Origin of the sequence: Dermabacter sp. HMSC08H10 (genome assembly GCF_001807585.1) — a bacterium.
Lineage (GTDB): Bacteria > Actinomycetota > Actinomycetes > Actinomycetales > Dermabacteraceae > Dermabacter > Dermabacter hominis.
In genome coordinates this window covers 112,330-170,000 of the sequence record NZ_KV789424.1, presented here as the reverse complement: position 1 = coordinate 170,000, position 57,671 = coordinate 112,330, and the positions used below count along the sequence as shown (strand labels likewise).

The following is a 57,671-nucleotide window of genomic DNA, read 5'->3' as shown; positions in this document are numbered from 1 at the left end:
TCCTCGATGCCGGTGAATTCACCGAGCACGACGACGCCGACCTCGCGAAGTTCGAGGTTAAGAGCGAGGCCAAGCGTGCCGTCCTCGAAGCGCACGAGTTCGTTTGCCATGAGGTTCGGCAGGCCCGAGACGCGTGCAATGCCGTCTGCTGATTCGGTGACGCGGCCGATTTCTTCGCGACCTGCGTTCTGGGGCTGGTAATTCGACACCGCAGTGTCGAGAGCGTCCCGGATGTCTTCGGGACGAATGGTGAGCTCGGCCATCGCGCTCCGCTTCCTTCTTGGTCATTCCCGGCGGTACCGGGAGGGGTGATACGTGTTCTCGTTGGTGATTCTTAGGCGGAAATGCGTTCGCGAGCATCGCGAACACGGCCGAAGATCGTGGCGTCGTAGAGGTCGTCGCCGATCGTGATGCGGAGGCCGCCAATCACGCTCGGGTCGATCTCGTAGTTCAGGCTCAGCTCGCCGCCGTAACGGGCGGAGAGGATGCGCGTGAGGCGTTCCTGCTGCTCGGGACTCAACGCGATCGCGCTCGTCACGACGCCGGAGCGGCGGTCGCGTTCGGCGCTCGCGAAATTCGCGAACTCGAGCAGACGGGCGGGAACCTTGGCTTCGGGCTCGAAGCTCACCGCTTGCGCGGCGAGTGCGACGGTCGCCTCATCCACCTTGCCGCCCAGAAGACGTTCGATGATCCCTACGCGCGCCGGAACGTCGTCGCGCTTGGAGTCGAATGCTTCGGACAGCTCCGGGGTGTCCTCGACGAGGCGCGCAACCTGGAAGAGTTCTTCTTCAACGGCGTGCGCCGTGCCGCGCCCTCGAGCTTCATCGAGAACGAGCGACACACCCGCGAACTCGATGCCCTCGAGGAGGTGGTTTTGCTCGGACCACGTGCACCGCGAGGCCTCAAGAAGAACCTCGAGAGCGGCCTCGCTGACGCGGCCGCCAAAGAGGCGCCGCACGACATCGGCCTTGAGGTCCTCATCGCGACCGGGGTCGCTCAAGAGGCGCACGAGCTGGTTGCTCGAGTCAATGACGCGCACGGCTTCGAAGAGCTCGCTCGCGATCTCGGTGCTGGGGGTGTTCGCCGAGGTGGACTCCGCTGCGCGCCGTAGCACGCTCTGGAGCGACTTGGCGGAAACTCCGCGCATGTGCTGTGCCTTCCTTACTTCGCCGCCGTCGACGACTCGAGCTCGTCGAGGAACCGATCGATCACGCGGCGCGAACGCTCATCATCGGTGAGCGATTCGCCAACGATCTTCGAGGCGAGGGTACTCGCGAGCGAGCCAACCTCACCGCGAAGCTCGGTGCTGGCCTGCGCCTGTTCAGCTTCGATCTGCTGCTTGCCGAGCCCGATCATGCGTTCGGTCTCGAGGCTTGCGCGCGTACGTGCCTCTTCGATGATGCGAGTGCCCTCTTCGCGGGCCTTCTCGCGCATCTCCGCGGCTTCACGGCGTGCAGCAGCGAGTTCGCTTTCCTGCATTGCCTTGAGACGATCGGCCTCGTACTGGGCCTCCTCCGCCTTACGGATTCCTCCCTCGATCTTCGCTGCTCGTTCGTCGAGAACCCCGTTCATTTTCGGGAGCACGAACATCATGAACACGACGGCAAAGATGAGGATGAAGACGGCGCTCCAAATAATTTCGGGAACCTCGGGGATCAGCAAGGCGTACTTGCTGACCTCTCCTTCTCCACTTGCCAGATACATTCGGAATTAACCTCAGGAGAAGAGGAGGCCGGTCACAACCGCGAGGAGCGCGATGATCTCGACGAACGCCATGGCGATAAGCATCGTGGTCTGAAGCGAACCGCGGATCTCGGGCTGGCGCGCCATCGACTCGACGGTCTTAGCACCGATCAGGCCGAGGCCGAGGGCCGGGCCGAAAGCGGCGATGCCGTAGCTGAGCGAGGAGAGGTTGCCGTTGATTTCAGCGAGGATGGTGGTGCCCACGAGGGTATTCCTTTCAGTTTTCTGCCGCATTGCCGGGCAGGGTTTCGGTTGTGAGCCGAAGCTCGGGGTGGAAAATCGGAAAAATCTAGACGCCTTAGTGGCTTTCGCTCGTCGCCATGTTGATGTACACGGCGGAAAGCACTGTGAAGATGAAGGCCTGCAGAAGGGCAACGAAGATTTCGAAGCCGAAAATGCCGAGTGCGAAAGCTCCCGCGAAGGGGGTCGCGGCAATGAGCCACGTCCCTGAGAACAGGAGCGCTTGCGAGAGGGAGATGAACACGACGAGCATCATGTGGCCCGCGACCATGTTGGCGAGAAGACGCACAGTGAGCGAGAACCAGCGCACGACGGCGAGCTGGAGGAACTCGATCGGGGCGAGCAGAATGTACACAGGCTTCGGCACGCCCGGAGGCATGGTTTCGTGTTTGAAGTAGCCGAGGAAGCCGTGCTGCTTCATGCCGCAGTACACGTAGGTGCCGAAGGTCCACATCGCCAGCAGGAACGGCATGCCGATCACGGAGGTGCCCGCGAGGTTGAGGCCCGGGGTCACGCCGGCGAGGTTCATCGCGAGGATGAGGAAGAAGAGCGTGTAGAGCATGGGTGCGAAGCGGCGCCCCTTAGCCTTACCGAGCACGGGCTCGATCGCATTGTCGCGGATGAAGCCCATGAAGAGCTCGAACACGCTTTGGATGCGCCCCGGCACAACCTTGGCTCGAGAGGCGATCGCGTATGTGATCGCGAGGCATCCCACGACCACGATGAGGCGAATGAGCTGTATGCGGTTGAACTCAAACGGAGTGCCCGCAAAGAGAATCGCATCGGGGAAAAAGTCGGCGAGGGAAGGGGTGTGAAAATCCAGCCCACCTTCAGCGACAAGGCGCGAAGTTTCGCTAGGAATCAACTGCTCTTACTCCAGAGTTGTCGGCGCGCGTTTCGCGCGCCACGGGCACGGGACGATCTGTTCGAGGCGGTTTGCACGCCATGCACGTGCATTCAGCACCCGTGCAGGCTGCGCCGCTATTCGCTCAGCATTCTGAATCAATATAACAGAGGACGAGGCGGACTTTTGGCTCAGGTCGGTACCTCTTACACCTCAATTTTCGGGCGGGTTCGCGCGAGCAGCGCTCCTTCGACCGCAATCGGGGCGACGGCACCAAAGAGAAGCGCGATTCCCACCCACTGCATTGAGAGCCATGTCTCTCCTTTGAGCAGGATGAGGCACAGGATGAGGGCAAGCATTTTTCCTCCCCACGTGCACGCAACCGTCCCGAGCATGATGAGCGGGCTTTGGGCGATACCCCAGTACGCGACGATGAGCGCGGGCAGCGTCACCACGAGAGAGAGGAGAGCACCGACGATCGCGCCGTTGCGGGCGAGCGGATCGAAGCCGATCCAGGCAACGAGCACAACGACGGCAGCGATGACGGCCCCCACGATCACCGCGCTCACGATCGCTTTTTGCACCAGTGCGTTGTTGTACGCGCGGTTCTTTTCTGCGGTGCTCATGCGGTTTTCTCCACGTCCTGGTTGCGGCGAGCACGATGGAGTGCTCGCAGGGGGTCAAGCGTCACGACTATAGCGACGACGAGCGAGCCGATCCAAATAAACGCGGCGGTCTTCGCCTCGAAGAATACGGGCGCGAGCAGGCATAGCGACACGAGCGCCGTCCACGTGTACATGATGAGGACCGCGCCAAGTTTTGAGTGTCCCAGGTTCAAAAGGCGATGGTGCAGGTGCCGACGGTCGGCGTGAAACGGCGATTTTCCACTTCCCACACGCCTGATCACCGCGAGCACCATATCGAGGGCTGGAAGGATCATCACGCCCACGGGCATGAGAATCGGGAGAAGCTGGCCGAAGGCATCGGAGGGGGCGAGGCGAGCCGGATCGACCTGGCCCGTGACGGCGATGGTTGCCGAGACCAACAAGAGACCGAGAAAGAGGGCTCCCGAATCCCCCATGAAGATGCGCGCTTTGGAAAAGTTGTGAGGCAGGAACCCAAGGCATGCCCCGATCATGACCGCAGTGATGAGAGCCGCCATCGACGAATAGTCGGTGGAGGATACGTCTCGCGTGAGGAGGTAGGCGTAAATAAAGAACGCCACTCCGCCGATCGCCATGACTCCGGAGGCGAGGCCGTCGAGCCCATCGATGAAGTTCACGGCGTTCATCGCTGCCACAATCACGATGACGGTCAAGATGAGCGATGAGCGAGCGGAAATGAGCGTGAGGCCACCGATCGGGAGGGTCGTGAGTTGCACTCCTTGCGAGGCAACGAAGAGCGCGATGAGCACTTGACCGGCGAGCTTCGTCAGCCAGTCGAGGTCGAATTTGTCGTCGAGGCCGCCGAGCAGACATATGAGCCCACCCGCGATGAGGATCGACCACACCTTGAACGAGCCACGAAAGATCGGTTCGAGGAAGGGCACGTTCGAGGCAAGAAGCATCGCGACCGCGACCCCCGCGAACATCGCTACTCCGCCGAGGCGCGGTGTCACGTCCCTGTGCACATCGCGTTCACGAACGGCGGTCATTGCGCCGATGCGCCGTGCAACGACGCGCGCCGCGGGCGTCACGAGATAGGTGACGGCCGCGGCGATGAGCAGTAGAAAGAGGTAAACCCTCAAGCGTCGGCCTTATCCTCGCCGGCAGGTGACTGTTCTTGAGATGCCTCGGCCCCCTCGCCTGCTTGTTCGTCTTCGGGTTGTACGGGCTTTTCGGGGGTGAAAATCTCGCCGAACTTCGCGACGATCTCCTCTTCGCTCAGTGCGCCGCGACGGAGAATTTCGGGCGGATTCACGGTCGCGTCGATGATCGTGGAGGACTCGCCGATGCGACTCTTGCCGCCATCGACGTAGACCTCAACCGCGTCGCCGAGTTGCACGGCCGCATCCATGACGCTCTTGGCGGCATCGCCGCCGTGCTTGTTCGCGCTCGAAACGGCGAGCGGTCCCGTTTTCTTGAGCAGTGCAATTGCAGCCTCGTGATCGGGCATCCGCAACGCGACGGTGCCTTTGGTGTTGCCGAGGTCCCAGTGCAGAGACGGCTGGGCTTTAACGATCACCGTGAGCGCGCCGGGCCAGTATTCCTCGACGAGGTCTTCGATGATCGGCGGAATATCGAACCCGAGCGCGTGCATGACATTCGGGTCGCCGATGAGCACGGGCGGCGGGAATTCGCGGCCTCGCCCCTTCGCGTCGAGGAGCGCCTGTACGGCGTCTTTATTAAAGGCGTCGGCGCCGATGCCGTACACGGTGTCGGTCGGCAAAACTATGAGTTTGCCATCCTTGACCGCGGCGGCAGCAGCCTCGAGGGCTTCGTCACGCGTGGATTCGTCGGTGTAGTCGTATACGCTCACGTGCGTCATTCTCTCACTTGTTGTGCTGCGCGCGCCACGAGGAAGCGGTCGCGTCCCGTGAGGTCGCGCGCGGTCTTAATCGTGTCAAAACTCTGTGTCTCTGCGGCGAGGGCCCGCGTCGGCGCTCCCTGGCTTTCGTCGTGTTCCATGATGAGCAGGCCTCGTGGCCGCAGCACGCGCGCGGCAAGGTTGATCACGGCGCGAGGAACGTCGAGGCCACTCTCCCCTCCCCCGAACAATGCTTCGTGCGGGTCGTACTCGCGCACCTCGGCGTCGGCGGGAATCGCGCTCGCGGGTATATAGGGCGGGTTCGCGATGACGAGGTCGAGCGGGCGATCAGGAATATGCGTGTCGATGAAACCGTCGAGCTCAGTGAGACACGTGGGCAGTTCGGCGTGAAAAACGCGAAAGCGCCCCGGCCCGGATGCTGTGCAGTTGCGCTGGGCAAGTTCCACGGCACGCGAGTTCACGTCGAACGCGCTCACGCGGGCGGCGGGGAATTCGTTAAGGAGCGCTGCGGCGAGGGTTCCACTTCCGGTGCAGGCGTCGAGGGCGTGCAGCGGGTCCGACGCTTGCCGGCCTTCCTCGCGCGTCCAGTCATGGGCGATGTCGAGTGCCGTTTCGGTCTCGGGCCGCGGGATGAACACGCCGCGGGCGGTCTCGAGTGTGAGGTGCCGAAAGGGGGCTTGACCGAGGATCAGCTGAAGGGGCTCGCGCCTTTCGCGTCGCGCGAGGATCGCCTCGACGTCCGCCTCGAAGGTTTCGGGGAGCTGGTCAAGGAGCACGAGGGAAGCCTCGGCCTGCGCTGCATGGAGAACGATGAGCCGCGCTTCGGCTTCGGCTGAAGCGATGCCGGCCGCGTGAAGCCGCGCGCGTGCGCCTCGGCGTGCGAGCGCCACTCGCTGCGAAACGCTCAGGCCGTTGTGTGCAGCGGGGGCACGGTATTCGTTCACGTGCTCTTACTCGTTCGAGCCCGCAGCGGCGAGCATCGCTTCGCGATCGGCATCCATGAGCGACTTGACGACGGGATCGAGTTCGCCGTTGAGCACCTGATCGAGGTTATTCGCCTTGTATCCGGTGCGGTGATCGGCGATGCGATTTTCGGGGAAGTTGTAGGTCCTGATGCGCTCGGAGCGATCCACGGTGCGCACCTGGGAGCGGCGCGTCGCCGAGGCTTCCGCTTCCTGCTCAGCGTGAACGGCATCGAGCAGGCGTGAGCGGAGGATGCGCATCGCCTGCTCCTTATTTTGGAGCTGGCTCTTTTCGTTCTGGCAGCTCACGACGAGTCCCGTAGGCAGGTGCGTAATGCGAACGGCCGAGTCGGTCGTATTCACGCTCTGGCCACCGGGGCCGGAGGAACGGTAGACGTCGATACGAAGATTGTTCGGGTGAAGCTGTTCGGCGAGGAACTCGTCTTCATCGGCCTCATCGGCTTCGGGGACGACGAGGACACCGACGGCCGAGGTGTGAATGCGCCCCTGCGACTCGGTCACGGGCACGCGCTGCACACGGTGCACACCGCCTTCGTACTTGAGGTGAGCCCACACGCCTTCCGCAGGGCCGACGTTGCCGCGCGTGCGGATCGACATCGCGAGGTCTTTGTAGCCACCGAGATCCGATTCGGTCTCCGTGATGATTTCGGTGCTCCAGCCATTCTTCGTCGCGTACGCCTCGTACATGCGCACGAGATCCGCGGCAAAGAGCGCGGACTCATCGCCACCCGCACCGGCCTTGACCTCGAGGATCACGTCACGAGCATCATTGGGATCGCGCGGGGCAAGCAGCTCTTCGAGCTTCGCCGTGAGCTCCTCACGCGTGCGTTCGAGAGCGTCAGCTTCCTCCGCCATCGAGGGGTCCTCTTCGGCGAATTCGCGAGCGGTTTCGAGATCCTCGCCTGCCGTGAGCCATTCGCGGTACGTGCTGACCACGGGCCCGAGTTCGGCGTAGCGGCGCCCCACTCGCTTGGCCTTGTTGTGGTCATTATGAAGGGACGGGTCGGCCATTTGCTGCTCGAGGGCCGAGTATTCGTCAACGAGCGAGGACACGTTCTCAAACATGAGGGTCTTTCTTGGCGTAATGAGGCGGACGTAGTGGTTTCGCGTACGCGAAAGCGGCGCCGGCATCCCACATGGAGGCGGGGTGCCGACGCCGCTTAGAAAAGCTACTTCTTGCGCTTGCCGTAGCGCGCTTCGAAGCGGGCCACACGGCCACCGGTGTCAAGAATCTTCTGCTTACCGGTGTAGAACGGGTGGCATGCCGAGCACACTTCGGAGTTGATCTTTCCGTCGGCTTTCGTGCTGCGCGTCACGAACGTGTTGCCACAGGTGCAGGTCACCGTGGTCTCCACGTATTCGGGGTGAATCCCCTTCTTCATGTGATGTCTCCTTTTCGATCATGGCCGCTGGGTCGGCGCCGCGGTGCGGGCCGTGAACCAGAACCGTCGTCCAGTTTCCCACGAATGGGCATGCTGGCTCCAGTGCGCTGCCTGTAACTCTGCTTACAGGCAGCGGCTCGGAGTGTGGTTATTCGCTCTGGCGAGGAACGCTCGGAGTCGTCTTCGAAACGGCGAGAAGGAATTCGTTATTCGACTGCGACTTCTTGAGGCGCTCGAGGAGAAGCTCGATCGCCTGCTGCTGTTCGAGCTGGCCGAGCACGCGGCGGAGCTTCCACATGATGGCGAGCTCCTCGTTACCCATGAGCTCTTCTTCGCGACGGGTTCCCGAAGCGTTAACGTCAACGGCCGGGAAGATGCGGCGCTCAGCGAGCTTGCGGTCGAGCTTGAGCTCCCAGTTGCCGGTGCCCTTGAACTCTTCGAAGATCACTTCGTCCATCTTCGATCCCGTGTCCACGAGGGCTGTGGCGAGGATCGTGAGCGAGCCGCCATTTTCGACGTTACGAGCCGCGCCAAAGAAACGCTTAGGCGGGTAAAGCGCCGAGGAATCGACACCACCGGAAAGGATCCGGCCCGAGGCGGGCGCCGCAAGGTTGTAGGCACGGCCGAGGCGTGTGATCGAGTCGAGGAGCACGACGACGTCGCGCCCCATTTCCACGAGGCGCTTCGCGCGCTCGATCGCGAGTTCGGCGACGGTCGTGTGGTCGTCGGCGGGGCGATCGAAGGTCGAGGCGATGACCTCGCCCTTGACCGTGCGCTGCATGTCGGTGACTTCCTCGGGGCGCTCGTCCACGAGAACAACCATGAGGTGAACCTCGGGGTTGTTCTGCGTGATCGCATCGGCGACCTGCTGGAGGATGATGGTCTTACCCGCCTTCGGGGGCGCGACGATGAGGCCACGCTGGCCCTTGCCAACGGGGGCAACGAGGTCGATGATGCGCGGCGTGAAATTCGTGGCCTTGTTCTCGAGGCGAAGACGCGTATCGGGGTACAGCGGCGTGAGCTTGTTGAACTCGACGCGCGCCTTAGCCTTCTCGGGAGTCATTCCGTTGACGGTGTCGACGCTCACGAGCGCCGCAAACTTCGAGTGGCGGTTGTTGTTGCGCCCGCGCCCGCGGCCTCCACCACCGTGGTGGAAATCCTGCTGGCGCTGCTGTTCCTCGCCGTCCTTCGGTGCCTTGACCTGGCCGACGATCGCATCGCCCTTGCGCAGGCCGTACTTGCGCACCTGGTTCATCGACACGTAGATGTCGCTCGGGCCGGGCAGGTAGCCGGTCGTGCGCACAAACGCGTAGTTGTCGCGAATGTCGAGAATGCCCGCGACCTTGACGAGGACGTCGTCTTCGTGGATCTGCGGCTCGCCGTTATTGTCGTTGTCGCGACGGTTGCGGTTGCGGTTGCGGTCTCGTCCGCGCGAGCGGCGGCTACGGCGATCATTGTTGTTGTCGTCGTTGTCGTTGCCGGAGCGGTTGTTGCGACCGTCGCGGCGGCCTTCGCCATCGCGGTTCTTCTGGTCGCCCTGCTTGGTATCGCGCCCTTTATCGTTGCCGCGCTCGCGGCGGTCAGAGCGCTCCCCCTTGCGGCGATCGCGCGTGGTTTCTGAATCGGGAAGCTCGATGTCTTCGACCCGACGCGGGCGCTCGCCGCGGCGACGCTCTGCGCGTTCGTTGGTGTCACCGGTGGACTCGGTGTTGCGGTCCTGTGCATCGCCGCGCTCCTGATCCTCGTTGCGGTTGCGGGAGCGCGAGGGCTTCTGTGCCGTCTCAGCGCTCTGAGGAGCGGGAGCCGCGGGCGCGTCGTCGGAGGGGCTCGTCTTTTCGGCACGCGCGGCGGGGGTCGACGGTGCCTTGCCCGTACGGATTGCCTCGATCAGCTCGCCTTTGCGGAGCTTGCGCACGCCGCGGATGCCCATGGAAGTCGCGATGGCCTGAAGCTCAGGGAGCCTCTTTGCCGAAAGTTCGGCGGCGTCAGTGTAGTTGTCGTTCACCCGGGGTCCTTTCTGAGGTGTGTGTCCCGTGGTTGTACTCAGTTTCGTGAGATGACCGTGCTTTTTCGGGGGAAAACGCGCACTCGGGCACTGGGGCGGGAGGCTCGTGTGCTTCACGCCGAAATAGGGGCACCGGTCGGTGTGAGGAATGCTCGACCACCATGAGAGGTTCTCTTCTGCGAGCGCCTACCGCCGAGGGAAGGATTGTGGCTTTGCGCGGGGCGGTTTGCCAGCCTTCAACGAGGGCGGGGCCACGTTCGCGTGGCCGAGCACCCTCACGATAACACAGTGTGAATGCCCTCTTGTGCAAGCGGCACGCGCGCCAGGCGCCAGTCGTCGGGCTCTTCGACGACTTCGCGGACGATGCGCGCGATGTCGTCCGGTGCGTCGAGAGGGATCAGCACCGTCGGCCCCGCCCCCGAAATCACGGCGGGGACACCCTGCGATCGCAGCACGTGGACGAGGCCCACGCTCTGGGGCATATGGGCGCTGCGTTCATCCTGGTGGAGGCGGTCCGCCGTGGCCGCGAACAGGCGTGAAGCGTCTTCTGCAAGAGCGTGCACGAGAAGAGCGGCACGGGCGATGTTGTGGGTCGCGTCCCGGCGGCGCACCTCGGGGCTCAGTATCGCGCGAGCCGTGGTCGTCGAAAGCGTGCGGTTCGGACACATGATGAGGGGGCGCAGAACGGGTCGACCGTCGGCAGCATTGGCGACGCGCACGCGCACGGCGTGGGCATTTTCGCCATCCATATAGCTAAGGCACACGCCGCCGTGGATAACGGCGGCGACACTATCAGGATGCCCCTCGATCGACGTTGCGATCTCGAGCATCGCCTGATCATCGATGGCGCTCGGGTCCTGGAGAATCGCTCTCGCGAGGGCGATGCCGCCCACGATCGCCGCAGCGCTCGAGCCGAGCCCCGCGCCCTGGGGAATGACATTCGTGCACGTGAGTCGCACGCCGATCTGGGGCGCGCCGACCCATTCAAGGCTTTCGCGCAGCGTGCGCACGATGAGATTCGTATCGTCAGTGGGCAGCTCGCCGGCTCCCTCGCCACGAATGGTGACCTCGGTTTCCCCCGTGGTGACCTCGAGCGTGTAACGGTCACGAAGCTCGAGAGCGAGGGCGAGGCTGTCGAAGCCCGGGCCTAGGTTGGCGCTCGTCGCGCACGGCTGCACCGTGACGCGTTCTCTCGCGATTCTCACACATCCCTCTCTTGCGCGCGGTGGTGTTCGCGGCGCTTCGCTTACTCACTCGCACGGGCCTATCGCGTGCGTGGATCACCTCAAGCGTAGCGAGTGTCGGGGACGAGGGCCCGACACTTCCCACTCCCCTACCGTTACCCCAGATCGCGCTCGAGCAGGTCCTCGAGAGTTTCGCGGCGGATCATCTCGCTCACCTCGCCGTCTTTCACGGAGACGACGGCGGGCCTAAGCGCGCAGTTGTAGTTGGAGGCGAGCGCGTAGCAGTAGGCGCCTGTGACGGGCACGGAGATGAGGTCTCCTCGCCTGACGTCCGCGGGCAGGTATTCATCTTTCACGACAATGTCGCCACTTTCGCAGTGTTTGCCCACGACGCGCACGATGCGCGGCTCGACGTCGGAGGTCCGATTGGACAGGAGGCACGAGTAGTCGGCGTCGTAGAGGGCGGTGCGAATGTTGTCGCTCATGCCCCCATCGATCGACACGTAGAGGCGCTGTTGCCCGGCACCGAGCTCGACTTCCTTGAGCGTTCCCACCGTGTAGAGCGTTTGGGTCGAGGGGCCCGCGATCGCGCGGCCCGGCTCGAAGCCGATCCTTGGGATCTCTAGCTCGAGTGCGCGGCAGGAGTTTTCGACGATCGCAGCGAGTTGCCCTGCCAGTTGCTCGGCCGTGCGCGGGGTGTTCTGGGTCGTGTACATCACCCCGAAGCCACCGCCGAGCACGATGTGGGTGATCGGGCGTCCGATCGCCTCGCGCCCTTCCTTCGCGAGCGCGAGCACGCGCCGCGCCGCTACCTCGAAGCCATTCGTGTCGAAGATCTGCGAGCCGATGTGCGAATGCAGGCCCTCGAACCTGAGCGCGTCCGCGGCCTCGACGCGGCGGATCGCCTCGAGTGCGTCCCCCGTCGTGATCGATATGCCAAACTTCTGATCCTCGTGCGCGGTCGAGATGAACTCGTGTGTGTGGGCTTCAACGCCCGAGGTCACGCGCAACAGCACCGGTTGGGATGTCCCTAGGCGAGCGGCAATGGCGTTCAGGCGGTCGATCTCGTCGAGAGAGTCGATGACGATGCGCCCGACCCCGGTCTCGACGGCGAGGGCGAGCTCAGCATCGCTCTTGTTATTTCCGTGGAAGGTGAGGCGGCTGGCGTCGGACCCCGCGCGCAGCGCGATCGCGAGTTCCCCACCCGAGCACACGTCTAACCCGAGCCCTTCCTCGCGTACCCACCGGGCGATGGCGGTCGAGAGGAAGGCTTTGCTCGCGTAGCTCATGTCGACTCCCGCAAGCGGCGCGAAAGCCCGCTCGAACGTGTCGCGAAACAGCCGGGCGCGCGAGCGGAAATCTTCTTCGTCGATCACAAATGTGGGTGTCCCGAACCGTTCCTTGATAGCGCTGACCCCGACTCCCGCGATCTCAACCTCGCCGTGCGCGTTGCGCGTCGTCTTCGCACTCCACAGCCCTTCGATGAGGTGGTTGACGTCACTCGGGTAGGGAAGCCACTGGGGAACGAGATCGTTGCCGTGGAGGGCACCTGCCTCGTGTGCGCGCATGTCTACTCCTTGCTCTAGGGGACATTCGTTGGCTGAAACCCTAGGTCGAGGGGCCGCGGCGCCGATATCGTGTCCACGTGCAAAGACGATCGCCTTTACATGAGCACCCATCCGGGATTGGTAGCGTCGGGAGGTGAAGCACGCGCCTCGGAAAAGGAGCATCATGTCCCGCGCATCCCTCGTTGTCGTCGCCAATCGCCTCCCGGTCGATCGCAAAACGACCCCCGATGGTTCGACCGAGTGGGTCACGAGCCCGGGCGGTCTCGTGACCGCGATGGAATCGGTCATGCGCAACGCGGAATCGGCCGCGTGGGTTGGCTGGGCCGGCGGCGCAGATGAGGACATCGATCCGTTCGACATCGACACCATGCATCTCGTGCCCGTGACCCTCACTGCCGAGGAAGTCGAAAAATACTACGAGGGCTTCTCGAACGACACGCTGTGGCCGCTCTACCACGACGTGATCGCCGACCCGAACTTTCACCGCACCTGGTGGGACGTCTACGTCGAGGCGAATCGCAAGTTTGCAAAGGCTGCGGCTGCGGCGACTGCCGAGGGCGGCACGATCTGGGTGCACGACTACCAGCTACAACTGGTTCCCGAGATGATCCGCGACATTCGCCCCGACGTCACGATCGGCTGGTTCAACCACATCCCCTTCCCCCCGTTCGAGCTTTTCGCTCAGCTGCCCAAGCGCGGCTCAGTTTTGCGCGGTCTTCTCGGCGCGGATCTGCTCGGCTTCCAGCGCGAGCGCGACGCTATCAATTTCACGACATGCGTGCGCCAGCTGCTCGGCTATCGCGCCGATGAGCACCAGATCATCGTGCCCGGCCTCGGCCTCGAGGAAGACCGCACGATCGAAGCGCGCTGCTTCCCCATCTCGATCGACGTGAGCGTCTACGACGAGCTCACGAAAGACCCGGCGGTGCTCGCGCGCGCGAAGGAGATTCGCGAAGAACTGGGCAACCCCGCAAAGGTCGTGCTCGGCGTGGATCGCCTCGACTACACGAAGGGCATCCGCCACCGCCTCAAGGCCTACGGCGAGCTCCTCAACGACGGCGCGATCGACCCGCACGAGGTGACGATGATCCAGGTCGCGACTCCGTCACGCGAAAGGGTCGATGCCTACAAGCAACTGCGCGATGAAATCGAGTTGACCGTCGGCCGTCTCAACGGTGACTTCGCCCCGATTGGCCGCCCCGCCATCTCGTACATGCACCGCACGTTCCCTCGCACCGACATGACCGCGCTGTACATGTGCGCAGACGTCGTACTCGTGACGAGCCTTCGCGACGGCATGAACCTCGTCGCCAAGGAGTACGTGGCCTCGCGCATCGATGAGCGCGGCGTGCTTGTGCTTTCGGAATTCACGGGCGCCGCGGATGAGCTGCGTGCCGCGACCCTCGTCAATCCCCACGACATCGACGAACTCAAGTCGGCAATTCTTCACGCGCTCTCGATGAGCGAGGACGAACAGCGGGACAACATGCGATCGCTCCGCCGCCAGGTGTTTGATCACGACGTGCAGCGGTGGGCGTCGGATTTCCTCGAGGCACTCGAGAGGGTCGGCGGGGACCGGGGTGCGGAGGCCCGGAAGGTCCCGGCCCGCCCCACTCTTTCGTCCGACGCTTGCCCGCCTCGCGCCGAGCTGGATTCGGCCCTCGAAGCCTTCGCGCAGACTCCGCGTGTGCTGATCGCTTCGGATTTCGACGGCGTGCTGGCACCGATCGTCGCAAACCGCGACGAGGCGCGTGCGATTCCGGAGTCGCTTCAAGCGCTACGTTCCCTTTCGGGCCTCGAAGGCACGAATGTGGCTCTCGTGTCGGGGCGTTCCCTCGAGGACCTAGACGGTCTCACCGAGATGCCGAGTTCCGTTGTGCTCGTGGGCTCGCACGGCGCCGAGATCGGGGCTCTGCCCGAGAGCATGGATGCGGGAATCCTTGATTCCTCTTCCCTGTCGATGACGGACGAACGCCGCTCGCAGCTGGAGGCGATCACGGCGGCGCTTGAGCGAATCTCCCGCAAGTATCCCGGCACGGAAGTAGAAAAGAAGCCGACGGCCGCGGTTCTGCACACCCGCAATGCGAAGGGCCGTGGCGCCGCTAACGCGACCGAGGAAGCCCTCGAGTATGCACGCTCGATCCGGCACGCGAAAGTCACCCCTGGCAAGGCCGTCGTGGAGTTCTCGGTGATCCCCGCAACGAAGGGCGAAGCCATCGACGCTCTCGCTCGCGCGTGCGCATGCGATGCCTGGCTCTACCTCGGCGACGACGTCACCGACGAGTCCGTGTTCAAGCGCGCAGGCGAAAGCGACCTCACCATCAAGGTGGGCCCCGGCGAGACCGCGGCGAGCTTCCGCATCGCCGCCCCGGAAGAAGTCAAGGAACTGCTCGCCGAGGTGCTCGCGAAGCGCGCGGGGTAAGTCCAAGCGGCATCACCACCGCTCCGGGTGACTCCGACGACGTGTCGGGCGGGCCTACAAGCGAGGACAGATATCAGTCTTCGCGGTTGAGGCGTGCGTGAATCAACGGGAGGAGAACCCGGTCCACATCGGCCCTGAACTGCGGATCCGACAGATACTTGATCGCGAAGTCTTGGTTCTGGTTCATCCGGTCGAGCACGATGTCTTGGATGCGTTCGGCGTACACGATAGAGAACATGTCGAGAGAGTTGTGGGCGCGGGACTTGACTTCAGCATCTTCGACCATATCCTCGGTGAGCTGCTCAATCACCTTGTCCATATGGGTGAATTCAGTGCCCCACCGGTCATTGAAATTGGAGATGATGTTGGACAGATTGTCCTTCTCGCCCTCGCTCGCACCGCCGGTGTCGGGGTTATTCGACAGCTGCCCTTGCTCATCATCCAGGTCGATGGAACCTTCGTAGACCTGCTGGATGCGGTAGTACTGCAGTGCAACCTCGTCTTCCAAATGTGGGGCGGGATCGCCCTCGATGTGGAGCTTGCGCACCAAGAGCTTGGCGTAGGCGGCGAAGCGGTGGAGCCGCTCGTCGTCGTAGCGGATGATGTGGGTCAGGAAGTCGTAATTGCGGTTGAACTTATTCATCCGCGCCCGTACCTCGAGCTTGTCCTCGTTGGGCAGTTCATCAAACCGGGCGACGGCAGGGTCAAGGTAAGCATTGAGGCGGCTGAAGTCGAGGTTCGTTTGCTTCTTCTGCTCGGTGAAGAACACCTTGGTAAAGCCCTCGATCTCTTTGTCCGTCCACAAATGGTAGGAAGCGAGGACGTGGTAGAGGTCGTAGACGATGTTCGGGTCTGTCTCCTCGGTGATCCCGGTGGAAATGTAGTAGTCCTGGAACGACTTCTGGAGATCTTCTGCGGTGTTGACGAAGTCGAGCACGAACGTGTCGGTCTTACCCGGGTGCATACGGTTGATCCGCGAGAGGGTCTGTACCGCTTTGACCCCGTGGAGTTTCTTGTCCACATACATCGTGTGCAGAAGCGGTTGATCGAAGCCCGTCTGATACTTCTCGGCCACCAGCATCAGTTGGTACTCACCAGTAGCGAATTTCTCCGGCAACTCCGCTTCGGGGATCCGGTTGAGCTGTTCCTCGGTGTACTCGGCACCCTTGTCCTCGACCGTGCCTGAGAACGCCACCAGCACGCCAAGATCCGTATACCCCATCTGCTTGATGTAGTCACGGAAGGCGAAGTAGTAGCGCACCGCATGCAGGCGGGAACCAGTCACTAGCATTGCCTTGGCATTACCGCCGATCTTGTGGGCGACGTTGGCGCGGAAGTGCTCGATGATGATCTCGGCCTTTTGCCTCAGGTTATAAGGATGCAGACTCAAGTATTTGCCGAGCGCCTTGTTGGCTTGCTTGGTCGAGTATTCTGGATCGTCCGCAATAGCTTTCCCGACGCGGTAAAAGGCCTGGTAGGTGGTGTAGTTCTTCAGCACGTCAAGAATGAAGCCCTCTTCGATGGCTTGACGCATCGAATACACGTGGAACGGGACCGGGGTGGCATCAGGAACCGGGGTGCCAAAGATCTCGAGCGTCTTCTGCTTCGGGGTCGCAGTAAACGCGAAAAACGACAAGTTGGGCTGGCGGCCCTGCGTGCGTAGTTGCTCGGCGATCTGTTCATCGATCTCTAGCTGTTCGGCCTCCACCTGCGCCTCGGCAGCCGCGTAACGATCCAGTAAGTCCTCCTCGGACTCCTTTCCCGCCGTAGCTGTATCCGCGAGCACCTGCTTGAGCTTTTCCGAGGCCTCGCCGGTCTGAGACGAGTGCGCCTCGTCCACGATTACCGCGAACCGCTTACCAGTAGTAGCGACCTTGCTGACATCGACGAACGGGAATTTCTGCAGGGTGGAGATGATGATCTTCACTCCATCAGCGATCGCCTCGGTGAGCTGGCGGGCATTCTTGTCGACCTTGACCACCACACCAGCAGTGTGATCCATTGCGGAAATCGTGTCCTGCAACTGCTTATCCAGCACCCGCCGGTCGGTGATCACGATGATCGAATCGAACACCGCCCGCTGCTGTTCGTCATGCAGATTAGATAGATGGTGGGCCAGCCAGGCGATCGTGTTCGACTTACCTGAGCCAGCCGAGTGCTGAACCAAGTAGTTCTTCCCCGCACCATGAGTCTTCGCGTCAGCGACGAGTGCACGTACGGCATCGAGCTGGTGGTAGCGCGGAAAGATCAACTTATCCTTACGCCGGTCGCTCTCATGCGGGATGAACTGGACGAAACGGTGCAAAATGTCGAGCAAAGAATCTTTGGCCAGCACCTCTTCCCAAAGGTAGGAAGTCTTGTACTTACCGGGCACCGGCGCATTACCCGCACCATTGTCAAAACCACGGTTGAACGGCAAGAAGACCGTGTCCATACCTGCGAGCTTGGTGGTCATCCACGCCTCGTCAGTATCGACCGCAAAATGCACCACCGCACGCCGGTTCACCCCAAACAGCACCTCGCCAGCTGGGCGGGACCGCTTGTACTGGTCAATCGCGTTCCGATAGGTCTGCCCGGTCAGTTGGTTCTTCAACTCCAACGTCACAACCGGGATACCGTTAACGAACAGCACCGTGTCGACAGAGTTGTCGTTTTTTGTCGAGTACCGCAGCTGGCGCACCACCGTCATCCGGTTCGCCCAATACTTCTCCGCCAACAGCTCGTTCAAATCCGAACCAGGAGCAAAGAACACCAGCTTGAAGCGTGCTCCCAGATCCTCCACGCCGCGACGCAGAACCTCGACAACGCCGCGCCGATCCAGCTCGCGAGCCACCCGCTTGCAAAACTTCTCGCCCGCCTTCGCCCCGTGGATGCGCTCCAAACGCTCCCACTGGTGCGCTTGCGTATCTCGCACGAAGTCGAGCAAATCTTGCGGATACAGGCCCAAGGAGCGGTCATACCCGGCAGGGCTTCGCGACTCGTACAAGTCAAGCTCCGTGGGACCAACATGCGTCAGCGCGTACTCAATCTCATCTTCAAATCTGCGCTCAGACGTATCCATCACGCCACCTCTCCCACACGAACCTTACCCGTTACGACATCATTAATAACCTGCTTACGATACTTACCTAGAAGCTCAATCTGCCTGTTGATACCCTCAATGGTCGAATCAATCTGGGCTGACTTTTCTTCGAGGAAATCGGCGATCTTCTGTTGCTCTTCCATCGGGGGGACGAGAATCGGAATCTTGCCGATTTCCTTGTAGCTTGCGGATTGACGAACGCCTCCGCCCAGCGAGTAAAACACCTTTGCAAGGTCATAACTCCGCAGTAGCCATGCAAGATATTCATTGAGGATTGGCCCGCGAACCTTAAGGCTGATGTATGCACTGGTGATGATTCCACGCTCCTTGGCGAGCGCGCTTCGGAGACTGCGTTTATCGTTTTGCAGATCAGTCATTCGAAGGACGATGTAGCCGGGTTCGACGATTTGATAAGAATCGAAGGAGGCTGGAAGTAAACCAAATGCTAGGTCGATATCTTTGCGAATGATTCGGCCATAACTAAGGCTGAGCAGATTCTTCTCTGACAGATCTGCATTCTTAACCCTATTCTCATCGGTAACAACCGAGATTGAAGCCGTTTTCCAGACTGCTGGGGCCATGTCAATCCAGTCGATTCCGCTGTCGCGCATCGGCACATCCGGATCGAGGCCGCGAGTTACCGTGCGCGCGATCAACTCACGCCGATACCGCTCCAACAGCTCAACTTCGCGCTCCAGCTTCCCAACGAGGCGGTCAATTTCAGCGGTCTTGCGGTCGATGAATCCTGTGATGACTCGCTGCTCAGAAACTGACGGGAATGCGATGGGCATACCGTTCAACATCGGCTTACGGATCGAGTCAACGGTTGACTTAGCTGATCCTGCATCTACTTGCATTGGGAAGAACGTAGACAGGTAATAGAAGCCAAAGTCTCTTGTGATTTGTTCTGAAAACTCGATGCAATAGACGCGCTGGTGACACCCAAATGGCCCGCTCACTCGGTGAAAGATTCTTCCTGCGCCTGCACCATCGCCCGACATCAAGACAGCATCTGTGTCAAATGTATAACGATCGACCTTTCGAACGATGGGCGATCTGACATAGAAAGGATACGGCCCATTATCCGTAGCATCCACGGTGTCCATGTCGCCAGTGCTAATGTGTGTGACACGAACGAGTTTCACCGTTTCCCAGTCGTCAGGAATCTGCTGGATCCAGGGAATTTGATTGTCTGCGCTGGCTTCCCGCATTACTTCACCTGCTCGCTGAAGAGTTTGGCGATGTCGGCTTGGATGCTCGCCGATAGGGTTTGGATTTCGGCGAGAGTTTCTACTGGGTCGCCGAGTTCTTCGTATTTGTAGAAGTAGCGGGTGAAGGGGATCTCGTAGCCGACCTTGGTTTTGTCATGGTCGATCCAGGCGTCGGAAGCGTAGGGGATGACTTCGCGCTGGAAGTATGCCTCGATGTCTTCGCAGAACGGGATCTGCTCGGTGTCGCGTAGATCCGTGTCTGGCTCCGGGTTACCTTTTGCGTCCACGCAGATGTCCGCGTCGGGGTTCTTCGTGCCGAGTTCGGCGACAATCTTGCGCAGTGCTGCGATGCTGATCTTCGCACCACGGTCTTTGATGCCTTCTCGGAGTAGGTCGGTGAATTCGTCCCGGTTGAGGTACACGTGCTCAGCATCGAGTGCCTCGAGGGTAGCGATGATCGCATTCTGCACTTGCTTGCCTGCCTCGATTTCTTTGCTGCGTGCTGGCTCGCTGCGCTTTTTCGACGTGGCAAGGCCCATGAATGGTTTGGACTGTTTGAGTACTTCGATCGAGTCTGGGGTGGTTTGGAAGCTCAGCCTTAGCGGGCGTTCCACGACAACCTCATGGTAAGCAAAGTCTTCGGTGGCGAAGATCTTCGACTCTTCGGTTTCTTGGAACGCGCCATATATACGGGTGATGTCGGCGATGTTGTCATCCGTGAGTTCCTTGCGCTTTTCACCCAAGGGTTTACGCATCCGCTGGAAAAAGGGGGTCGCATCGATCAGTTGCACCTTGTTCTTGCGTCGGCGCTCCTTCTTGTTCGACAGCACCCAGATGTAGGTGAGAATTCCGGTGTTGTAAAACATTTGATCAGGCAGCGCGATGATCGCTTCCAGCCAGTCGTTCTCAAGGATCCAACGGCGGATCTCTGATTCGCCCTGACCGGCCCCACCCGTGAAGAGAGGCGAGCCGTTGAACACGACCCCGATTCGTGTGCCAGGGGCATTCACAAGATCCTTGGGGTCATAAGGCTTCATCTTCGAGATCATGTGTTGCAAGAAGAGGAAGGAGCCATCCGACACACGCGGCGTTCCCGCTCCGAAGCGACCCTGGTAGCCCTGGCGTTCAGCCTCGTCGCGAATCGGGTCGGCGTACTTCTTCCAGTCCACGCCAAAGGGAGGGTTGCACAGCATGTAGTCAAACCGCGTCCCTGCCGTCTTGTCGTTCGTCAGCGTATTGCCGAAGTAGATGCGCTCTTGGCGTTCACCCTTGATCATGATGTCGGACTTCGCCACCGCATAGGTTTGCGGATTGAGCTCTTGACCGTACACCTCGAGGCGAGCAGTGCTATTCAGCTCATCGACGTGCTGGGCGGCGACGGAGAGCATGCCGCCGGTGCCGACCCCTGGGTCGTACAGCGAGGCCATGGCTCCGTCCGCACAAAGCCGGTTGATATCTTCCTCGGGGTTGAACAAGAGGTTAACCATGAGACTAATGACCTCACGCGGGGTGAAGTGTTCACCGGCGGTCTCATTCGATAATTCAGAGAACCTGCGGATGAGTTCTTCGAAGATGTAGCCCATCTGGTCGTTACTCACCACGTCAGGGTGGAGGTTGACCTTTGCGGACGTGAATTCGCTGAGCACGTAATACAGCAGGTTGGCCTCGTCGAGGCGCTCGATAACGTTGTAAAAGTTGTAGGCCTCCATCACCTCACGCGCAGCAGGCGCAAACGCCTGCACGTAGTAGGTCAGGTTCTGCTCAAGGTTGTCCGCATCGTCGAGCAACGTCTTCAGGGTGAAGTTCGAGGTATTCCAAAACGGATATCCCGTCGCCTTCGCGTACTGCAGTTCCTTAACCTGTGAGGGCACCGAGGTGCCCTTGATGTTTAACACCGCCTGCTTCGTGTCGATCAGTACTGAATCGAGGCGGGTGAGCACCGTGAAGGGCAAGACCACGTCGCCGTATTCGTGCTCCTTGTAATCGCCGCGCAGAATCTCGGCGATCTTCCAGATCAGGGACACATGGCTCGTTATTTTCTGAGTGCTCACTTGGGTCAATTCCTTCATCCAACAGCCGCTCGTAACGCTCATTGGAGATCAACACCGCGATCGGTTTGCCGTAACGCAGTGCATGGACGGGTTCATCCTTCTCAGCAACCCCTTTGATCAGGCGAGATGCCTTACCTCGTGAGAGCTCGCCGATGTTGATGCGACGCATCGGAATCTTGCGTCGCTTAGTCGCCATGGCCTCCATGCCGCTCGAACAAGTCCCTTCAAGCTTCCCATGTACAAGCCCTAGTCAGGGTCACAACTCGGCAACATTTCATGTGAGTCACATCGGTATTCTTCATGAAGAATTACATACAATTTTACCGGTGTCTGTGTACTTAGTGAAGTGAAGCAAGACTCTTCCAGGTCCCTCTGCCTCCCTCATAGTGAACTCGCCAACGCTAGGCACGTTCCGCTCCCCTCGACAGTCAACGGTGCGGCTCTTCAGCTCAATTCAGCCCCACAGAGGTACCCAGGGGCGACGTGCTGAGCACGGGAACAGACTCCAGAAACGACAAAACCCCTGGCCAATAGGGGTCAGGAGGCCGGGGTAAGTCTTATCAAATCCGAGGTCTTTGTCTCATTCACACGCTGCACGCTGTCCTTACCGATGACGGTCAAGCGCGCCAACAGTTCACTGACTTCCTGCGGTGTGTAGTACTCACCACCAGACTTCCCGGCCTGCGAGGCATACATCTGCATCAAGTACTCGTATGCGTCACCGAACATGTCGATGCCCTCATCGTGCCGCTCGCCCATACTCAGGTCGCCAATTGCGTCAGCCTCCGCAGCTTCTCATTGCGGCACTCCACCGTGTTGCCGAGACGAGGCGAGTTCACATCAAGTTCGTTGAAGAGCCCCTTCAGGTCATCCTCACTCGCATGCCCCACCGACGAACCTTCGATGCTCTGAAAAACCTTCTCCAGGGTTTCGTTGAGGTTCTCGTCCTGTGGCGCTCGCGCCCGCACGTTCTCGAACAGCTGCGACGGGAGGATGAAGAACCCCTTCTCATCCACCATCATGTCCCGGATCGGTTCAGCCTGCTCATCCGTAAGGTTCGCGTAGCTGAAATCTTCGCTCTCATTCTTTTCGATGAAGCTCGCGAGGTTCTCCGAAATGAAGCGGTAGAACAGCATGCCGAGCACGTAGCTCTTGAAATCCCATCCGTCCACCGCGCCGCGAAGCTCGTTTGCGACCTCCCAAATAGTCCGATGCAAACGATTTCGCTGCACCTCACGCGACAAAGAACTCACAACAACCCCTCATATACGGGCATGCGGAAACAACCCAAAAAACCGTTTCTGCCAGGATACGTCAGCCCTCGTCGTATGCAGAGGCGGCACGAGCGACAGCGTGACCTTACGCCGATTCCGGCGCCGGTCTCCTCGGTGGACTCATACGTGTGTCGAACCGGGTGCTGGCCCATTTTCTCTGGGTCGAGTTAAGAAGGTTGAACAGCTCGCTGCACATGAATCCGCGCGTCCCCTTTCCGATGCTCCGCTCGTCGAGCACACCCGCGGCCTCGAGGTATTCCAATGCATTTTGCGCGGCGGTACGGCTGCTCCCCGTGAGCTGGGCAGCGGCGTTGATCGATAGCGCCGGAAGTTTCGGCAAGACCTCCACGATCTTCCACACGGTTGAGTCGCTTCGGGGGGTACTTGCGCCAACACTCTTCGCATGCTCAACGACTAGCTGGCGGCTATGAGCGTCAAAACGATCGAGTTCATATTTCAGGTCGAGAGCGAGGTCCACGGCAGAGTCTGCTGCCCCTATGAAGTGGCTGAGCCAAGCATTGATCCCCTCGCTGAGGCTTAAAGACCGCTTTGGCTCAACCTCGCCAGTCAATGATGCACCCTCTGGGATACCGCGATAGGCCATGAGGCCGGCGACGTACTCGTACGACCGGGTCAGCAACACTTGGCTCAAGGGCAACACAGCTCCCTGCGTCAAACCCGTTCGGGCAAACACCGTATGGATCAGCGCGCGGCCAATTCTCCCGTTGCCGTCGGCAAACGGGTGCAGCGTTTCAAACTGAGCGTGGGTAATCCCGGCCTGGATGAGCGGACCGCTGGCAGCGCCGTTGAGGAACGCAATGAGGTCTTCGAGTGCCGTTATTAGATCATCGGGACTTGGAGGAATAAACTCCGCCTCACCCGGGTGGTAGGTGCTTCCGCCCACCCAGTTTTGCCGATCACGCGTACCGAGATTGCTACGCCCTGGAAGGAGCTCGCGTTGGAGCTTTTCGATGTCCTTCCACTCGAGGCGCTCGACGCTGCTTAGCTCTCCAACGGCGCGCGTCAAAGCTTCGATGTTCCCCACGATTTCAGCTTCAGCGGTGGCGCCGGCACTATGCCTAGTTTCAGAGCCACGTTCTTCTCGCCTGAGTTCCTCAAGGGCGATCTTCCTCGCGTTGGACTGCACTCCTTCAATGAACGAACTCGACACCGCTTCGCTGCGGAGTAGATAGGGCGCAAGCGCCTCCAATGTGTCGACGGATTCAAGGCGGTTCAGGCTACGAATGCGCCGCTCTACCCGCCCAGCTTCCTGCGACACGTGCGGATCAATTTGCCATTCGGGTGTCGCGAGGGCAAAAGGGACATATGACCAATAGGTGCCGCCCCACCGGTCCCGGGGACGGCGACCGAGTTCCGAGGGAGACCAAGTGTGAGCCTTCCACGACATCGCCGCCAACCTTTCACTCACAGCACTTCTGTGCAACCTTAGTAGCTAAAGTGTTACATAGTAAGGCTTGATGAAAGGTTAGAGATCAAAATTTCACACGTGTGTCCTCGAACGAGCCCTTGGAAAGCGTTGCGGCGGTAGGGCACTTTTCTTACTGTTATTGCACGTATATTGCACGACAACAAGAAAGCCCCGGCGAAAACCGGGGCCTACCTGCTGTTTCATTAGCGCCCGCGACAGGATTCGAACCTACGACCTTCTGCTCCGGAGGCAGACGCTCTATCCACTGAGCTACGCGGGCAACCGTGCCAGTTTAGCAAGATCAGGCACGGGGCGCGCCTTGGGGGCGCGAAACGTGATGCGCTAGGCGGGAACGGGCAGCTGGGCGCCGTGGAGAACCGCCGACGGATCCGCCGCGATACCGAGGCCACTCGGCTCGGCGCCGCTGCGCACAAGAAGATCACCGACAGCGGCGATCATTGCGCCGTTGTCCGTGCACAAATGCGGAGGTGGCACGCGAAGCTCGATGCCTAGCTTGTCACACCGCTCCTGCGCCTTCTGGCGAAGATGCCGGTTCGCGGCGACACCACCAACGATGACGAGGGTGCTCAGCTTCTTCTCCTGGCACGCCTTCACAGCCTTGGTCACGAGCACGTCGACGACCGCTTCTTCGAAGGATGCAGCGATGTCCGCGACGGGAACGGCGGCGCCCGTGCGCTCGATCTGCTCGACGGTGCGGGCCACGGCCGTCTTCACGCCCGAGAACGAGAACGTATACGGGTGATCGCCCGCGCGAAGCATCGCGCGCGGGAACCGGAACGCCTCGCGATCGCCCTCGAGGGCGGCCTTCGAAACCGCAGGGCCGCCGGGGTAGCCGAGGCCTAGCAGACGCGAAACCTTATCGAACGCTTCGCCTGCGGCGTCATCGAGCGTGTCGCCGAGGTGCACGATCGGGTCACCAACGAGGTCGCGAACCTCGAGAATCGACGTGTGGCCGCCCGAGACGATCAGGATGATGCTGTGTTCGGGAAGGGGCCCGTGTTCGAGCGTGTCCGCGGCAGCGTGCCCAGCGAGGTGGTGCACGCCGTAGAGGGGGACGTCGAGAGCCCACGCAATCGACTTTGCCGCCGCAAGCCCCACGTGCACAGCCGTAGCGAGGCCGGGGCCGGATGTTGCTGCCACGTGCGTGATGTCTTTCGGCTCAACGCCGGCGTCTTGAAGCGCGATCTGGAGAGTGGGGACAACCGCATCGAGGTGCGCGCGTGCAGCGATCTCGGGAACTACTCCCCCGAATTCCGCGTGTTTCGAAGCGGACGAGGCAAGCCCCTGACCTAGAAGCTTTCCTTCACTAACAATGCCGAAGCCGGTCTCATCGCACGAGGACTCGACTCCAAGAACGACCGGGCTCAACGCCACAGCGACATCGGATCGACGTGGCTTTCGCCCTTCTGCAGGCCAAAGTGAAGGTGGCATCCCGTCGAGCGGCCGGTGGAGCCTACGGTTCCCACCTGCTGGCCCTTCTCGACCGTGTCGCCAGCGCTCACAGATACGGATGAAAGGTGGTAGTACTCGGTTTCCACGCCGTTGCCGTGATCAATCACGACGGCATTGCCGCTCGCGGAGCTCTTGTAACCGGCGAGCGCGGCGGTGCCGGACTCAGCGGCGTAGACGGGGGTGCCACAGTTCGCGCCGAAGTCGACGCCATCGTGCATCTTGCGGTACCCGAGGGTCGGGTGAATGCGGTAGCCAAACGGTGACGTTACAGGTGCGCCAGGAGTGGGCTTTTGCCACTGGCCCTCGCCGGCGACATCGCCAGCATCGAGGCCGCTGTCGGTGAGAGGCGAATCAGCCTTCGCCTCAAGATTCCCCTCGATGGTGGTATCCGCGTAGCTAATCTGGTCGCTCTGGGCGGCTGCTGGCAGGGCGGCGCTCGTAGCGGGTGCCGACGACACGACTTCCTGGGATTGGGGAGCGACAGCTTCCGACGTCGCCTCGACACTCGAGGGAAGAGCCGTGCCCTGATCGGCGGCGGCAGCGGCGAGAGGAACGGCGATTGTTGCCGTGGCGAGGGCGCCCACAACGCCGACTTTCATGGCCGAGCTCGCAGCCTCCGAGTTGCGTCGTGTCCCCTGTGCCGGCTGGAGGGGCCTCATCTGTGCCCTTCCTGCTGCGCGATGCTTCGCCACGTTGAGTGTCCTTCTGCCTTGCCAATGTTCGGTGGTCGCGCGAGCTTCTCTCGCGCGAGCTCGTGCGGAGGGGGAAGCTCCGCGTTTCAAGCCACTACTAACGTAGGCCCGCGAAGAGCCCCAACCGTCCCACCTGGTCGAGTGATTGCCGAATTTTTACCGTCGGCGTCTCTCCCATCACGGTTTAGGCGCGCAAAGTCCCTCCACAGCACGCCACCGCCCACAGTCACCCGTGTCGCGCGTCACACGTCTTTACTGTGCGGGTGCGGGGCGCGCGGCCGTCGATCGCGATCCCCCGAGCCGCTGACGCTGCATGACGTCATTGACCTCGCCCACGAGCTCTTCAAGGACGTCCTCGAGGAATACCGCGCCCACGCTGCGATGGTTCGCGGAGTCGACGCGAGCCATGTGCGCACCGTTGTACTGCATCGCGCGCAACACCTCTTCCACGTCGTCGTCGTCGGCAACCGACACGACCGCGCGCACCTTCCCGGGGCTTACCGGTGTGGTGTAGACGGCCGGGTCTTCGTCGTCGAGCACGATCATGTCCTTGAGGTGCAGGTAGCCCACGAGGTCCCCCGCATCGTTCTTCACGCCGAGGCGGCTGAAGCCCGTGCGCGCCACGATCTCCTCGAACTCCTGAGGGGTGATGCCGTAGCCGACGGTCACCACGTCCTCCATGGGCACCATGACGTCACCCGCCACGTGATCGGAGAATTGGATCGCTCCCTTGAGCAGACCCTGTTCATCGTCGAGCAGCCCTTCGCGTTCAGATTCGTCTACGATCGCGGCGATGTCCTCGGCCGTGAACTGCGAGGAGACCTCGTTTTGCGGCTCTACTCCGATGAGGCGAAGCGCGGCGTTCGCGGTGACGTTGAGGAGCCAAATCACGGGGCGGAGAATTTTGGTGAGCCACACGAGCGGGGGCGCGAGGAGCCTCGCCGAGCCCACCGGAAGTGCAATCGAAAGGTTCTTCGGGACCATTTCGCCGAGCACCACGTGAAGGTAACTCGCGATCAGAAGCGCAATCGTGAACGAGATCGGGTGCACGAGCGCCTCGGGAACGTTGAAACTCTCGAAGATCGGTTCAATGAGGTGTGCGATCGCAGGTTCTGCAACCGCACCGAGCGTCACGGAGCACACGGTCACGCCAAACTGTGCGGTTGCGAGCATGAGCGAGACATGCTGGATCGCCCACAGCGCCGTCTTCGCGCCGGGCTTGCCTTCGGCCGCGAGTGGCTCGAGCTGGCTGCGGCGCACGCTCATGACGGCAAACTCGGCCCCCACGAAGTAGGCGTTACCCGCGAGCATCGCAAGGCCGATGAGGAGCGCGGAAAGATCACTCATGGTCGTCTCCCTCCTCGTCGTCAACGCGTGCACGCGCTTCGTCCGAGAGCAGTTTCATATCGACCGTGTCCACGCGTCGGCCGTCGAGCGCAGTGACCGCGAATCGTACGCCGGGAACCTCCACGACGTCGCCAACCTGCGGGAGTCGCTCGAGGCGGTCCATGATGAGCCCGCCGAGCGTCTCGTAGTCGGGCGATTCGGGAACGATCACGCCCATATCGCGGCGGATTTCGTCGGGCCGCATAAGGCCCGAGAGGGTCCACTCGTCGATCCCGCCTTGCGCGAAACGTTCGGGCTCATCGGTGTCGTGCTCGTCAGATACCTCGCCCACGATCTCTTCGATCACGTCTTCGAGGGTGACTATCCCGGCGGTTCCGCCGTATTCGTCGATCACGACGGCAAGCTGCGCACCCTGAGCGCGGAGGTCCTCGAGCAGAGAATCAAGACCCACGGTTTCGGGAACCCGCACGACCTCGCTCATAATCTCTTTCACGCTCGTGCTCGAGCGTGCGGAGCGAGGAAGCTTGATCGCCTGGCGCGCCTGCACGATCCCCACAACGTCATCTTCGCTCTCGTCAGTCACGGGAAAGCGGGACTTGCCGGAGTCAGCGGTGAGGGCGAGCACTTCCGACGCCGGCTCGCTCATATCGATGCTGATCATCGCACCGCGATGCGTCATCACGTCGGCGGCAGTGCGATCGGCAAGCTGTAGCGTGCGCGAAAGAAGAATCGCCGTGCCCTCATCGAGCGTGCCCGCCTGGGCCGAGTGCCTCACGAGCGAATCGAGCTCGGCGGGTGAGCGCGCTGCCGAGAGCTCCTCTTGCGGCTCGACCCCAAGCAAGCGCAGAAAGAAGTTCGCGGTCGCGTTGAACATCATGATGAGCGGCTTGAGCGCGATCGTGAAGCCGTGCTGAAGGGGCGCCACGATTTTCGCCGTTTCAAAAGGCGCGGCGATCGCGAGGTTCTTGGGGATGAGCTCACCGAACACGACCGAGAAACCGTAGGAGAGCACCATCGCGAGAGCGAGCGCAGTGGTGGCGACGAGTGATGCTTCCATGCCGGTGAAGGCGAGCAGGTTCGCGAGCACTTCGGTCAGCGGATCTTTGACCGCGAAACCGAAGATCAACGTCGTGATGGTGATTCCCACCTGCGCACCCGAAAGGTTCGTGGAGAGGTGCGTGAGGGCGTTCATGACGCCCCTCGCGCCTTTATCGCCGCGCGCCACGGCCTTTTCAACCGTGTGCTTATCGAGCGCAACGAGGGAGAACTCAGAGGCCACAAAAATAGCGGTGCCGGCAGTGAGGAGAAGCCCCACGCCGAGGAGGATCCAGGTCATGATGCCCGCTCACCGCTCACGGCACACAGAAATGAAGCGCCGCGCGAGCGACCTAGGTGAGGGGGCATGCAACTTCGAGGGGGTGAATCGTTCTCGTTCATCGTACGCGCCACTATAGTGCACGATTCCTTCACAGCGGCGGGCCGATTCGCACAATAGGCTTGGGAGCATGATGAGGACCTCAATCACCCCCGCGAGCGCCGCGGAGCACCACGCCCGGATCGTCGTTGTCGAGGATGAGCGCACGATCGCACGCACGATTAGCGACCGCCTGAGCGCTGAAGGGTGGGCTGTCGCAATCGCTCACGATGGCCCTTCGGGCGTCACGGCGATCGAGAACTTCAAGCCCGATGCCGTCGTCCTCGACGTCATGCTCCCCGGGTTCGATGGGCTGGAGGTGTGCCGCCGAGTCCGCGGTCTCGGCGAGTTCGGGGTGCTCATGCTCACGGCCCGCGATGAAGAGGCCGACATGCTCGTGGGGCTCGGTGTGGGCGCCGACGACTACATGACCAAGCCCTTCTCGATGCGCGAACTCGTCGCGCGACTCAAGGCTCTCGTGCGGCGCGTGCGCCGAAGCTCATCCGCCCCCGCAACCGTCAACGCGCCCTCGACGATCGATCTCGGCGATCTCCACATCGACCGCGACTCGCGGCGAGTCACGCGTGGCGGCACCGAGGCGCACCTCACCCCCACCGAATACGACCTCCTCGTGTGCCTCGCTCTCGCCCCCGGCACCGTGCTCACGCGCGAGCAGCTCCTCGAAGACGTGTGGGACTGGGTGGACGCTACGGGCACGCGGACGGTTGATTCCCATGTCAAGGCGCTCCGCCGCAAACTCGGCAGCGATCTTGTGAGGACCGTGCACGGGGTCGGGTACGCGCTCGAAGTTCCGGAGGGCTCGCTCGCGTGAAGGTTCCGACGCAGGCTCTCGACGGATCGCCCCTTCAGCGCTTTGGCGCGTTCAAGGTCAAACTCGGGGTCATCGTTGCCGTCTCCGTGCTCGTTGCTGCCCTCCTCGGTTGGGCCGGATCGGCCGCAGGACTGAGCCCCCTGCTTTTCATTCCCCTCACGGTTTTCGCTGCGCTCCTTGTCACCCAGATCCTCGCGCGTGGCATGACGCGCCCCTTGCGGGAAATGACCGTCGCCGCTAAAGCGATGGCGATGGGTGACTATGGCAGGCGTGTCACGACAAAATCTCGCGACGAGGTGGGCCAGCTAGCGTCGGCCTTCAACTCGATGTCCGCCGAGCTCGCCCGCACGGACGAGTTACGCAGAGACCTCGTCGCCAACGTCTCCCATGAACTTCGCACGCCCGTCGCGGCGCTGCGGGGTCAACTCGAAAACATGGTCGACGGCGTTACCCCCGCCACGACCGAAAGCCTCGAGATCGCGCTCAACGAAACCGAACGCCTCACAAGGCTCGTGACCCACTTGCTCGACCTTTCGAGACTCGAAGCGGGAGTCGTGGATATCGAACGCGAGCGGATTGAACTCACGCCGTTTTTGCATGAGGCTGTCGATACCGCTCAGCTTGCCGCCCGGACCCAAGAACGCGACGTGCGCTTCGTGATCGACGTGCGGCCGCAAGAGTTGACCGTCGATGCCGATCCCGCGCGCATCCACCAGGTCATCGCGAACCTCCTCGACAATGCGTCCAGGCATTCGCCGAGCGGAGGAATGATTTACGTGCGGGCGTGGAGGCTCGAGGACCGCGAGCATGTCGCCATCGAAGTGCGCGATCAGGGCCCCGGAATCGCCGAGGCCGACCGCGAGACCGTCTTCGAGCGATTCGAACGAGGTGGGAGCCCCGATCAGAGCGGCGGTACGGGTCTCGGCCTCGCTATCGCCCGCTGGGCCGTCGAGCTGCACGGCGGAACGATCGACGTCATCGACCATCCCGGGCGTGGCGCGACGGATCCGAGTTCAACGATCCGGGTCGTCCTACCGAACATCCCCTCTGATGCGGGCGTACTCTCGGTTAGTGTTGGACGTTAGCAGTTTCCCCACATCGAAAGAGGGCGAGGGGTCGTGAGCGACGCTCAGCATGAAGAACCGGAGAACTCCTTCGGGCCTAACCAGTGGCTCGTCGACGAGCTCCGGGCGCAGTTCGAACAAGATCCGCGCAGCGTCGATCCCACTTGGGCGGCGTATTTCACGTCTCACCCGCGCACGGGCACACGTCCCAGCCCCGAGCCCCCCGAAACGGGGCACACCCATGAGCCCGTCGAGGTACTCCCGGCTACAAAGCCCGAACCCGCCGAACGCTGCTCGCGTGAAAAAGAGTCGACGGTGACCCACAGCCACAGCGGCATCTCGTCAGCGTCGGACCGCCCCCGCAACCCGACCACCGAAATCCCCGCCCTCACCACGTTCGAACCAACCGAACCCGAGCCGAGCCGAATGCGCGGGCCCGCCGCCGCGATCGTCAAGAACATGGACGAATCGCTCACGATCCCCACGGCAACGAGCGTGCGCGACATTCCCGTCAAGCTCATGTTCGACAACCGGGAGGTCATCAACGGACATCTGCGCCGCATGCGCGACGGCAAAGTGAGCTTCACCCACCTCATTGGCTACGCGATGGTCGAGGCGATCAGCGAAGTCCCCGACATGAACAACGGCTTTGAAATGCGGGACGGCAAGCCCACGCTTCTCACGCGCGAAGACATCAACTTCGGCCTCGCGATCGATATTCGCAGGGCCGACGGTCGCCGCGGCCTCGTCGTGCCCAACATTAAAGGCGCCGGCCGCCTCTCATTCCGGCAGTTCCGCAATGAATACGACAGGATCGTGAAACGTGCCCGCGCGGGCCAACTCACTATTGCCGACTTCGAGGACACGACGGTCTCGCTCACGAACCCCGGCGGCATCGGCACCGTCCACTCGGTGCCGCGCCTCATGAAGGGCCAGGGCGTGATCGTCGGCGTGGGCGCCATGAACTACCCGGCGGCGTTCCAAGGGGCAAGCCCCGAGACACTCTCACAGCTCGCCATCTCAAAGGTCATGACGCTGACCTCGACCTACGACCACCGCGTGATTCAGGGGGCAACCTCCGGCGAGTTCCTCAAGGTCATGGCGAACAAGCTCATGGGCCTCGATGGTTTCTATGAGCGGATCTTCACCTCGATGCGCGTGCCGTACGAGCCGATCCAATGGGTTCCCGACAACCCGTTCAAAGATTCCGACCAGGAAAAGTTCGCGCACGTCATGGATCTCATCCACGCGTACCGTACGCGCGGGCATCTCGTCGCCGACATCGACCCTCTCCAATATCGCCAGCGGAAACACCCCGACCTCGACGTCTCCACTTACGGCCTCACGCTCTGGGACCTCGACCGCACATTCCCCACGCGCGGCTTCGGCGGAACCGAGAAGGCGACTCTTCGCGACATCATCGAGAGGCTTCGCGATGCCTACTCGCGCACAACCGGGGTCGAGTACATGCACCTCACCGATCCGGAAGAACGACTCTGGTTCCAGGCTCAGATTGAGCGCCCCCGCGAGCCGTTCACGAAGCAAGAGCTCACGCACATCATGGATCGCCTCAACGCCGCCGAGGCCTTCGAGCAGTTCCTTCAAACGAAGTACGTGGGCCAGCGGCGCTTCTCGCTCGAGGGCGGCGAAGCGATGATCCCGCTCCTCGACGCCATCATGTCGGGCGCTGCGCGCGCCGGGATGGACGAAGTGTGCATCGGCATGTCCCACCGCGGGCGTCTCAACGTCCTCGCAAATCTCGCGGGCAAAAGCCACGCGCAGATCTTCCAGGAGTTCGAAGGCACGGAGGATGCCGATGAACTCGGTTCGGGCGACGTCAAATACCACCTCGGCACCGAGGGCTCGTTCACGTCATGGGATGGCCACAGCACGAAGGTGTACCTCGCCGCTAACCCGAGCCATCTCGAAGCCGTCAACCCCGTTCTCGAAGGGATCGTGCGCGCAAAGCAAGACCGCTCCACGAACCGCACGATCGACTTCCCCATCCTGCCGATCCTCGTGCACGGCGACGCGGCGTTTGCAGGCCAGGGTGTCGTGACCGAAACGCTCAACCTTTCCGAGCTTCGCGGGTACCGCACGGGCGGCACGATTCACGTGGTGGTCAACAACCAAATCGGATTCACGACTTCGCCGGATTCATCGCGCAGCTCGTTCTATTCGACCGATATCGCGAAGGGCACGCAGCTGCCGATTTTCCACGTCAACGGCGACGACCCCGAGGCCGTCGTGCGGGCTGCTGAAATCGCATTCGCGTACCGTCAGCGCTTCCACCGCGACATCGTGATCGACATGGTGTGCTACCGCCGCCGCGGTCACAACGAGGGGGACGACCCGTCGATGACCCAGCCGCTCATGTACAAGATCATCGAAAACAAGCCGAGCGTACGCAATCTGTTCACGGCAACGCTGCTCGAGAGAGGCGACCTCTCCGACGATGAGCTTCAAGGCGTCGTCGAGAACTTCCACTCCCACCTCGAAAACGCTTTCGCCGGCTCACGCGCGGGCGCCACTGTGACGGGGGCGAGCGTTCGCGGGCTCGAGCTGCCCGATTCGCAACAGGCGAGCGAACCACCGCACGAAGTGCCCGCGTTCGACACGGGCGTGAGTCGTGACATCCTCGAGAAGATCGCCGATGCCCACGCCGCCTACCCCGACGAGTTCACGCCGCACCCCAAGATCGCGCAGCTCGCGACCAGGCGTATTGCGATGAGCCGTCAAGGTGGCATTGACTGGGGCTTCGGTGAGATCCTCGCATTCGGCTCCCTTCTCGTCGAAGGTTGCTCGGTTCGCCTCGCCGGCCAGGATTCACGGCGCGGCACGTTTACCCAGCGCCATGCCGTGTTCATCGACGGTAAAACCCAGGACACGTGGACCCCGCTGCAGCACATCGACCGCCAGCAAGCAACGTTCAGCGTGTTCGATTCCTCGCTGAGCGAGTTCGCGGCCCTCGGATTCGAATACGGCTACTCGGTCGAAGCGCTCGATTCCCTCGTGCTGTGGGAGGCGCAGTTCGGCGACTTTGCGAACGGCGCCCAAACGATCATCGACGAGTTCATCGCAAGCAGCGAGCAAAAATGGGGTCAGCGTTCCGGCGTGACGCTCCTGCTCCCCCACGGGTATGAAGGCCAGGGTCCAGACCACAGCTCCGCGCGCCCCGAACGCCTCCTCCAACTGTGCGCCGAACAGAACATGCGCGTCGTCGCCCCCTCAACGCCGGCGAACTACTTCCACTTGCTTCGCCGACAGGCAAAACGCCCCCGAAAGCGCCCCCTCATCGTTCTCACGCCCAAGTCGATGCTGCGAAACAAAGCCGCAGCGAGCAGCGTCGAAGAATTCACCTCCGGAACGTTCATGCCGGTGGTCCCCGACCAAGGCCGCAACGCCGAGAGCGTGACACGTGTGCTGCTGTGTTCGGGCAAGATCTACTGGGAACTCGACAAGGAGCGAAAGAGGCGCGGCGAGGAGACCACGGCAATCGTGCGCCTCGAGCAGCTCGCCCCGATCCCGAGCGACGCGCTGCGCGATGCCCTCGCCCCATTCGGTGACGTCCCGCTCACGTGGGTCCAAGAGGAGCCACTCAATCAAGGTGCGTGGGGCCACCTCGCAATGAATCTTCCTCGCGATATTTCCGCGCGGCTGCACGTGCTCGCACGCCCCGCCTCGGCGAGCCCCGCAGCGGGTACCATGAAGAGGCACCTTGTTGAGCAACGCGAACTTCTCGACCGCGCCTTTGCACGGGACACACTCGAGAGGTAGAGGGAATTCCCACTCGCGTAGGAGCGCCATCGGGTCGTGGACAAGCGTCGGAACCCCGCCCCGTGGCCTTCACCGCCACAACCGCCATCGAAGCCAACCGAAGGGACCGCACGTGACTTCTTCCCCCGCCCCAGCACAGCCGCGCGTTCGCGTCATCGCGCTTGGCGATGAAATGCTCGCCGGCGCCGGCGACCAGCGCGCGATGGGATGGTTCACGCGCGCCCTCGCCCAGCACAACGGTTCGGGCGATCTCGTGGACTCCTATACCGCCGCGATCCCCGGCGAAACAACCGCGGAACTCGCACGGCGATGGGAAGCCGACGTCACTCGCCTGCTCGACACTCACAACACGGGCGAAAGCGATGACACGCAGCACCGCGTCGTGATCGCTCTCGGCCGAGCCGACCTCGACGCTGGCATCAGCATCGCGCGCTCGCGCCTCAATCTCGCAACGGTCCTCGACGGCCTCGGCCACCTTCGGATCCCCGTCTTCGTCGTCGGCCCTGCCCCCTCGAAGGACCGTGAACGCACCGACAAGATCATGGAGCTTTCGCACGCCTTCCATGACGTGTGCGCACGCCGCCGCATCCCCTACGTGGACCCAGCGGCAGCGCTTGCCCACCACGATCAATTCCTCGCTGATATCGCGCGCTCGCCGCGCGATTTGCCGTCGCAAACCGGATACGGGCTCATCACGTGGCTCGTGCTTCACGGCGAATTCTCGGAATTCCTCGCCGCCCAATAGGCTCCCACCGCGCGTGATGTTGATCCCCCTAGCGGCAAGACCCCACGGTCACGCGCATGAAGTGTGAGACAATACCGGGGTTGCCTTCGCACCAGGTGTGCGAGCAGTGACTCACGAATCGAACGAGAAGGAGAGTGCCATGAGCAAGCGCGGACGCAAGCGCAAGTCGCGTAGGAAGAACAGCGCGAACCACGGTAAGCGCCCCAGCGCCTGAGCAACGCGCTCGGCACGCGAATCCGTAAAACGCCCGGCTGACGATGTCAGCCGGGCGTTTCTTCGTTCATGGTGGCGACGCAGTTAGCCGCGCGCGGGCCCCTCGCTCGTGCGGGTAACGGCGATCGATTCACTGCGCACGGTGCCGTCGGGCCCATAGCTCACGCGCACCTCGCGATAGGTGAGAGTGCGCGCCGAACCACGCACGCGCTCGCGAAGTTCTTCGGAGGCACGACCCGCGCATGACGCGCGCAAAAGCTGGCGTACAAGTCGCGCCTGCTCGATTTCTCGCGCACATGCGGCGCACTCTCCAAGGTGGCTTTCGAGTTCAACCGCTTCGGCGTCGCTCAGCCGCCCGGTGAGGGCGCGATCGACCCGATCCATGAGGCGCTCAAGCGCTGGATCACCCACGAGTAGCCCCTTTCGTTGGTCTCAGCCCTGCCGACTCGGTGCCGCGGCTCGCGGCGTTTACACGGACACTGAACGCCTCACGTGCACCTTTTATTCCCCTCACGCTTGCGTCTCCTCGCCCGCGGCGGAATCGGCATCGCGCAAATAGCCGCGCTCGCGCGCGTACTGCTCGAGCGACGCACGCAGGAGCCCGCGCCCCCGGTGGATACGCGACATCACGGTGCCGATCGGCGTGCCCATGATCTCGGCGATTTCCTTGTATGAGAACCCCTCGACATCCGCAAGGTAGACCGCTTCGCGGTAGTCGTCACGGAGGTCGTTCAGCGCGTCTTGAATATCGCCTTCGGGAAGAAGCGCGAGTGCTTCGGCTTCAGCGCTGCGAAGCCCCGTGCTGTCGTGAGAGGCCGCGCGAGCAAGCTGCCAATCTTCAACCTGCTCGCCTCCGGATTCCTTGGGGCGACGCTGCGCTTTGCGGTACGACGAGATGAAGGCGTTGTGCATGATGCGGAAAAGCCAGGCGCGCATGTTCGTACCCGCCTTGAAGCTCGTGGAAGCACGAAATGCCCGGACATAGGTATCTTGAACCAGGTCCTCGGCGTCGTGCTGATGCCGCGTGAGGCGAAGCGCACCCGAATACAGTGCGTCGATATGGCTGAGCGCCTCGTTCTCAAAGTCCTCGGGGCTGAGCGTCGTGGGTGACTCGGTGTCCGCCTGTGCTGCGGCAGCCTGTGCATCGCGCTCCACAGCATCCTCCACATCGTTCCCCGGACCGGGGAACTTCTCGTTCTCGCTCATCGCTTCGACTCTACGCTGTTCAGGTGGGAGTTTCATGCGGTGCGGTAGTCTTGGCGTGTTCCGATTCGCATGGCTTTACAAAGGAAGCTGAGGAAAGCATGTCCCTCGTTCGCCGCATCGCACGCCCCCTTCTCGCCGCACCGTTCATCTTCGAGGGTGTGCAGACCGCCATCCGCCCGGATCGCGTTCTCGATGCTCTTCCAGTAACGATCGCCGACATCGACGAGCAGGTCTCCAAGAGCCCGCTCCCGACCGACGCCGAAACGATTCTTCGCGCCGCCGGTGGCCTTGCCGCTGTCGCTGGCGCTGCCTTCGCGCTCAACAAGAAGCCGCGCCTTGCCTCCGCCACCCTCCTTCTCAGCACCACGGTCGGCCTCGCAGGCCGCAAGCGTGTCTGGGAGCTCAAGGGCACCGAGCGCACCGAGGAACTGCGTGCGATCGCCGGTGACCTCGGCCTCCTCGGTGGCATTCTCCTCGCCACTGTCGACACCGACGGTAAGCCCTCGCTCGCCTACCGCGTTGACAAGGCCATCGAGCGTGCCCAGAAGTCCGCCGCCGAAAAGCAGCGCGAGCTCGAAAAGGCCGCTAAGAAGAACAAGAAGAAGTCGTCGAAGAGCCTCGACGAGCTCGACCGCACGCTCGCGAAGAAGATCAAGAGCGCTGCCTGAGTTCGAGGTTTTTCGTGTCTGACGTTCAGTGGACGGCGCCCGTTGCCCACGGGCCCATCGACGCTCACGTCAGCATTCCCGGCTCGAAGTCCCTCACGAACAGGTGGCTTGTGCTCGCCTCTCTCGCGAGCACACCCACCGCGCTCGTGGGGGCACTTGCGTCTCGCGATTCACACCTCATGATCGAGGCGCTCGAGGCGCTCGGCGGGAATGTGCGCAAAAGTGATCGCACGCTCGTCGTGGAGCCGCTCATGCCCGGTGCGCCGAGCATCGATGACGAGACGCCGCTCGAGATTCACTGCGGCCTTGCGGGAACGGTCATGCGTTTCGTGCCGCCGCTTGCCGCTCTCTCGGGCCGGCCTGTAACATTCACGGGCGATGAAGGCGCGCTCGTGCGCCCCATGGCAGCGCTTCTCGATGCGCTCCGCCAGCAGGGCGTCGAGGTGACATGCCACGGCCAGGAAGGATTCTTGCCCTTCACGGTGCACGGCAACGGCCTTCGCGGCGGCACGGTGACGGTCGATGCGAGCGGCTCGAGCCAGTTCGTCTCTGCTCTCCTTCTCACGGCCGTCCGCGCCGATTTCCCCCTCACCATTCGCCATGTCGGCGAGCACCTCCCCTCACTCCCCCATATCGAGATGACCCTCGCACTCCTTCGCGAGTGCGGCATCGATGCTCGCCACGAGGTCACGGATGGTTATCACGAATGGACCGTCACACCAGGCGAGCTGCGCCTGCCCGATCCGGTTACCGTTGAGCCCGATCTTTCCAACGCGGGCCCGTTCATCGCGGCGGCCCTCGTTGCCGGCGGCACCATCTCGATCGAGAACTGGCCGAAACAGACGACCCAACCGGGAGATGAATTCCGAAGGATCCTCCCCCTCATGGGCGCGCGCGTCGAGCGCATCGGACCGGACGTCGAGTTTTCGGGCACGGGGCCCCTGCGCGGGATCGATATTGATCTGGCGGCCGTCGGCGAGCTCACCCCCACCATCGCGGCCCTCGCCGCTCTCGCCGACACTCCGAGTCGCCTTTCCGGGATCGGGCACCTGCGCGGCCACGAGACGGACCGCGTCCACGCCCTCGCCGTCGAACTCACAAAACTTGGCGCGCGCGTTCACGAGGGTGAGGATTTCCTCGAGATCACACCGGGCCCCATGACGGGCACCGTTTTCGAAACCTACGAGGACCACCGCATGGCAACCGCCGCCGCGATCATCGGGCTGCGCGTTCCCGGTATCCGGGTCGTGAACGTCGACACGACGAACAAGACCCTTCCCGACTTCGTGGGGATGTGGACCTCAATGCTGCACACGGAAAGCCCCGCGGGGAACACGTGGTGAGGCGCGCAGGAAATCTCAAAAACTACGAGGATTTTGATGAATCCTCGGTGCGTTCGCGCCCCAATCGTCGCGGCTCCCGACCCCGCACGAAGGAACGCCCCACCTATGCCGATGCCATCACCGCGCGTGTCGTGGGAGTCGACCGTGGCCGCTGGCGCACCATCGCTGAAGAAGGCACCGCGAACGAACGCGCGGTGACCGCCATGCGCGCCCGTGCCCTCGGGCGTACCCCCATCGTGCCCGGCGACCTCGTGCGTCTCACGGGCGACACCTCCGGGCGCACCGACACGATCGCACGCATCGTCGAGGTGAACGAACGCACAAGCTTCCTGCGCCGAAGCGCCGACGACGACGACGCGAGCGAGCGCCCCCTCGTCGCTAACGCTGACACCCTCGTGATCGTGACGGCCCTCGCGAACCCCGAACCGCGCGGAGGCATGATCGACCGCTGCCTCGTCGCTGCCTATGTCGCGGGTATCACGCCACTGCTGTGCCTCACGAAAGCCGACCTCGCTGACCCCGCGACGTTCCTCGAAAGGTACGCGCCGCTCGGCATCGAGCACCTCACCACTCACATGAATGCCGACGGCAGCATCACCGGTATCGACGCGCTACGCGAACGCCTCAGCGGGCATCTGAGCGTACTCGTGGGCCACTCGGGGGTCGGCAAATCGACGCTCATCAACGCGCTCGTGCCGGGCACCGACCGCGCAACGGGCCATGTCAACGCCGTCACGGGCCGCGGGCGCCACACCTCGAGTTCCGCCCTCGCGTTGCGCCTTCCGGGCAGCGACGGTTGGGTGATCGACACGCCCGGGGTACGCTCGTTCGGCCTTGGCCACGTGAGCCCCGAAGAACTCGAATCCGCATTCGAGGACCTCGCTCCCCTCATGGAAGAGTGCCCGCGCGGCTGCAGCCACATCAGTGCCGACGAGGGCTGCGCTCTCGATGCACTCGTCGCCGACGGGCGCGCGGGAAGCGCCGGCCCCGCCCGACTCGCAAGCTTCAGGCGCCTCAACTCGACGCTGCGCACCAATGACCCCTGGGCCCTGTAGCTGCCCACCAGAGCGAAGGAGAAACCACGTATGGCCTCGGCACACCAGGACGATATCCGCCTCACCCACGTTCTCGCCGACTCCGTCGACCAGCTCACGATGTCGCGTTTCAAGTCTGAAGACCTCACGCGCGAGCGCAAGGACGACAACTCGATCGTGACCGATGCCGATCGAGCAGCGGAAGAACTCATTCGCGCTCAGCTTTCTCGTACCCGCAGCCGCGACCAGATCATCGGCGAAGAGTTCGGCTCGCACGGCGAGAGCAACCGAAAGTGGATCATCGACCCCATCGACGGCACCGCGAACTTCGCGCGCGGCGTTCCCGTGTGGGCTACGCTCATCGCCCTCGAGGAAGACGGCGAGGTCGTCGTGGGCGTCGTGTCAGCGCCCGCGCTGAACCGGCGGTGGTGGGCAGCCGTCGGAGCCGGGGCCTTCACGGGCCCGCGCCTGTCTGCCGCCCAACGCCTTCATGTCTCCTCCACCGAGCATCTTGAGCAAGCCGTGCTGTCCTATGGGAGCCTCGAGGGCTGGGCCCGCGCCGGGAAACTCCGCGAGTTCGTGAACCTCCTTCAGAGAGTCGAACGCACCCGCGGGTTTGGCGATTTTTGGAGCTACATGCTCCTTGCCGAGGGGGGAATTGACGCCGCGATCGAACCCTCCCTCAAGCTCCACGACATGGCGGCTCTCGTACCGATCATTGGCGAAGCAGGCGGGCGCTTTACCGACCTTGACGGTACAGACGGCCCCTACGGGGCGAGTGCAATCGCGAGTAACGGGCCGCTTCACGGCGCGATCCTCGAGGCTCTGCAGTCCTCTCGCTAGGCTTCTGCCTCGGCAGACGCGAAGGAGAAAACTGTAGGATAGTGGCGCACACGTGCGGCGTTTTCGCCGCGCACCACACGACCTGGGAAGGACCCTCATGAGCGTCAAGCGCGTTGCTCTCCTGACCGCGGGCGGTTACGCCCCGTGCCTCTCGTCCGCCGTCGGCGGCCTGATCGAGCGCTATAACGAGCTGAACCCCGAGATCGAGATCATCGCCTACAAGCACGGCTACTGGGGCCTGCTCTCCGGCGAAAAGATCGTCATCGACGATGAGGCCCGCAAGAACGCGCACCTCCTGCACAACTACGGCGGCTCGCCCATTGGCAACTCGCGCGTGAAGCTCACAAACACGAAGAACCTCGTCGAGCGCGGCCTCATCAAGGAGGGCGAGAACGCTCTCGAGGTCGCTGCGAACAAGCTCAAGGCTGACGGCGTTGACGTGCTCCACACGATCGGTGGCGATGACACGAACACGACTGCCGCCGACCTCGCGAAGTACCTCGCCGACAACAACTACCCGCTCCAGGTCGTGGGTCTGCCGAAGACGATCGACAACGACATCGTTCCGATCCGCCAGTCGCTCGGTGCTCGCACCGCCGCTGAGCAGACCTCCCTCTTCGCGCAGAATGTTATTGCGGAGAACGGCTCGAACCCGCGCATGCTCATCATCCACGAGATCATGGGCCGCGCATGCGGCTACCTCACGGCGGAGGCCGCACGCTACTACCAGGATTGGCATTCGAAGCAGCAGTGGCTGCCGTCGATCGGCCACGATGAGCGTCGGTGGGATGTCCACGCCGTATTCCTGCCCGAGCTTGCTCTCGATATCGAGGGTGAGGCGGAGCGCCTTAAGAAGGTTATGGACGAGGTCGGTTGCGTCAACATCTTCCTCTCGGAGGGCGCCGGCATCCCCGAGATCATCGCCGAGCTCGAAGCCAAGGGCGAAGAGGTCGAGCGCGATCCGTTCGGCCACGTCAAGCTCGACAAGATCAACCCCGGCCAGTGGTTCGCGAAGCAGTTCGCTGAGCGCCTCGGTGCCGAAAAGGTCATGGTGCAAAAGTCCGGTTACTTCGCTCGCTCTGCGAAAGCTAACGCTGACGATCTGCGCCTCATCAAGTCGATGACCGACCTCGCCGTGCAGGTCGCCCTTGAAGGCGGCACCGGCGTGATCGGCCACGACGAAGAAAAGGGCGACCAGCTTCGCGCGATCGAGTTCGAGCGCATCGCCGGTCACAAGGCCTTCGACGTGGACCAGGAATGGTTCGCCGGCGTTCTCGAGCGCACGGGCCAGAAGCTCGTGAAGGCCGAGAAGCACTGATTTTTCCGCTAGGCGGGATGATCGCCTGAGAGGCCCGGGCACGTGCGTTTTGCGCTCGTGCCCGGGTTTTATTAACTGCGAAAGGGGTCCGACGCTTGATTCGCCACACGCTGACCGCACTCTTCCCGCCGCATGCACGCGAGAGTGGGGAGCCGCCGCTGGGGCCGCACGCTGATCACTACGAGGCTTGGAGCGGCGTCCTGAGTTTCTCGCGGCGGCCGCGCCAGGGTGCCCTGGGCGATTGCTGGCTCATGGCGCCGATGCTCGCAATTCACGCGCTCGATCCCGAGTTTTTTGCGAACGCCATCAAGGTTCAGCCCGGGTCACCCAAAGCGCTCGCGCGTGTGTTCGTGGAGGGTGCCCCGGCGTGGCGCAGCGTGAATATGCGCTTTCCTGCCACCGATGGTGGCCACTTCGCCTACGCGACAGAAGAAGGGTGCGGCCCCGGCTGGCCCGGAATTCTCGAGAAGGCGTGCGCAGCGGAGTTCGCGGGATCATACGCGTGGATTGCGCGGGGCTTTGCGAAATGGGGGTTTCCAGCGCTTAGCGGCGTGCGCGCCTCGACGCGTCTCACGCTTCCCTCCCCCGGCGAAGTCGAAGACCTTCTCGCCAAGAGGCGGCCCATCGTCGCCTCCACCCACATGTTCTCCCCCGCGCTCTCGCGCAAGCGACAGTCGGGAGCTATTCCGCCGATGCACGTCATGGCGGTTGTGGATGCGAAGCCTGATACCGGCGAGATCGTGCTTCGTAACCCGTGGCGCCCGGGTGCCTGGGTCACACTCAACAAGCGAGAGTTCCGCCGCGCGTTCCTCTCAGTCGACGTGCTTGACCAGCCACTCGGGCGCTCACGCGAAGGTTCGTAGGGTCAGCCCTTACAGTTGAACCCGTTCTGCTTCTTGCCGGTGCCGGAGCAGTAGGCGTGTCCGGCCTCGAGGCCTCCCGTGTTCAGGGTCAGCTCGCTCACCGTCACGGGAATATAGCCGGCGTCAGTGAGCTGGCTGAGGATCTGCTCAGCCGCATCCACGGTTGAATCGTGAATATCGTGCATGAGAGCGATCGGCTCGGCGTAGGCGTTTGCACCCTCGACGGCTGCCGCGATCGTTTTTGCCGTGTCCTTCGTTTTCCAGTCGAGAGTGTCGACGTCCCACTGCACGATCGCCATTCCGCGAGAGGCAACAATCTCATCCACGGTTTCGTTGTGGCTGCCATACGGCGGGCGGAACAGAAGCGGCTCGAAGCCCGTGGTCTCCGCGAGAAGATCAGAGTTCTCGTTGACTTCCTTCTCCACGCGCTCGCGCGACTTGCGCTTGAGGTCGGGGTGGGTCACGGAGTGGTTGCCTAGCTCAAAACCCGCTGCCGCGACCATGAGAGTCGTCTTGCGGTGCTCTTTGATGCTGTTGCCCATTTCGAAGAACGTCGTTGCCGCTTTCGCCTTCTTGTAGACGTCAAGGAGCTCGGGAGTACGGGCGCCGGGACCGTCATCGTAGGTCAGAGCGACGCAGTGCTCGAGGAACACGTCGTAGCCGATCGCGGTAGTCGGGCGCACCGCCCCACCGGGAGTGGGCGTCGGTACCTCAGTCGAGGCGCCTTCGCCCTCGGCGCCGTCGGACTGCCCACCATCCGATGCCGCGGGGCTCGCCGCTTCGGAACCGTCCGACGGTCGGTTTGGCGAATCGATCGGCTTTGCAACATGGCGCTTAGGCGTGAAGTGTTCGAGTTCTTCGCTCGGCTCACCCGTGAATTTCGCGGGCTTTGCGCTCGCGTCCTTCGCGAGCTTTCCGAGATCAGAAAGGAACGGTTCCGCGTCGACGACGAGCCGTGCCGGGGCCTCACCGGCCGCTCCCGTACGGAACGCGAGCACGAGTTTGCCCTCGGGATTGAATGCCATCGCCGGGCCATTGCCGTACGGGGCACTCTTGTCAATGAGAGCTTTATCGACGGCCGAGGCATCAACCTTGGCCTTGCCTGCGGCATCGTGGACGGCTTTCGCAAACTCGCCCCACTTCGCAGCCTCGATAAGCGCGGCTGGGGCAAACGACTGCTTCTTTCGTGCGTCGTACCAGATCGAGCAGGGCACATCCGCCTCGTCGCCGAGGCTCCCCACAACCGCGACGCCCACGACGTCCTGAGCGGCGGCGAGAATCGTAGCCTTGATCTCGACCTTCTCGATATCTCCCCAGTGCGCCTCGCGCAGCAGACGGTTTCGCACGACCTCGGTCGCCTGGGTCAGATTGCGTGCCTTCGGAAATCGCGGGGTCGTGACGGTCTTGCCTTCGGCTTCGGGGTTGAGCGTAACGTCAACCGTTTCGAGGAGCGAAGCATCTGCGCTCGTCCACTCGGTCGACGGTTCGGGACTCGTGCTCGGTGACTGCGCGCCACCCTTACCAGGGGCCTTACCGCCGTTCTTTCCATCCCCTGCATTCGAGCAGGCAGCGAGGCCGGCGACGGCACCAGCTGAAAGTCCGGCGAGAGCGGTGCGGCGGCGAATAGGACGGGTTTCAAGAAGCGGCGACACGATTCTTCCTTCGTCGAAAGTATTGGAAAGCGAGCACTCGCACGAACCTGCACAGCTAAATAACATTGTCCGCACGCGCCTCGCCGCCCACGAGTGTACTCCCCTGCAATTCACGAACCCTCACGCCCACGCGCATCGCGAGCCCGGATAGTTCCCGGAGTTCGCCAGCCCCTCTCAAACGCTAGAGACCTCGAGGTCGAGCCGCCGCTGAGCGCGCGGTGGCGCCGTACCAATCTCCGGGAAGAGATCGGCATAAAAAGAAGCCCTCGCCAGTCAATGCTGGCGAGGGCTCCTACTGGTAGCGGGGGCAGGATTTGAACCTACGACCTCCGGGTTATGAGCCCGGCGAGCTACCGAACTGCTCCACCCCGCGTCGGTGATCTCTAACTTAGTAGGCCTCCACCGCGGAGTCTAGTTTTGAGCGCGTAAACGTTTCGTAGTTCACGTTCACGCCCCGTTTACACTCCCTTTCCCTCTCTAACTCCCGCCATTGGAGAGCTGGGCGTTTGCCGCATCGGCGCGCTCAATGGCATCCTTCAGCCGCTTCTGGGCCTCGCCGTACTTCGCCCAATCACCCTGAGCACGCGCAGTCTCGGCGTCCTTCCATGCGGCATCCAGATCCTTGAGCGCAGCGTCGAGATCTGCCTTCGGGTCGCCCGAGCCTTCAGCGGGCGCCGGGGCATCGGTCGGACTGGAGCTCGGCTCGGGGCTTGGCGATGGCGACGGTTTTGCGTCGTTGCCGCCCTTAGCCGGATCCGAGACCGCGTCTTCAACGGCTTTAGCCTCTCCCGTCGTGGGGACCTCGGCGTCGCCTGCACTCGCGCCCGAATCGCCGCCAAAGACGGCATCGAGCGCCTCGTCGAGCGTGTCAGCGTAGCCCACCTTGTCACCGAAACTCACGAGCACCTTACGCAGCAGCGGATACGAGGTGCCACCACCTGCACTCGAGCTCATGACGTACACCGGCTGGACATACAGGAGACCGCCGCCAACGGGAAGCGTAAGCAGGTTGCCGTTGATGACCTTCGAGTTGCCTTGCCGCAAAAGGTTCAGTTCATTCGAGACCTGCGGGTTGGAGTTGAACGTATTCTGCACCTGGCGCGGAGCACTCACCGGGTTCGAGCTCGGGAGCACGAGGAGCGTGAGCTTGCCGTAGTCCTCCGCGGGATTGCCCGCCTTCGTCCCCGTCTCGGAATTGACTGCAAGCAGGCCCGTGAGAACATCCTGGCCGGATTCGGGGATATAGCTCGAGGAGAGCGTGAACTGTGGCGCGCTCTCGTCGGGCATCTGCATCGTGAGGTAGTGCGGGGCTTGAAGCGGCGCCGAGCCGCTCTCGCTATCGCGCGCCTGGGTGGGGTCCGGGGTGGTCTGCCAGAAGTCCTGACCCACGTAAAAATCCTCGGCTTTGTCAATGTGGTACTTACCGAGAATCGAGCGCTGCACCTTGAAGTAATCTGCCGGGTAGCGAAGGTGGCTCATGAGTTCGCCGGAGATTTCGCTCGAGGGCTTGACGGACTCTGGGAAGGACTTCTCCCACGCCTTGAGGATGGGATCTTCCGTATCCCAGGCATACAGGGTCACGCTGCCATCGAAGGCGTCGACGGTGGCCTTCACCGAATTGCGCATGTAGTTCACGCGCCGCTCACGAAGACCGGCCGTATCGGCGCCGTTGACCTTCGAGTCGGTCACGACAGCGTCGAAATTAGTGGCCTGTGCGTACGGGTAGCGATCGCTCGTGGTGTAGGCATCGATGACCCATTTGAGCTTGCCGTCCACGACTGCCGGGTACATCTCGGTGTCGAGCGACAGGAACGGCGCAACCGTTTTCACGCGCTGCTGCGGGTCACGATCGTAGAGGATCTGCGACTTCTCGTTCACGTAGCTCGAGATCAGGATGTTGAACTCGCGGAACTTAATGGCAAACAGCATTCGGTTAAAGAAGTTGCCGACACTCGGGCCACCGTTACCGGTGTAGGTGTTCGAGACCTGGCTGCCCTGATCATCACCATCTGTTCCGGACTGGTAGTCGAACTCCTGGGGATCGGCGCCTTCGGGGGCACCGACGATCGAGTAGCTCGGCGAATGACGCCCGAAGTACACGCGCTCTTGGAAGTTGCCGAGCTTTCCCGAGCCGGGAACACCGGACTGATAGAAGGCGGGCTCGCCATCGGGGCGCCGCTGGTTACCGTAGGCCGCGGCAACGCCGAATCCGTGGGTGTACACGACGTGTTGATTCACCCACGATTGCGAGGAGAGCTCGAGTTTGTCGGGCCGTAGCTCGCGCACGCCGATCACGGTGTCTTGTTTTTGCCCGTCGATGTCGTAGCGGTCCACGCTCAGTGTCTCTTCGAACCCCCAGTAGCGTCGGTTCGCCTCGCGCTGGCCGAATGTTGGCGACACCACCGCGGGGTCGAGAAGGCGGATCTGCGCCGTCGTCGCGGCATCCTCGCGCAGCTGACCCGACGTTGCCGTCGACTTTGCGCGATAGGAAATCTCGTTGACGTCTTCGAGCCCATACGCTGCGCGCGTGGCAGCCATGTTCTGTTCGATGAACGGCTTTTCGAGATTGCGCTCGTTCGGCTCCACCTTGAACGTCTGAATGAGGTAGGGGTAGACCATCCCCACCGCGACAGTCGAAAGCACGATGAGGCCCGCCGCGGCAGCGGGAAGTTTCCAGTTGCCCTTGAGGATCCACGCGAGCAGAAGGAGTGCGACGATGATCGCCGAAATCGCGAGAATTGTTTTCCCTGGGATCAGTGCGTGGACGTCGGTGTATGCCGCGCCATCAAACTTCTCGTGCGAGGCAGTGAGGGCCGCATACCGTTCGAACCAGTGCTGGGCCGCTAGCACAAGCATGTACGCCATCGCGATGATGCCCACATGCGTGCGCGCTGCGCGCGTAAGGTTGAGGCCCTTCTTGTGGTCCCACTCGATGCCGCCGTAGATGAAGTGCCCGAGGACTGCGGCGAACGCGCTCGCGAGAATCACGAAATTGACGAGCCCGAGCGCCGTCTCGATCACGGGAAGGGTGAACACATAAAACGCGATGTCTTTATGGAAGACCGGATCGGTTTTCCCAAACGGCTCCTGGTTGAGCATGAGCAGGATCTCTTGCCACTGCCGAGTCAGGGTCAGTCCACCAAAAATCCCGAGAATCACCGGGGCAGCGATAGTGATGATCTTGCGAAGCGGCTCGACCGCGTCGCGGAACCCCGCGATCGCGATGTCTTCACGGGTGACGGGCACGATCTGCGGCCTGTACTTGTGGCTCACCCACAGGCATACGAAAATCGGGGCGGCAACAGCCACGAGCCCCACGAGGAACAAGATCCCCTCCGTAACCCACTTCTTCACGAGGAAGTCGTTGAAGCCGAGTTGGTCGAACCACATGTAGCTCGTCGCAACCTCAGCGAACCATGCAAACGCCACGATCAACGCAACGATCACGACGAGTGTGATCGTGAGCGGCGAAACTTTCTTCGCGCCCTTCTTACTCGCCGAGCCCGCGGGCCTTGGACCTGGCTGGGCAGCACCGGCAAAGGGATTCGTAAAACTCAACGGCGACCTCGGCTCACATCGTGGGGAACTATCGTGGGAGGAGTACTCACCCCGCCTAGAGGCAAGTGCCACTATTGTCCCAGTAAGGAGCAAGCGCTGTGCATTCAGAAACGCGAGACCTCAACCTGAGCGAAACCGAAGGGGCCCTCGCGGCCGCGGTACTCGAGCTCGTTCGCCACACGCGCGAACAGGATTCCCCGGGACCCGAACACATCGCGCGCTTCGCCCTCTTCAGCACCGAAGCCCTTCTCGAAGAACGCCCCGAGCTTTCTCGCCTCCTCCCACAAGAGACGCTCGACCTCGCCAGCGGCGACCCCCACCATCTCACGAGCATCGAGACCGGAACACAGCATGGCGATGTCGCCGACGAGCTCGAACACGCGTTGTGGCCAGAAGGCTGCGCGGGCGGCTACATTCAAGCCCGTATCCGCGGCGCGGTCGATGGTGCGCCCGGTGCAACTCCCGCGCCCGTGTTCGTCGCCGCAGGCGCCTTGAACACGGGCGAAACGTTCAGCGCGGTTGCACGCGAAGGCGAGGACCTCCGCGTTGGCCGCGACCTGATCCCCGAGCTCGTCGCGGCCCTCTGTGCGAGTCTCGGCATCGACTCACCTGGTGCGGGCGCCGCTGCGCCAACCGAGTAAACGCGTGAAGCACACAAGCGTCGGACCCCGCACGCCCGCATTGCGCACGTGCGGAAGCCGACGCCCCCTCCGCTTTCAGGCGTAGCTGGGTTCCTCCACCTCGGTGAGCGCCTCGAGATCGCTCTCGCTCAACTCCCCCTCGACGCCTGTGTGGCTCTCGAGTTGAGCGTGCGCAGCGTCATTCGACTCGCCCTCTGCAGCCTCTTCTTCGACATCGGGAGACGTGGTGCGCACCTCACCGGTGTTCTCATCCACCCACGACGGCGCGCTCTTCGCGTACTGCGCGGTTCCGTAGGTGAGGTCGATAGCGACGTGATCGGCGTGCATGAGAAGCTCCGTGCGAGTGTTGCCGTCGCGGTCCTCCCACGTCTGCGTCACGAGGCGGCCCGTGCACAGGAGTGGCTGGCCACGCTTCACCGATAGCACAACGTTGTTCGCAAGCGATTCGCGCCGTACCTGCACGCGCACGTATTCAGGCTTGCGTTCCTTCCATTCCTTCGCCTGTACGTCGTAGTACCGATCATTGACGGCGACGGTCACGGACGTGCGGCAGCCGCCACCATCAAACTTGAAGATTGTGGCATCCGCGGTCGCGTTGCCCTGGATGGTTGTCACGATTGCGTTCATTAAAGTTCCCCCTGGGATCGGTCGCCGCCCGGTGCGGCGCTCACCCACGAGCATGCCGAGCACGGCGCCCACACAAAAGCTCCCCTCCCCTGCTTGTGGATACATCGAGGCTGTGCGGCCTGCGCCACCGCTCGTTCGGCCCCGGCGCTCTCTCCCGGTACACTGGATCCGCCCGCGCGGCATGCCTCCATAGCTCAATGGATAGAGCAACGGCCTTCTAATCCGTAGGTTGCAGGTTCGAGTCCTGCTGGGGGCGCGAAAAAGCGCCAGTGTCCTCCACTGGCGCTTTCGCTTTGTGATCCGTGCGGATCAGTGGGCTCCCGGCTTGCGGGATACGAGAGGGTTCGCCGCTTCGGCCGACGGTTGGCGCACCTGTAGCGGACGCATCTGCTGCGGCTCGGGGTAGGACTGACCGAAGGGGAAGCGACCAAACTGTTCCTCCCCGATCACATGCCCCTCGGCCCGGGCCCGGTCAAGGAGTGCGAGCGCCTCCTCGGGGGTCGGGTACTTGCCGCTGAAGGTGGAGCCGGCGGGAAGGTAGGGCTCGAAGATTCGATTCTTGGGACGCAGCCACATTCGCCCGGGCTTGGAGCGGTCTCGCAGGGCGTGGGCGCGCCACGTGATGACCGGGTGAGTCACCGAAAGGTTGACGAGGTGGATCCACAGGCCCTTTTCGGTTGCGGCGCGATCGGCGAGCTCATGCACGTTGACGTGCGCGTTGAGGTACTTTCCTCCCGAGAGAAGGGCCATCGTTCCCGGGGCGCCCTCGGGTACGTGGGCGTAGCCGTAATTGTCGGCCGTGTACTCCTGGGCACGAGAGAGAGCTTTGCCAAGGATCGGGATGCGCATCATGAAGTTCGAAAACAGCAGGCGGAAATACGAGGTGTGGCCGGCGGCGTGGTGGCCAACCTCGTGCGCGATCACAAAGCGAAGGGCCTCGGGGTCGCGGACTTTGCCGCCCACTTCGAAGAGGTCGGAATAGACACACACGAAGCGCCTATAACCGTGGCCGGCGGCAAAGGCGTTGATCATGCCGTTACCGGAGAGCACATAGGCGTCGGGTACGCGGCGCATTCCGAACTGTTCGGCAGCTTCGGCGACCATCCGGTATCCCTCGGGGAACTGCGTGGGGCTCATGCGCACGCCGGAGGCTCGAAGCTGCGCGTACATGAGCGCGCGGGCGATCCATAGCACCCATGGGATCAACATGAAGGCAACGAACAGCTGGATCCCGATGGAGATGGGGCTGTAGGGGTTCGAGAGCCCGCCGTCTGCCGACTCCCCCTCGAAGGCGGGCTGGATGCTCGACCACTTTCCCGTCGCCGCCATGTAAATGATGAACACGACGGCACCGACCCACGCGACGAAGAGAAGGCACGTGATGAGAACTCCCACGGCAAACAGCGGGATGTCCCACGGATGCCGAAGGGAAAGATCCCCCAGCAGCCCGTGGCGCGTGGAGCCGTTAAAAAGGCCCGGCTTCCCTGCCGGTTTCGTGTGCTCGCTTTCGAAGGTGGGCGGGTCTTGAGATTCGATTTCGGTCATGACTCCACCGTAACAACAGCGACCTTCCGATCCCTACCGCACCACCAACGCGAGAAGAGTGGCGGCGGAAGAATGATTGTGGCGTGTTGGTGCCTGCTGCCGATGGGGCATAGCGCGCGAAAGCACAAAGGTGGGGCGCCGCCGTCGCGACGCCCCACCCACACAATTGAGATGCTCAGGCCACCGGGGTGATGAGGCCCTTCGTCTGGGAGGTCGCGCGCGAGAAGCGCTCAGCGACATCGGCCCAGTCGACGATGTTCCAGAATGCCTTCACGTAGTCAGCCTTGACGTTCTGGTAGTCGAGGTAGAAAGCGTGCTCCCACATGTCGAGGAGGAGCAGCGGCACGGTTGCCGCTGCAAGGTTGCCCTGGTGGTCGTAGAACTGCTCGATGATGAGCTTCTCGCCGAGCGAATCCCATGCGAGGATCGCCCAGCCGGAGCCCTGAATGCCGAGCGCGGCAGCGGTGAACTGGGCGCGCAGGCCATCAAACGAACCGAAGAACTCTTCGACTGCCTGAGCGAGCTCACCCTCGGGCTTGTCGCCGCCTTCGGGCGAAAGGTTCTCCCAGAAGATCGTGTGGTTCACGTGGCCGGCGAGGTTGAACGCGAGGTTCTTCTGAAGCTGGTTGATCGTGCCGAAGTCGTTCTTGTCGCGAGCTTCCGCGAGCTGTTCGAGCGCCTGGTTCGCGCCGTTGACGTACGTCTGGTGGTGCTTATCGTGATGCAGCTCCATGATGCGGCCCGAGATCGAGGGCTCGAGAGCGGCGTAGTCGTATCCGAGATCGGGAAGAGTGTATTCAGCCATGGTGGCCACCTTTCTTCGACGCTGACGTGCGGGGCATGCGCAAAGCACATACGCACAGGTGAAACCCTATCGAGTCCCATTGGGTGTTCAGTGTGAACTCGGGTTTACGATAGAGGCGTGAGTTCTACAACGACGAAACCAGGTAACGACCGCATCATCTGGGTGGATTGCGAGATGACGGGCCTCGATAAGACAAACGATGCTCTTATCGAAGTCGCCGTTCTCGTGACCGACGGGGACCTCGAAATCCTCGGCGAAGGGGTGGATGTCGTCATCAAACCCCCGGCAGGCGCGCTCGAGTCGATGGATGATTTCGTGCGGAACATGCACACGACTTCGGGTCTGCTCGAGGAGCTCGACGGTGGCATCACCCTCGTCGAAGCCGAAGAGGCGTGCCTCGCCTATGTCAAGGAGCATTGCCCCGAGCCCGGCAAGGCGCCTCTCGCGGGCAATTCGGTGGGCACCGACCGTGCTTTCATCGACCGCGACCTCCCGGAGTTTGCCCAGTTCATGAGCTACCGCACGATCGATGTCTCAAGCCTCAAGGAACTCGCCAAGCGCTGGTTCCCGCGCGTGTTCTTCAATACGCCGGAGAAACACGGCGGCCACCGCGCACTCGCCGATATTCGCGAGTCGATTCAGGAGCTCAAGTACTACCGCGAAGTTCTCTTCGTGAAGGAGCCCGGCCCCACGAGCGATGAGGCCCGAGCAGCCTCGAAGAAGTTCGAAATCACGCCTCAGTAGACTCTTCCCGCACTCTCACACCACACAGGAGTTTTGACAATGACGACACCCCTCCTTCTCGAGGCAACGAAGACCGACCCCGCGCATGCCGCGTGGCTTGAGGATGTGGGGAAGGATCTACTCGAGTGGGGCGCAGCCTCGCGCACGGAGCATGGCTTCGGATGGCTCGACTCAAGCGGTACTCTCGATCCGGATCACGACCTCGAACTGTGGATCAATTGCCGCATGACACACTGCTTCGCCCTCGCAAGCATCCGCGGCACCGAGTCCTCTCGCGATTATGCCGAGCTCGCAGCCCACGGCCTCTCGGCGCTTTCGGGCGCGTTTCACGATGTCGAACACGGCGGTTTCTACTCGATCATCGCCCGTGAAACGGGTGAGCCGGTCGATGATTCAAAGCAGGCCTACGCCCACGCGTTCGTGGTACTCGCCGCTTCGAGTCTCGTCGAGGCAAAGATCCCTGGCGCGGGCGAACTCCTTGAAACCGCGCTCGAGGCGCATGCACGCTTTTTCGAATCCGAACACGGGATGTTTGCCGACACCTACTCGCGCGATTTCTCGAACTGCGAGGACTACCGCGGGATCAACGCGAATATGCACAGTGTCGAGGGACTCCTCGCAGCCTCGGCAGCGACCGGCCGCCTCGAGCTTTTCGAGCGCGCCGCGGTCATCGTCGAGCGCGCGCTCGCGTTCGCGAAGGGCAACGGCTGGTTCCTGCCCGAGCACTTCACGACCGCGTGGGAGCCCCGCCCCGACTACAACCGGGAGGAGCCCGCCCACCCGTTCCGCCCCTATGGTGCAACGATCGGCCATTCGTTTGAATGGGCGCGCCTCGCCCTGCACACCGCGGCCGGTTTCGAGGGGCAGTTTTCCGACGTCACCCGGGCTCAGGAACGCGCCTCAGCTTTGCGCGACGGCGCGCTCGCCCTCGCCGAGAAGGCATGTGAGACGTGGGGCATCGACGGTGACGGCGGCTTCCCGTACACGGTGGACTGGGATGGCTCACCCGTCGTGCACGAACGCATGCACTGGGTCGTCGCTGAGGCCATCGGTGCGGCCGCTGTGCTGTTCCGCACGAACGGCGATGCCGTCTGGGAAGAACGCTATGAGTCCTGGTGGCAGTGGGCGAAGACGACAACCATCGTTCCCGGCAGGCTCGGCAGCTGGGTCCACGAGCTCACCGCCACGGGCGAGATCAGCGAAACGACCTGGAAGGGCCAGCCAGACATTTACCACGCCTACCAGGTCACGCTTATTCCGCGCCTGCCCGCATGGCCGCCTCTCGCTCACGCCGTCGCTACGGAAGCTCGCTCTCGATAAACCGCGCGTTCGACCCCGCGAGCCTTCGCTGCATCACGTCGAAGGCTTGCGGGTTCGAGTCGATCGCAAGGAACCGTCGGCCCAGTTTGTGCGCGACCGAAGCGGTCGTACCCGAGCCGGCAAAGAAATCGAGCACCCAGTCGCCCTCGCGACTGCTCGCTTGCACGATTCGCCTGAGAATCCCCTCGGGCTTTTGGGTCGCGTAGCCGGTCTTTTCGCGCCCCGTGGGTGACACGATCGTGTGCCACCACACGTCGGTGGGAAGTTTTCCCCGCTCAGCTTTTTCTTTCGTGACGAGGCCGGGCGCCATGTAGGGCTCGCGATCGACGTCCTCCGAGTTGAAGAAATAGCTTCTTGGGTCCTTGACGTACACGAGGATCGTGTCGTGCTTCGCGGGCCATCGCTTCTTCGTACGCGCTCCGTAGTCGTACGCCCAGATGATCTCGTTGAGAAACGACTCGCGGCCAAAGAGCGCATCGAGGAGAACCTTCGCATAGTGCGCCTCGCGATAGTCGAGGTGGAGGTAGAGCGTTCCCGACTGGGCGAGCACGCGATGTGCCTCGATGAGCCTCGGTTCGAGGAACTCCCAGTAGTCCTCGAACGCGTCGTCGTAACCGTAAAGGGCGCCCTTGATGCTCGTGTAACTGCGTCCTTTGAAACCGACTCGCGAGCCCTCGGTGCCATCGGCTGCGCGCATGGTCTGGAGGGACTGGCGCTGTTGGCGCCTGCCCGTGTTGAACGGCGGGTCGATGTAGATGAGCTGGATCGACTCGCCCGGGAGAGTGCGGAGTACCTCGAGGTTGTCCGCGAGCACAACGCTCGAGGCAGCGTCCTCTCCCACGAGGGCCTTCGTGTCGCTCATGTGTCCTCATTTCGCGAGTGCCGGTTTTGCGCGCTTAAAGGAAAGAGCCCCTCGCTCGAGGGGCTCTTTAGCGGGGTGATCGACGGGATTTGAACCCGCGACCGCCTGGACCACAACCAGGAGCTCTACCAACTGAGCTACGACCACCATTGTGCGGGGTCTCCCGCAACGGATAAATACTTTACCCGGCTGCCCCGGGACTTCGCGAATTCTTGCAGGAGAAAGGGATGTGAATCTCACCGCATGTCAGAAAGCGGGGCGAGGGCGCGGAACGTGCGGATCGCCGCCTCGGCCGCGGCATAGCCAGCGTCCTCGCTCGCGCCTTCCACACCCGAACGGTCAACGGCCTGTTCGCGGGTATTGACCGTGAGCACGCCATTGCCCACGGGGGTGGACTCGTCGAGGGCGACGCGTGCAAGACCCTCCGTCGTCGCGCCGGAAATGTACTCGAAGTGTGGAGTCTCGCCGCGAATCACGACGCCGAGCGCAACCACGACATCGCACGTGCGCGCAAGCGCTTGCGCGGCAACCGGGAGCTCGAACGAGCCGGGCACACGCACTTCCGTCACCGTGCAGCCCGCATCGGCGGCCGCGCGCCTGGCACCGTCGAGCAAGGCATCCATGATTTCCGTGTGCCAGCTCGCCGCCGCGATACCGATCGTCGCCGGGCCGGCATCATGCGTGCCAAGCGCCGAGGAGGGGGTGCCGTATCCAGCCATAGGGTTCTCCTTCGATGTCGTGGGGTTAGTCGTGCGAGGGGCCGAGGCGATGCGCCATCTTCTCGCGTTTGGTTTCAAGGTAGCGCCTATTTGCCCCGCGCGGTGCGATGACGCTCGGCACGATCTCGGCAACCTCGATGCCGAGGCCCGCAAGCGCGCCGTCCTTTTCGGGGTTATTCGTCATGAGACGCACGCGCCCCATGCCCAGGGCGCGAAGAATGTCCGCCGCATCGTCGTAGCGGCGTGCGTCAACGGGCAGGCCTAGGTGGACATTCGCCTCGACCGTGTCGTCACCGAGATCCTGAAGGTGGTAGGCGCGAATCTTCTCGAATAGACCGATGCCTCGCCCTTCGTGGCCGCGCATGTAGATCACGGCCCCTCCTTCGCGCTGGATCGTCTCGAGCGCTTTTTCCAGCTGCTCGCCGCAATCGCAGCGGTACGAGCCGAAAATATCGCCCGTCGCACATTCGGAGTGCACGCGCACGAGAGGAGGCTGGGAAGCGTCGGAACCCTCCCCCGGCCACGCGGCGCCACGCGCGAGCAGACTCACGTGTTCCGCATCGCGACCGCGCCACGCACGCACCTCAAACGTGCCGTGAGGCGTTGGCATCTGAATCGGCTCAGTGCCGCGAACGCGCGCCTCGCTCACTGGGCCGCCTCTCGCGCGTCGCGCTCCTCGAGATATGCCGTGAGCTGCTCGATCGTGATAATCCCGAGTCCATGCTCACGCGCGAAATCCGCGAGAGCTTCCGCGTGCATCATCGAGCCGTCGTCATACACAACTTCGCCGATGAGCCCCACGGGAGTGAGGCCCGCAAGGCGCGTGAGTTCAACAGCGGCCTCGGTGTGGCCGGGGCGCTCCCGCACACCGCCATCTCTAGCGATAAGGGGAAGGACGTGACCTGGGCGAATGAGTTCCGCCGCGCCGCCGGTCGCGAGCGTGCGCGCAGTGATCGCCCGATCCACCGCGGAAATACCCGTCGCTTCGACCGCGCGCGCATCGCAGCTAATCGTGTAGGCGGTGCGCAGCGGATCCTCACTGTTCGGAACCATGAGCGGAAGCTCAAGGGCAGCGGCGCGCTCGGCCGTCATGGGCGCGCACAGGTATCCCGAGCTGTGTCGCACGAAGAAACCGACCTTCTCGGGGCTCGCGAGCTCGGCGGCCATGATGAGATCGCCTTCGTTTTCACGGTTCTCGTCGTCGAGCACCACGAGGATCTCTCCGCCAGCCAGCAGGTCAAGCGCCTCCTCCATCGGGGTCAGGTCAATCGCAAAGCTCATTTCGCGCGCTCCTCACGTGCGGCGCGCACGGCCACGAGCCGCGCCGTGTATTTGGCGATCACGTCGGTCTCGACGTTCACTCGGGTTCCGACGGTTGCCTCGCCAAGCGTCGTAGCCTCGAGCGTCTCGGGGATGAGGGCCACCTCGACAAAGGCGGGGCTCTCCCCCGGCGTATTCACGGCCGTGACGGTGAGCGAAACGCCATCGAGGGTGATCGAGCCTTTTTCGGCGACCTGTTCTTCAAGGGTGTCGGGGATCTCGATGCGCATGCGCCACCACGTTCCCTCATCGTCGATGCGGGCAACAACTCCCACGCCGTCGACGTGCCCCTGCACAATGTGACCGTCGAGGCGGGCGCCGACCTCGGTGCAGCGCTCGAGATTCACGCGGCTACCAACGGCGAGATCGCCGAGGCTCGTGCGTGCGAGGGTCTCCCCCATGGCGATCGCGGTGAATCGAGCCGCCTCGCCTTGGGTTTCGGGCGTTTCGATCGCCGTCAGGCACACGCCGTTCACGGCGAGGGATCCGCCGAGCGCAAGGCCGTCGAGCAGAGGCGCCGGCGCCTCCAGGGTGAGGCGCGCCGTGTCGTCCGCCCCTTTCTCAAGCCCCGTGACGGTGCCCTTCGCGCTGATAATTCCTGTAAACATTGGTCACTCGCCTTTCGTGGGAGTTTGCTGCCGCGCACGCGGGATCGCGTGGAAGAGAAGATCTGAACCGCTCACATGGAGTGATTCGGGAACGATGTCGAAGTCAAGCCGGTTCTCGAGGGTCCCGATGCCGAGCCCCGTGACCGCAGGTGTGCCCGCACCGAGCAAAGTCGGGGCCTCGTGGATCCAGAGGTCGTCGACGAGATCGAGCGTGAGCGCCGCGGAGATTAAACGCGGGCCACCTTCGAGAAGCAGGTGCTCAACCCCGTGTTCGGCGCGCAGGTTTTCGAACACGGCGCGGATATCTCGCGTGCGATAAAGAAGCGGGCGTGCGTGTTCAGGGCCGTGTGTGGCTTTCGCGAGCCGCGAGTGTGGCTCGAGCGGGCGCTCGCCAATCACGACTCGCCGCGGTTGGCGTTGAGCGAGCGTGCCGTGCGCATCTCGCGCGGTAAGTGCGGGGTCATCGGCGAGGGCCGTGCCCGTGCCCACGGCGATCGCGTCCACGGTGCTGCGGAGCGCGTGTCCCTCCACAC

52 protein-coding genes and 4 tRNA genes (2 of these 56 only partly in view) are annotated in these 57,671 nt (G+C 62.7%); 16 read left to right on the top strand and 40 right to left on the bottom strand.

Annotation, left to right across the window (positions count from 1 at the left end; genetic code table 11):
• The 14 genes from atpA to lysA form a co-directional block, all read right to left on the bottom strand.
• On the bottom strand, positions 1–263 hold the start of the coding sequence (gene atpA, locus HMPREF3176_RS03600; RefSeq protein ID WP_070458326.1) for a F0F1 ATP synthase subunit alpha. Its footprint begins 1,366 nt before the window's first position; only the first 263 of its 1,629 coding nucleotides appear in the window; it begins with the start codon at positions 261–263; its stop codon lies off the left edge, out of view.
• 71 nt (positions 264–334) lie between these two features.
• Positions 335–1,147 carry a F0F1 ATP synthase subunit delta gene (locus HMPREF3176_RS03595; protein WP_070458323.1) on the bottom strand — a complete coding sequence of 271 codons (813 nt, stop codon included), beginning with the start codon at positions 1,145–1,147 and terminating at the stop codon, positions 335–337.
• 14 nt (positions 1,148–1,161) lie between these two features.
• On the bottom strand, positions 1,162–1,704 hold the full coding sequence (locus tag HMPREF3176_RS03590; protein WP_070458321.1) for a F0F1 ATP synthase subunit B: 543 nt from the start codon (positions 1,702–1,704) through the stop codon (positions 1,162–1,164).
• A gap of 12 nt (positions 1,705–1,716) precedes the next feature.
• Complete coding sequence (gene atpE / locus HMPREF3176_RS03585) at positions 1,717–1,977, bottom strand: ATP synthase F0 subunit C (RefSeq protein WP_276546606.1); 261 nt, start codon at positions 1,975–1,977, stop codon at positions 1,717–1,719.
• 64 nt (positions 1,978–2,041) lie between these two features.
• A complete protein-coding gene (gene atpB, locus HMPREF3176_RS03580) occupies positions 2,042–2,848 on the bottom strand; it encodes a F0F1 ATP synthase subunit A (protein ID WP_083286216.1) in 807 nt (268 codons plus the stop codon).
• Between the two features lie 185 nt (positions 2,849–3,033).
• The gene (locus HMPREF3176_RS03575) at positions 3,034–3,453 is read right to left on the bottom strand and encodes a hypothetical protein (protein WP_070458318.1); all 420 of its coding nucleotides are present in this window, start codon (positions 3,451–3,453) and stop codon (positions 3,034–3,036) included.
• Complete coding sequence (locus HMPREF3176_RS03570) at positions 3,450–4,574, bottom strand: glycosyltransferase family 4 protein (RefSeq protein ID WP_034373628.1); 1,125 nt, start codon at positions 4,572–4,574, stop codon at positions 3,450–3,452. Before HMPREF3176_RS03570 ends, HMPREF3176_RS03575 begins: the two co-directional genes overlap by 4 nt.
• Positions 4,571–5,314, bottom strand: a complete 744-nt coding sequence (locus tag HMPREF3176_RS03565) for an L-threonylcarbamoyladenylate synthase (protein WP_070436184.1) — start codon at positions 5,312–5,314, stop codon at positions 4,571–4,573. Before HMPREF3176_RS03565 ends, HMPREF3176_RS03570 begins: the two co-directional genes overlap by 4 nt.
• Complete coding sequence (prmC, locus tag HMPREF3176_RS03560; protein ID WP_083286215.1) at positions 5,311–6,258, bottom strand: peptide chain release factor N(5)-glutamine methyltransferase; 948 nt, start codon at positions 6,256–6,258, stop codon at positions 5,311–5,313. The genes HMPREF3176_RS03565 and prmC overlap by 4 nt, the downstream gene beginning before the upstream one ends.
• 6 nt (positions 6,259–6,264) lie before the next feature.
• Positions 6,265–7,362: a peptide chain release factor 1 gene (gene prfA / locus HMPREF3176_RS03555; protein WP_070458315.1), complete on the bottom strand. Its 1,098-nt coding sequence runs from the start codon at positions 7,360–7,362 to the stop codon at positions 6,265–6,267.
• 104 nt (positions 7,363–7,466) lie between these two features.
• Positions 7,467–7,679 (bottom strand): 50S ribosomal protein L31, encoded by a 213-nt coding sequence (gene rpmE / locus HMPREF3176_RS03550; protein WP_016664822.1) that lies wholly within the window; start codon positions 7,677–7,679, stop codon positions 7,467–7,469.
• A 148-nt stretch (positions 7,680–7,827) separates the two neighbouring features.
• Positions 7,828–9,684 carry a transcription termination factor Rho gene (gene rho, locus HMPREF3176_RS03545; RefSeq protein ID WP_070458312.1) on the bottom strand — a complete coding sequence of 619 codons (1,857 nt, stop codon included), beginning with the start codon at positions 9,682–9,684 and terminating at the stop codon, positions 7,828–7,830.
• Positions 9,685–9,959: 275 nt separating this feature from the next.
• Positions 9,960–10,889: a homoserine kinase gene (gene thrB, locus HMPREF3176_RS03540; RefSeq protein ID WP_070458309.1), complete on the bottom strand. Its 930-nt coding sequence runs from the start codon at positions 10,887–10,889 to the stop codon at positions 9,960–9,962.
• 134 nt (positions 10,890–11,023) lie between these two features.
• On the bottom strand, positions 11,024–12,436 hold the full coding sequence (gene lysA / locus HMPREF3176_RS03535) for a diaminopimelate decarboxylase (protein WP_070458307.1): 1,413 nt from the start codon (positions 12,434–12,436) through the stop codon (positions 11,024–11,026).
• 163 nt (positions 12,437–12,599) lie between these two features.
• Between lysA and HMPREF3176_RS03530 the strand changes: the two genes are divergently transcribed.
• Positions 12,600–14,858 (top strand): bifunctional alpha,alpha-trehalose-phosphate synthase (UDP-forming)/trehalose-phosphatase, encoded by a 2,259-nt coding sequence (locus HMPREF3176_RS03530; protein WP_070458304.1) that lies wholly within the window; start codon positions 12,600–12,602, stop codon positions 14,856–14,858.
• Positions 14,859–14,931: 73 nt separating this feature from the next.
• Here the strand turns inward: HMPREF3176_RS03530 and HMPREF3176_RS03525 are convergent, their stop codons facing one another.
• The 11 genes from HMPREF3176_RS03525 to HMPREF3176_RS03475 form a co-directional block, all read right to left on the bottom strand.
• Entirely contained in the window at positions 14,932–17,919 is a 2,988-nt protein-coding gene (locus HMPREF3176_RS03525) for a type I restriction endonuclease subunit R (protein WP_210386449.1), read from the bottom strand.
• Positions 17,919–19,151: a restriction endonuclease subunit S gene (locus HMPREF3176_RS03520; protein ID WP_070458298.1), complete on the bottom strand. Its 1,233-nt coding sequence runs from the start codon at positions 19,149–19,151 to the stop codon at positions 17,919–17,921. Before HMPREF3176_RS03520 ends, HMPREF3176_RS03525 begins: the two co-directional genes overlap by 1 nt.
• A complete protein-coding gene (locus HMPREF3176_RS03515) occupies positions 19,151–21,202 on the bottom strand; it encodes a type I restriction-modification system subunit M (RefSeq protein ID WP_070458295.1) in 2,052 nt (683 codons plus the stop codon). Before HMPREF3176_RS03515 ends, HMPREF3176_RS03520 begins: the two co-directional genes overlap by 1 nt.
• 537 nt (positions 21,203–21,739) lie before the next feature.
• A complete protein-coding gene (locus tag HMPREF3176_RS10700; RefSeq protein WP_070458293.1) occupies positions 21,740–21,961 on the bottom strand; it encodes an N-6 DNA methylase in 222 nt (73 codons plus the stop codon).
• A 2-nt stretch (positions 21,962–21,963) separates the two neighbouring features.
• The gene (locus tag HMPREF3176_RS10020) at positions 21,964–22,419 is read right to left on the bottom strand and encodes a type I restriction-modification system subunit M N-terminal domain-containing protein (RefSeq protein ID WP_311200907.1); all 456 of its coding nucleotides are present in this window, start codon (positions 22,417–22,419) and stop codon (positions 21,964–21,966) included.
• A 142-nt stretch (positions 22,420–22,561) separates the two neighbouring features.
• A complete protein-coding gene (locus HMPREF3176_RS03500) occupies positions 22,562–23,755 on the bottom strand; it encodes a Fic family protein (protein ID WP_168161941.1) in 1,194 nt (397 codons plus the stop codon).
• A gap of 357 nt (positions 23,756–24,112) precedes the next feature.
• Positions 24,113–24,185: transfer RNA gene (locus tag HMPREF3176_RS03495), tRNA-Arg, on the bottom strand.
• Between the two features lie 62 nt (positions 24,186–24,247).
• The gene (gene tsaD, locus HMPREF3176_RS03490) at positions 24,248–25,300 is read right to left on the bottom strand and encodes a tRNA (adenosine(37)-N6)-threonylcarbamoyltransferase complex transferase subunit TsaD (protein WP_070458287.1); all 1,053 of its coding nucleotides are present in this window, start codon (positions 25,298–25,300) and stop codon (positions 24,248–24,250) included.
• The gene (locus HMPREF3176_RS03485) at positions 25,291–26,070 is read right to left on the bottom strand and encodes a M23 family metallopeptidase (protein WP_246826645.1); all 780 of its coding nucleotides are present in this window, start codon (positions 26,068–26,070) and stop codon (positions 25,291–25,293) included. Before HMPREF3176_RS03485 ends, tsaD begins: the two co-directional genes overlap by 10 nt.
• Positions 26,071–26,322: 252 nt before the next feature.
• Positions 26,323–27,417: a hemolysin family protein gene (locus HMPREF3176_RS03480; protein WP_070458282.1), complete on the bottom strand. Its 1,095-nt coding sequence runs from the start codon at positions 27,415–27,417 to the stop codon at positions 26,323–26,325.
• Positions 27,410–28,753 carry a hemolysin family protein gene (locus tag HMPREF3176_RS03475; protein WP_070458279.1) on the bottom strand — a complete coding sequence of 448 codons (1,344 nt, stop codon included), beginning with the start codon at positions 28,751–28,753 and terminating at the stop codon, positions 27,410–27,412. The genes HMPREF3176_RS03480 and HMPREF3176_RS03475 overlap by 8 nt, the downstream gene beginning before the upstream one ends.
• A 169-nt stretch (positions 28,754–28,922) precedes the next feature.
• Between HMPREF3176_RS03475 and HMPREF3176_RS03470 the strand changes: the two genes are divergently transcribed.
• The 5 genes from HMPREF3176_RS03470 to HMPREF3176_RS10695 all read left to right on the top strand — a co-directional run bounded on the left by HMPREF3176_RS03470 (position 28,923) and on the right by HMPREF3176_RS10695 (position 35,463).
• Positions 28,923–29,663, top strand: a complete 741-nt coding sequence (locus HMPREF3176_RS03470; protein WP_070458277.1) for a response regulator transcription factor — start codon at positions 28,923–28,925, stop codon at positions 29,661–29,663.
• Complete coding sequence (locus HMPREF3176_RS03465; RefSeq protein WP_070458273.1) at positions 29,660–30,748, top strand: HAMP domain-containing sensor histidine kinase; 1,089 nt, start codon at positions 29,660–29,662, stop codon at positions 30,746–30,748. The genes HMPREF3176_RS03470 and HMPREF3176_RS03465 overlap by 4 nt, the downstream gene beginning before the upstream one ends.
• A gap of 33 nt (positions 30,749–30,781) precedes the next feature.
• Positions 30,782–34,504, top strand: coding sequence for a multifunctional oxoglutarate decarboxylase/oxoglutarate dehydrogenase thiamine pyrophosphate-binding subunit/dihydrolipoyllysine-residue succinyltransferase subunit (locus HMPREF3176_RS03460; protein WP_070458270.1), 3,723 nt, complete (start codon positions 30,782–30,784; stop codon positions 34,502–34,504).
• 112 nt (positions 34,505–34,616) lie between these two features.
• Positions 34,617–35,249: a GDSL-type esterase/lipase family protein gene (locus HMPREF3176_RS03455; RefSeq protein WP_070458268.1), complete on the top strand. Its 633-nt coding sequence runs from the start codon at positions 34,617–34,619 to the stop codon at positions 35,247–35,249.
• A 139-nt stretch (positions 35,250–35,388) separates the two neighbouring features.
• Positions 35,389–35,463 (top strand): 50S ribosomal protein bL37, encoded by a 75-nt coding sequence (locus HMPREF3176_RS10695; RefSeq protein ID WP_371327113.1) that lies wholly within the window; start codon positions 35,389–35,391, stop codon positions 35,461–35,463.
• A gap of 83 nt (positions 35,464–35,546) precedes the next feature.
• On the opposite strand, the gene HMPREF3176_RS03450 is transcribed toward HMPREF3176_RS10695, so the two are convergent.
• Together HMPREF3176_RS03450 and HMPREF3176_RS03445 are read right to left on the bottom strand one after the other, a co-directional pair.
• Positions 35,547–35,873 carry a hypothetical protein gene (locus HMPREF3176_RS03450; protein WP_034373682.1) on the bottom strand — a complete coding sequence of 109 codons (327 nt, stop codon included), beginning with the start codon at positions 35,871–35,873 and terminating at the stop codon, positions 35,547–35,549.
• A gap of 99 nt (positions 35,874–35,972) precedes the next feature.
• The gene (locus HMPREF3176_RS03445; RefSeq protein WP_070458265.1) at positions 35,973–36,668 is read right to left on the bottom strand and encodes a sigma-70 family RNA polymerase sigma factor; all 696 of its coding nucleotides are present in this window, start codon (positions 36,666–36,668) and stop codon (positions 35,973–35,975) included.
• Positions 36,669–36,766: 98 nt separating this feature from the next.
• Here HMPREF3176_RS03445 and HMPREF3176_RS03440 point away from each other — a divergent pair, with 98 nt between their 5' ends.
• From HMPREF3176_RS03440 to HMPREF3176_RS03415, 6 genes are all read left to right on the top strand, one after another.
• Positions 36,767–37,336, top strand: coding sequence for a hypothetical protein (locus HMPREF3176_RS03440; RefSeq protein WP_070458262.1), 570 nt, complete (start codon positions 36,767–36,769; stop codon positions 37,334–37,336).
• A gap of 14 nt (positions 37,337–37,350) precedes the next feature.
• Complete coding sequence (aroA, locus tag HMPREF3176_RS03435; RefSeq protein WP_070458260.1) at positions 37,351–38,679, top strand: 3-phosphoshikimate 1-carboxyvinyltransferase; 1,329 nt, start codon at positions 37,351–37,353, stop codon at positions 38,677–38,679.
• Entirely contained in the window at positions 38,676–39,734 is a 1,059-nt protein-coding gene (rsgA, locus tag HMPREF3176_RS03430) for a ribosome small subunit-dependent GTPase A (RefSeq protein ID WP_070458809.1), read from the top strand. The genes aroA and rsgA overlap by 4 nt, the downstream gene beginning before the upstream one ends.
• A gap of 30 nt (positions 39,735–39,764) precedes the next feature.
• Positions 39,765–40,556 carry an inositol monophosphatase family protein gene (locus tag HMPREF3176_RS03425; protein ID WP_070458253.1) on the top strand — a complete coding sequence of 264 codons (792 nt, stop codon included), beginning with the start codon at positions 39,765–39,767 and terminating at the stop codon, positions 40,554–40,556.
• Between the two features lie 97 nt (positions 40,557–40,653).
• Positions 40,654–41,874: a pyrophosphate--fructose-6-phosphate 1-phosphotransferase gene (locus tag HMPREF3176_RS03420; protein WP_061211677.1), complete on the top strand. Its 1,221-nt coding sequence runs from the start codon at positions 40,654–40,656 to the stop codon at positions 41,872–41,874.
• A gap of 95 nt (positions 41,875–41,969) precedes the next feature.
• Positions 41,970–42,737 carry a C2 family cysteine protease gene (locus HMPREF3176_RS03415; RefSeq protein ID WP_070458250.1) on the top strand — a complete coding sequence of 256 codons (768 nt, stop codon included), beginning with the start codon at positions 41,970–41,972 and terminating at the stop codon, positions 42,735–42,737.
• A 2-nt stretch (positions 42,738–42,739) separates the two neighbouring features.
• Here HMPREF3176_RS03415 and HMPREF3176_RS03410 read toward each other — a convergent pair whose 3' ends face one another.
• The 3 genes from HMPREF3176_RS03410 to HMPREF3176_RS03400 form a co-directional block, all read right to left on the bottom strand.
• The gene (locus tag HMPREF3176_RS03410) at positions 42,740–44,389 is read right to left on the bottom strand and encodes a polysaccharide deacetylase family protein (RefSeq protein ID WP_070458247.1); all 1,650 of its coding nucleotides are present in this window, start codon (positions 44,387–44,389) and stop codon (positions 42,740–42,742) included.
• Positions 44,390–44,685: 296 nt separating this feature from the next.
• A tRNA-Met gene (locus tag HMPREF3176_RS03405) sits at positions 44,686–44,762 on the bottom strand.
• A gap of 104 nt (positions 44,763–44,866) precedes the next feature.
• Positions 44,867–47,947, bottom strand: a complete 3,081-nt coding sequence (locus HMPREF3176_RS03400) for a UPF0182 family membrane protein (RefSeq protein WP_070458245.1) — start codon at positions 47,945–47,947, stop codon at positions 44,867–44,869.
• Between the two features lie 98 nt (positions 47,948–48,045).
• On the opposite strand from HMPREF3176_RS03400, the gene HMPREF3176_RS03395 reads away from it, so the two are divergent.
• On the top strand, positions 48,046–48,588 hold the full coding sequence (locus HMPREF3176_RS03395; protein WP_070458243.1) for a hypothetical protein: 543 nt from the start codon (positions 48,046–48,048) through the stop codon (positions 48,586–48,588).
• A gap of 75 nt (positions 48,589–48,663) precedes the next feature.
• Here HMPREF3176_RS03395 and HMPREF3176_RS03390 read toward each other — a convergent pair whose 3' ends face one another.
• Positions 48,664–49,215 (bottom strand): single-stranded DNA-binding protein, encoded by a 552-nt coding sequence (locus HMPREF3176_RS03390; RefSeq protein ID WP_070458241.1) that lies wholly within the window; start codon positions 49,213–49,215, stop codon positions 48,664–48,666.
• A gap of 183 nt (positions 49,216–49,398) precedes the next feature.
• Between HMPREF3176_RS03390 and HMPREF3176_RS03385 the strand changes: the two genes are divergently transcribed.
• A tRNA-Arg gene (locus HMPREF3176_RS03385) sits at positions 49,399–49,471 on the top strand.
• A 53-nt stretch (positions 49,472–49,524) separates the two neighbouring features.
• On the opposite strand, the gene HMPREF3176_RS03380 is transcribed toward HMPREF3176_RS03385, so the two are convergent.
• Positions 49,525–50,760 (bottom strand): M48 family metallopeptidase, encoded by a 1,236-nt coding sequence (locus HMPREF3176_RS03380; RefSeq protein WP_061211671.1) that lies wholly within the window; start codon positions 50,758–50,760, stop codon positions 49,525–49,527.
• A 175-nt stretch (positions 50,761–50,935) separates the two neighbouring features.
• Positions 50,936–51,565 (bottom strand): superoxide dismutase, encoded by a 630-nt coding sequence (locus tag HMPREF3176_RS03375; RefSeq protein ID WP_016664922.1) that lies wholly within the window; start codon positions 51,563–51,565, stop codon positions 50,936–50,938.
• A gap of 117 nt (positions 51,566–51,682) precedes the next feature.
• Here HMPREF3176_RS03375 and orn point away from each other — a divergent pair, with 117 nt between their 5' ends.
• On the top strand, positions 51,683–52,309 hold the full coding sequence (gene orn / locus HMPREF3176_RS10525; RefSeq protein ID WP_082738706.1) for an oligoribonuclease: 627 nt from the start codon (positions 51,683–51,685) through the stop codon (positions 52,307–52,309).
• 39 nt (positions 52,310–52,348) lie between these two features.
• A complete protein-coding gene (locus HMPREF3176_RS03365) occupies positions 52,349–53,629 on the top strand; it encodes an AGE family epimerase/isomerase (RefSeq protein ID WP_070458238.1) in 1,281 nt (426 codons plus the stop codon).
• Here HMPREF3176_RS03365 and HMPREF3176_RS03360 read toward each other — a convergent pair.
• From HMPREF3176_RS03360 to ribD, 7 genes are all read right to left on the bottom strand, one after another.
• A complete protein-coding gene (locus tag HMPREF3176_RS03360) occupies positions 53,607–54,491 on the bottom strand; it encodes a DNA-methyltransferase (RefSeq protein ID WP_070458218.1) in 885 nt (294 codons plus the stop codon). The genes HMPREF3176_RS03365 and HMPREF3176_RS03360 overlap by 23 nt on opposite strands.
• Positions 54,492–54,565: 74 nt before the next feature.
• Positions 54,566–54,638: transfer RNA gene (locus HMPREF3176_RS03355), tRNA-His, on the bottom strand.
• Between the two features lie 89 nt (positions 54,639–54,727).
• On the bottom strand, positions 54,728–55,210 hold the full coding sequence (gene ribH / locus HMPREF3176_RS03350; protein ID WP_061211666.1) for a 6,7-dimethyl-8-ribityllumazine synthase: 483 nt from the start codon (positions 55,208–55,210) through the stop codon (positions 54,728–54,730).
• A 25-nt stretch (positions 55,211–55,235) separates the two neighbouring features.
• On the bottom strand, positions 55,236–55,859 hold the full coding sequence (locus tag HMPREF3176_RS03345) for a GTP cyclohydrolase II (protein ID WP_070458216.1): 624 nt from the start codon (positions 55,857–55,859) through the stop codon (positions 55,236–55,238).
• On the bottom strand, positions 55,856–56,491 hold the full coding sequence (gene ribB, locus HMPREF3176_RS03340; protein ID WP_070458215.1) for a 3,4-dihydroxy-2-butanone-4-phosphate synthase: 636 nt from the start codon (positions 56,489–56,491) through the stop codon (positions 55,856–55,858). Before ribB ends, HMPREF3176_RS03345 begins: the two co-directional genes overlap by 4 nt.
• The gene (locus HMPREF3176_RS03335) at positions 56,488–57,138 is read right to left on the bottom strand and encodes a riboflavin synthase (RefSeq protein ID WP_070458213.1); all 651 of its coding nucleotides are present in this window, start codon (positions 57,136–57,138) and stop codon (positions 56,488–56,490) included. Before HMPREF3176_RS03335 ends, ribB begins: the two co-directional genes overlap by 4 nt.
• A gap of 3 nt (positions 57,139–57,141) precedes the next feature.
• Positions 57,142–57,671, bottom strand: the end of a protein-coding gene (gene ribD / locus HMPREF3176_RS03330; protein WP_070458807.1) for a bifunctional diaminohydroxyphosphoribosylaminopyrimidine deaminase/5-amino-6-(5-phosphoribosylamino)uracil reductase RibD. It continues 595 nt past the right edge of the window; the window shows 530 of its 1,125 coding nt (coding positions 596–1,125); its start codon lies off the right edge, out of view; its stop codon occupies positions 57,142–57,144.

Bases quoted from the DNA above. Each gene is read 5' to 3' on its own strand.
- HMPREF3176_RS03530 (WP_070458304.1), top strand. From the start codon at position 12,600: ATGTCCCGCGCATCCCTCGTTGTCGTCGCCAATCGCCTCCCGGTCGAT.
- HMPREF3176_RS03425 (WP_070458253.1), top strand. From the start codon at position 39,765: ATGGCCTCGGCACACCAGGACGATATCCGCCTCACCCACGTTCTCGCC.
- HMPREF3176_RS03360 (WP_070458218.1), bottom strand. From the start codon at position 54,491: ATGAGCGACACGAAGGCCCTCGTGGGAGAGGACGCTGCCTCGAGCGTT.
- rpmE (WP_016664822.1), bottom strand. From the start codon at position 7,679: ATGAAGAAGGGGATTCACCCCGAATACGTGGAGACCACGGTGACCTGC.
- HMPREF3176_RS03440 (WP_070458262.1), top strand. From the start codon at position 36,767: ATGTCCCTCGTTCGCCGCATCGCACGCCCCCTTCTCGCCGCACCGTTC.
- HMPREF3176_RS03575 (WP_070458318.1), bottom strand. From the start codon at position 3,453: ATGAGCACCGCAGAAAAGAACCGCGCGTACAACAACGCACTGGTGCAA.
- HMPREF3176_RS03590 (WP_070458321.1), bottom strand. From the start codon at position 1,704: ATGTATCTGGCAAGTGGAGAAGGAGAGGTCAGCAAGTACGCCTTGCTG.
- HMPREF3176_RS03480 (WP_070458282.1), bottom strand. From the start codon at position 27,417: ATGAGTGATCTTTCCGCGCTCCTCATCGGCCTTGCGATGCTCGCGGGT.
- prfA (WP_070458315.1), bottom strand. From the start codon at position 7,362: ATGTTTGAGAACGTGTCCTCGCTCGTTGACGAATACTCGGCCCTCGAG.
- ribH (WP_061211666.1), bottom strand. From the start codon at position 55,210: ATGGCTGGATACGGCACCCCCTCCTCGGCGCTTGGCACGCATGATGCC.
- HMPREF3176_RS03445 (WP_070458265.1), bottom strand. From the start codon at position 36,668: ATGAGCGAGAACGAGAAGTTCCCCGGTCCGGGGAACGATGTGGAGGAT.
- HMPREF3176_RS03365 (WP_070458238.1), top strand. From the start codon at position 52,349: ATGACGACACCCCTCCTTCTCGAGGCAACGAAGACCGACCCCGCGCAT.
- HMPREF3176_RS03525 (WP_210386449.1), bottom strand. From the start codon at position 17,919: ATGGATACGTCTGAGCGCAGATTTGAAGATGAGATTGAGTACGCGCTG.
- HMPREF3176_RS03475 (WP_070458279.1), bottom strand. From the start codon at position 28,753: ATGACCTGGATCCTCCTCGGCGTGGGGCTTCTCCTCACTGCCGGCACC.
- HMPREF3176_RS03380 (WP_061211671.1), bottom strand. From the start codon at position 50,760: ATGACCGAAATCGAATCTCAAGACCCGCCCACCTTCGAAAGCGAGCAC.
- ribB (WP_070458215.1), bottom strand. From the start codon at position 56,491: ATGAGCTTTGCGATTGACCTGACCCCGATGGAGGAGGCGCTTGACCTG.
- lysA (WP_070458307.1), bottom strand. From the start codon at position 12,436: ATGCGCGCACACGAGGCAGGTGCCCTCCACGGCAACGATCTCGTTCCC.
- HMPREF3176_RS03335 (WP_070458213.1), bottom strand. From the start codon at position 57,138: ATGTTTACAGGAATTATCAGCGCGAAGGGCACCGTCACGGGGCTTGAG.
- atpE (WP_276546606.1), bottom strand. From the start codon at position 1,977: ATGCGGCAGAAAACTGAAAGGAATACCCTCGTGGGCACCACCATCCTC.
- HMPREF3176_RS03420 (WP_061211677.1), top strand. From the start codon at position 40,654: ATGAGCGTCAAGCGCGTTGCTCTCCTGACCGCGGGCGGTTACGCCCCG.
- HMPREF3176_RS03595 (WP_070458323.1), bottom strand. From the start codon at position 1,147: ATGCGCGGAGTTTCCGCCAAGTCGCTCCAGAGCGTGCTACGGCGCGCA.
- HMPREF3176_RS03565 (WP_070436184.1), bottom strand. From the start codon at position 5,314: ATGACGCACGTGAGCGTATACGACTACACCGACGAATCCACGCGTGAC.
- HMPREF3176_RS03470 (WP_070458277.1), top strand. From the start codon at position 28,923: ATGATGAGGACCTCAATCACCCCCGCGAGCGCCGCGGAGCACCACGCC.
- HMPREF3176_RS10700 (WP_070458293.1), bottom strand. From the start codon at position 21,961: ATGGGCGAGCGGCACGATGAGGGCATCGACATGTTCGGTGACGCATAC.
- HMPREF3176_RS03390 (WP_070458241.1), bottom strand. From the start codon at position 49,215: ATGAACGCAATCGTGACAACCATCCAGGGCAACGCGACCGCGGATGCC.
- HMPREF3176_RS03375 (WP_016664922.1), bottom strand. From the start codon at position 51,565: ATGGCTGAATACACTCTTCCCGATCTCGGATACGACTACGCCGCTCTC.
- HMPREF3176_RS03520 (WP_070458298.1), bottom strand. From the start codon at position 19,151: ATGCGGGAAGCCAGCGCAGACAATCAAATTCCCTGGATCCAGCAGATT.